This is a genomic window from Flagellimonas aurea, from assembly GCF_017313785.1.
Lineage (GTDB): Bacteria > Bacteroidota > Bacteroidia > Flavobacteriales > Flavobacteriaceae > Flagellimonas > Flagellimonas aurea.
Window position 1 is genome coordinate 1 of record NZ_JAFLNL010000001.1, and the last position, 57,671, is coordinate 57,671.

40 protein-coding genes and 1 pseudogene (1 of these 41 running past the window's edge) are annotated in these 57,671 nt (G+C 42.0%); 23 read left to right on the forward strand and 18 right to left on the reverse strand.

Annotated features, from left to right (window positions below):
- From J0656_RS20030 to J0656_RS00015, 4 genes and pseudogenes are all read left to right on the forward strand, one after another.
- Positions 1 to 117 (forward strand): annotated as a pseudogene (locus J0656_RS20030) (IS5 family transposase); the annotation flags it as partial.
- Between the two features lie 271 nt (positions 118 to 388).
- Positions 389 to 2,578, forward strand: coding sequence for a DUF5916 domain-containing protein (locus J0656_RS00005; protein ID WP_207030610.1), 2,190 nt, complete (start codon positions 389 to 391; stop codon positions 2,576 to 2,578).
- Positions 2,579 to 2,678: 100 nt separating this feature from the next.
- Positions 2,679 to 4,034 (forward strand): hypothetical protein, encoded by a 1,356-nt coding sequence (locus J0656_RS00010; protein WP_207030611.1) that lies wholly within the window; start codon positions 2,679 to 2,681, stop codon positions 4,032 to 4,034.
- 155 nt (positions 4,035 to 4,189) lie between these two features.
- Positions 4,190 to 4,624, forward strand: coding sequence for a hypothetical protein (locus J0656_RS00015; protein ID WP_207030612.1), 435 nt, complete (start codon positions 4,190 to 4,192; stop codon positions 4,622 to 4,624).
- Between the two features lie 14 nt (positions 4,625 to 4,638).
- On the opposite strand, the gene J0656_RS00020 is transcribed toward J0656_RS00015, so the two are convergent.
- On the reverse strand, positions 4,639 to 6,495 hold the full coding sequence (locus J0656_RS00020; RefSeq protein WP_207030613.1) for a hypothetical protein: 1,857 nt from the start codon (positions 6,493 to 6,495) through the stop codon (positions 4,639 to 4,641).
- A 204-nt stretch (positions 6,496 to 6,699) separates the two neighbouring features.
- Between J0656_RS00020 and J0656_RS00025 the strand changes: the two genes are divergently transcribed.
- Positions 6,700 to 8,337, forward strand: coding sequence for a glycoside hydrolase family 43 protein (locus J0656_RS00025; protein ID WP_237688805.1), 1,638 nt, complete (start codon positions 6,700 to 6,702; stop codon positions 8,335 to 8,337).
- A 218-nt stretch (positions 8,338 to 8,555) separates the two neighbouring features.
- Positions 8,556 to 9,314: a class I SAM-dependent methyltransferase gene (locus J0656_RS00030; RefSeq protein WP_207030614.1), complete on the forward strand. Its 759-nt coding sequence runs from the start codon at positions 8,556 to 8,558 to the stop codon at positions 9,312 to 9,314.
- A 72-nt stretch (positions 9,315 to 9,386) separates the two neighbouring features.
- Here the strand turns inward: J0656_RS00030 and J0656_RS00035 are convergent, their stop codons facing one another.
- The 4 genes from J0656_RS00035 to mvaD form a co-directional block, all read right to left on the reverse strand.
- Positions 9,387 to 10,229, reverse strand: coding sequence for a pseudouridine synthase (locus J0656_RS00035; protein ID WP_207030615.1), 843 nt, complete (start codon positions 10,227 to 10,229; stop codon positions 9,387 to 9,389).
- A gap of 60 nt (positions 10,230 to 10,289) precedes the next feature.
- Positions 10,290 to 11,195: a geranylgeranylglycerol-phosphate geranylgeranyltransferase gene (locus tag J0656_RS00040; RefSeq protein WP_207030616.1), complete on the reverse strand. Its 906-nt coding sequence runs from the start codon at positions 11,193 to 11,195 to the stop codon at positions 10,290 to 10,292.
- Between the two features lie 10 nt (positions 11,196 to 11,205).
- On the reverse strand, positions 11,206 to 12,144 hold the full coding sequence (locus tag J0656_RS00045; protein WP_207030617.1) for a mevalonate kinase family protein: 939 nt from the start codon (positions 12,142 to 12,144) through the stop codon (positions 11,206 to 11,208).
- Between the two features lie 141 nt (positions 12,145 to 12,285).
- Positions 12,286 to 13,371, reverse strand: a complete 1,086-nt coding sequence (gene mvaD / locus J0656_RS00050) for a diphosphomevalonate decarboxylase (RefSeq protein ID WP_207030618.1) — start codon at positions 13,369 to 13,371, stop codon at positions 12,286 to 12,288.
- A gap of 93 nt (positions 13,372 to 13,464) precedes the next feature.
- On the opposite strand from mvaD, the gene J0656_RS00055 reads away from it, so the two are divergent.
- Complete coding sequence (locus J0656_RS00055) at positions 13,465 to 13,941, forward strand: TspO/MBR family protein (protein ID WP_207030619.1); 477 nt, start codon at positions 13,465 to 13,467, stop codon at positions 13,939 to 13,941.
- Here J0656_RS00055 and J0656_RS00060 read toward each other — a convergent pair.
- Entirely contained in the window at positions 13,938 to 14,492 is a 555-nt protein-coding gene (locus tag J0656_RS00060; protein WP_207030620.1) for a DUF1697 domain-containing protein, read from the reverse strand. The two genes, J0656_RS00055 and J0656_RS00060, sit on opposite strands and share 4 nt — an antisense overlap.
- A 45-nt stretch (positions 14,493 to 14,537) precedes the next feature.
- On the opposite strand from J0656_RS00060, the gene glpK reads away from it, so the two are divergent.
- On the forward strand, positions 14,538 to 16,034 hold the full coding sequence (glpK, locus tag J0656_RS00065; protein ID WP_207030621.1) for a glycerol kinase GlpK: 1,497 nt from the start codon (positions 14,538 to 14,540) through the stop codon (positions 16,032 to 16,034).
- A gap of 36 nt (positions 16,035 to 16,070) precedes the next feature.
- Entirely contained in the window at positions 16,071 to 16,799 is a 729-nt protein-coding gene (locus J0656_RS00070) for an MIP/aquaporin family protein (RefSeq protein WP_207030622.1), read from the forward strand.
- Between the two features lie 2 nt (positions 16,800 to 16,801).
- Here the strand turns inward: J0656_RS00070 and J0656_RS00075 are convergent, their stop codons facing one another.
- From J0656_RS00075 to J0656_RS00090, 4 genes are all read right to left on the reverse strand, one after another.
- Positions 16,802 to 18,067 (reverse strand): BaiN/RdsA family NAD(P)/FAD-dependent oxidoreductase, encoded by a 1,266-nt coding sequence (locus J0656_RS00075; RefSeq protein WP_207030623.1) that lies wholly within the window; start codon positions 18,065 to 18,067, stop codon positions 16,802 to 16,804.
- On the reverse strand, positions 18,067 to 18,762 hold the full coding sequence (locus J0656_RS00080) for a glycerophosphodiester phosphodiesterase (RefSeq protein ID WP_207030624.1): 696 nt from the start codon (positions 18,760 to 18,762) through the stop codon (positions 18,067 to 18,069). The genes J0656_RS00075 and J0656_RS00080 overlap by 1 nt, the downstream gene beginning before the upstream one ends.
- A 110-nt stretch (positions 18,763 to 18,872) precedes the next feature.
- Positions 18,873 to 20,687, reverse strand: a complete 1,815-nt coding sequence (locus J0656_RS00085; protein WP_225605456.1) for an alpha-amylase family protein — start codon at positions 20,685 to 20,687, stop codon at positions 18,873 to 18,875.
- An 86-nt stretch (positions 20,688 to 20,773) separates the two neighbouring features.
- Positions 20,774 to 21,793: a LacI family DNA-binding transcriptional regulator gene (locus J0656_RS00090; protein ID WP_207030626.1), complete on the reverse strand. Its 1,020-nt coding sequence runs from the start codon at positions 21,791 to 21,793 to the stop codon at positions 20,774 to 20,776.
- A 371-nt stretch (positions 21,794 to 22,164) separates the two neighbouring features.
- Between J0656_RS00090 and J0656_RS00095 the strand changes: the two genes are divergently transcribed.
- The 7 genes from J0656_RS00095 to J0656_RS00125 all read left to right on the forward strand — a co-directional run bounded on the left by J0656_RS00095 (position 22,165) and on the right by J0656_RS00125 (position 36,906).
- The gene (locus tag J0656_RS00095) at positions 22,165 to 25,287 is read left to right on the forward strand and encodes a SusC/RagA family TonB-linked outer membrane protein (RefSeq protein WP_207030627.1); all 3,123 of its coding nucleotides are present in this window, start codon (positions 22,165 to 22,167) and stop codon (positions 25,285 to 25,287) included.
- Positions 25,288 to 25,298: 11 nt separating this feature from the next.
- Entirely contained in the window at positions 25,299 to 26,876 is a 1,578-nt protein-coding gene (locus J0656_RS00100; protein ID WP_207030628.1) for a RagB/SusD family nutrient uptake outer membrane protein, read from the forward strand.
- 334 nt (positions 26,877 to 27,210) lie between these two features.
- Complete coding sequence (locus J0656_RS00105; protein ID WP_207030629.1) at positions 27,211 to 30,558, forward strand: VCBS repeat-containing protein; 3,348 nt, start codon at positions 27,211 to 27,213, stop codon at positions 30,556 to 30,558.
- Positions 30,551 to 33,790, forward strand: coding sequence for a VCBS repeat-containing protein (locus tag J0656_RS00110; protein WP_207030630.1), 3,240 nt, complete (start codon positions 30,551 to 30,553; stop codon positions 33,788 to 33,790). Before J0656_RS00105 ends, J0656_RS00110 begins: the two co-directional genes overlap by 8 nt.
- A 12-nt stretch (positions 33,791 to 33,802) precedes the next feature.
- Complete coding sequence (locus J0656_RS00115; protein WP_207030631.1) at positions 33,803 to 35,134, forward strand: vanadium-dependent haloperoxidase; 1,332 nt, start codon at positions 33,803 to 33,805, stop codon at positions 35,132 to 35,134.
- Positions 35,135 to 35,156: 22 nt separating this feature from the next.
- On the forward strand, positions 35,157 to 36,056 hold the full coding sequence (locus J0656_RS00120; protein WP_207030632.1) for a GyrI-like domain-containing protein: 900 nt from the start codon (positions 35,157 to 35,159) through the stop codon (positions 36,054 to 36,056).
- Positions 36,049 to 36,906 (forward strand): YjiK family protein, encoded by an 858-nt coding sequence (locus J0656_RS00125; protein ID WP_207030633.1) that lies wholly within the window; start codon positions 36,049 to 36,051, stop codon positions 36,904 to 36,906. Before J0656_RS00120 ends, J0656_RS00125 begins: the two co-directional genes overlap by 8 nt.
- Here J0656_RS00125 and J0656_RS00130 read toward each other — a convergent pair.
- Positions 36,903 to 40,616: a metallophosphoesterase gene (locus tag J0656_RS00130; protein WP_207030634.1), complete on the reverse strand. Its 3,714-nt coding sequence runs from the start codon at positions 40,614 to 40,616 to the stop codon at positions 36,903 to 36,905. The genes J0656_RS00125 and J0656_RS00130 overlap by 4 nt on opposite strands.
- Positions 40,617 to 40,669: 53 nt before the next feature.
- Here J0656_RS00130 and J0656_RS00135 point away from each other — a divergent pair, with 53 nt between their 5' ends.
- Positions 40,670 to 41,863, forward strand: coding sequence for a Pycsar system effector family protein (locus tag J0656_RS00135; RefSeq protein ID WP_207030635.1), 1,194 nt, complete (start codon positions 40,670 to 40,672; stop codon positions 41,861 to 41,863).
- Between the two features lies 1 nt (position 41,864).
- Here the strand turns inward: J0656_RS00135 and J0656_RS00140 are convergent, their stop codons facing one another.
- Positions 41,865 to 44,240, reverse strand: coding sequence for a GAF domain-containing protein (locus J0656_RS00140; protein ID WP_207030636.1), 2,376 nt, complete (start codon positions 44,238 to 44,240; stop codon positions 41,865 to 41,867).
- 117 nt (positions 44,241 to 44,357) lie between these two features.
- Between J0656_RS00140 and J0656_RS00145 the strand changes: the two genes are divergently transcribed.
- From J0656_RS00145 to J0656_RS00160, 4 genes are all read left to right on the forward strand, one after another.
- Entirely contained in the window at positions 44,358 to 45,254 is an 897-nt protein-coding gene (locus J0656_RS00145; RefSeq protein WP_207030637.1) for a metallophosphoesterase, read from the forward strand.
- A gap of 2 nt (positions 45,255 to 45,256) precedes the next feature.
- On the forward strand, positions 45,257 to 46,420 hold the full coding sequence (locus tag J0656_RS00150; RefSeq protein WP_207030638.1) for a helix-turn-helix domain-containing protein: 1,164 nt from the start codon (positions 45,257 to 45,259) through the stop codon (positions 46,418 to 46,420).
- Between the two features lie 91 nt (positions 46,421 to 46,511).
- The gene (locus J0656_RS00155) at positions 46,512 to 47,645 is read left to right on the forward strand and encodes an acyltransferase family protein (protein WP_207030639.1); all 1,134 of its coding nucleotides are present in this window, start codon (positions 46,512 to 46,514) and stop codon (positions 47,643 to 47,645) included.
- A gap of 81 nt (positions 47,646 to 47,726) precedes the next feature.
- Positions 47,727 to 48,389, forward strand: a complete 663-nt coding sequence (locus tag J0656_RS00160; protein ID WP_207030640.1) for a hypothetical protein — start codon at positions 47,727 to 47,729, stop codon at positions 48,387 to 48,389.
- Between the two features lie 9 nt (positions 48,390 to 48,398).
- Here the strand turns inward: J0656_RS00160 and J0656_RS00165 are convergent, their stop codons facing one another.
- Positions 48,399 to 50,573 (reverse strand): acylase, encoded by a 2,175-nt coding sequence (locus tag J0656_RS00165; protein ID WP_207030641.1) that lies wholly within the window; start codon positions 50,571 to 50,573, stop codon positions 48,399 to 48,401.
- 51 nt (positions 50,574 to 50,624) lie between these two features.
- The gene (locus J0656_RS00170) at positions 50,625 to 51,740 is read right to left on the reverse strand and encodes a TPM domain-containing protein (RefSeq protein WP_237688806.1); all 1,116 of its coding nucleotides are present in this window, start codon (positions 51,738 to 51,740) and stop codon (positions 50,625 to 50,627) included.
- A 44-nt stretch (positions 51,741 to 51,784) separates the two neighbouring features.
- Between J0656_RS00170 and J0656_RS00175 the strand changes: the two genes are divergently transcribed.
- A complete protein-coding gene (locus tag J0656_RS00175; RefSeq protein ID WP_207030642.1) occupies positions 51,785 to 53,521 on the forward strand; it encodes an ABC transporter ATP-binding protein in 1,737 nt (578 codons plus the stop codon).
- Here J0656_RS00175 and J0656_RS00180 read toward each other — a convergent pair.
- The 4 genes from J0656_RS00180 to J0656_RS00195 all read right to left on the reverse strand — a co-directional run bounded on the left by J0656_RS00180 (position 53,518) and on the right by J0656_RS00195 (position 56,415).
- Positions 53,518 to 53,850 (reverse strand): 2Fe-2S iron-sulfur cluster-binding family protein, encoded by a 333-nt coding sequence (locus J0656_RS00180; RefSeq protein ID WP_207030643.1) that lies wholly within the window; start codon positions 53,848 to 53,850, stop codon positions 53,518 to 53,520. The genes J0656_RS00175 and J0656_RS00180 overlap by 4 nt on opposite strands.
- Positions 53,851 to 53,905: 55 nt before the next feature.
- Positions 53,906 to 54,964, reverse strand: coding sequence for an NAD(P)/FAD-dependent oxidoreductase (locus J0656_RS00185; protein WP_207030644.1), 1,059 nt, complete (start codon positions 54,962 to 54,964; stop codon positions 53,906 to 53,908).
- A gap of 63 nt (positions 54,965 to 55,027) precedes the next feature.
- Positions 55,028 to 55,264, reverse strand: coding sequence for a NifU family protein (locus J0656_RS00190; protein WP_108246045.1), 237 nt, complete (start codon positions 55,262 to 55,264; stop codon positions 55,028 to 55,030).
- A gap of 11 nt (positions 55,265 to 55,275) precedes the next feature.
- Entirely contained in the window at positions 55,276 to 56,415 is a 1,140-nt protein-coding gene (locus J0656_RS00195) for an Mrp/NBP35 family ATP-binding protein (protein WP_207030645.1), read from the reverse strand.
- 223 nt (positions 56,416 to 56,638) lie between these two features.
- Between J0656_RS00195 and J0656_RS00200 the strand changes: the two genes are divergently transcribed.
- A protein-coding gene (locus J0656_RS00200; RefSeq protein ID WP_207030646.1) for an amidase crosses the window boundary here: on the forward strand, positions 56,639 to 57,671 show its 5' portion. Its footprint extends 629 nt past the window's final position; the window shows 1,033 of its 1,662 coding nt (coding positions 1–1,033); the start codon lies at positions 56,639 to 56,641; the stop codon falls past the right edge of the window.

A 57,671-nucleotide genomic window follows, 5' to 3' on the forward strand; every position in this document is an offset into this window, starting at 1 on the left:
AGTTTCAGGTCACTGCTCAACAGGTTCGATACGACCATTGAGAGCTGGAAAGGCTTCAACTATCTATCGTTCATGGTAATGGCCTTGAAAAAATTCAAACCAAAAAAGTTTAAATGAGTTCATCAATAAGAAAGTACGGGAAAGAAATTTTGATACAGATTTTGCGATAGTCAATGAAAACAAATCCAAGAAGGCACTTATAAAAGAAATCGGTGAACTTATTGAACAAACCATTGATAAATAAAACCGAACCTTAAACGACCATTAACTCGGCTAGGCAAAGTAAAGATTATTGCATAATCCTAATATTTGACATCCTAAGTGTCATAATTTTAATTCATTGTTAAAAAACAAAGTAAATTATTACATTTACTCTACTAAACAAACAATGATCAACCGAACCAACCTTACCCCCGTGTTCATGGCATTGGCCATCTTCTTTTGTGTGTTTATACATGCACAAAAGAAAAATGCAGATTTCAAGATTCATCTGTTTCATACTAGCGAAACCTTCACCATTGATGGTATTGGCAACGAGGAAACATGGCAAAAAGCCGAACCCGCCAAGGACTTTTTTATGGTATTGCCTATGGACGACCGCAAGGCCACTCAGCCATCCGAAGTAAAAATGGCATACGATGACAAACAACTCTATCTGCTGGCTACCTTTTTTAAGACTCCCGGCAATACCTATGTGGTAGAATCGCTCCGCAGAGACTTCTCCTTTGGGGGCAACGATAATTTTTTGTTGTTCATGGACCCATTCAACAACCAGACCACAGGATTTAGCTTTGGCGCAAATGCCTATGGCGCCCAATGGGATGGCACCATGTCCAACGGTGGCAGTATTGACCTTAACTGGGACAGCAAATGGGTTTCAGAAGTTCAAAATCATGAGGATAAGTGGGTGGTGGAAATGGCCATTCCCTTTAAATCCATCCGTTATGAAAAAGACGTGACCGAATGGGGCGTCAACTTTTCCAGACTGGATTTGAGCACCAACGAAAAATCGAGCTGGACACCCATTCCACGACAATTCCCTACAGCTTCTTTGGCCTATACGGGCACGATGGTCTGGGACAATCCGCCACCAAAGCAAGGGCTCAATTACTCCATAATCCCCTACGTACTGGGAACAGTAGGCAATTCTAGCATCGAGGATATTACGTACGATAATGAATTTAAGGTAGGTGGGGACGTAAAACTTGGACTCACTTCTTCACTTAATTTGGACCTGACCATAAATCCGGATTTTTCGCAGGTGGAAGCCGACCGTCAAGTGGCCAATTTGACCCGTTTTGAACTATTTTTTCCTGAAAGGCGCCAGTTTTTCCTTGAAAACGCTGACCTCTTTGCCAGTTTTGGGTATGACAACATCCGTCCATTCTTCTCGCGTAGAATAGGCTTGGGCGTGCCCATTATTGCAGGTGCCCGTGTGAGCGGAAACCTCAACCGCAACCTCCGTTTGGGCATGATGGACATGCAGACCAACAAGGTCGATGAAACGGGGTTGCCCGGTCAAAACTTTGCAGTACTCTCCCTGCAACAAAAGGTGTTCTCTCGCTCCAACATTGGTTTGATGTTCGTGAACAAGGAGTCTTTGGATTACAATTCCTTGACCGATAGTCTTCAAACACAATACACCAAATTCAATAGGAACCTTGGACTGGAATACAACTTGGCCTCTGCCGACAATCAATATAATGGTAAGGTATTTATGCTGAAATCGTTCGGTCCTGATTCTACCTATAACGGTTTTGCCCAAGGTGCCCATTTGGAATACAGTAGTCGTAAATGGAACTGGCGCGTGCAGCAGGAGTATATCTCCGAGGACTTCACTTCGGAAGTAGGTTTTGTTCCCCGGAACAATTACATTAAACTGGAAGGTTCCGTAGGGCATCTATTTTTGCCCAACAGCGAAAAGGTGGTGAGCCATGGTCCCCAGTACACGGGCTTCTATTATTTTGACCCAAGTATGAACTCCACTGACTACGTGTCCATTTTAGGGTATACGGTAAATTTTATGGACCGCAGCTCGTTGGGAGTGGATGTTTTTAACGAATATGTGCAGCTTTTGGCCCCGTTTGACCCCACTAACACAGGAAAAGAGGAATTGGCCGCAGGGACCCGCCACCATTGGAACGGGGTTTATCTTCAATACAGTTCACGTCCCAAAAGTTTGTTCACCTATAATCTGACGACCAGATTGGGCCGTTATTTTTCTGGGGGATACCGAACCAACCTGAATGCGGAACTCGGGTATCGTTTTCAGCCCTATGTGAGCTTGGGAGCTGTCCTCAGCTATAATAATCTTGATCTGCCCGAACCATGGTACACCACCGATTTTTGGCTTGTGGGCACTGAAGCGGATATAACTTTTACCAATAAATTGTTTTGGAACACCCTTTTCCAGTACAATGAACAGGTCAATAATTTTGGCATCAATTCCAGACTCCAATGGCGCTACGCTCCCGCTTCAGATTTATTTTTGGTCTTCAACAACAACGAACAATTATCACCACTGGAAGGTAATTTATGGTCGCTGACGCTCAAGTTTACGTATTGGTTTAATCGATAAGGAAGAAGAATTCTTCTTGACGGACAAAGCTTACGTTTTAACTAAGTCTTTTCCTTTATATTGTAGTTAATTGATATTTTAAATTCTCATAAAAACTAACATGAAAAAGCTATTCTTTTTTTACTTTACGATTTTATTCATTCTTTTTTCATGCTCCAAAGGTTCGACTGAGAACCCGGAACCAAATTCTGAAAACCCAAATCAAGAAGAACCAAAAGAAGAGATACCTGAAGAAGAGGAAGTTGTTTATTTTACAATCAAAGTCGACGACGATTACTTTAGTTCTGGAAATGAAGGCTGGGTAGTAAGCCACGATGTAAACAATGGAAACATCTTAGATTATGGCCAGTTGGAAAATGGAAAAACAACCAGCTTTACTAAACAAGCTTCCTCAACACTATTGGAACACAATCTAAGCTTAGTCAATGTTTCCAATTATAATGGGAATATCTATTATCGAATCACTAGCTATGCTTTTGTAAAATCAGATGAAGTTTGGCAACTTGATAATCAATATAATAACTATGTTGACTCAAGAGGGGACTCCATAGGAGAAATATCGATTAATGCCAACGATTTGGTTCTACCCGGCTCCTGGATGATCTCCAATAAACATGGATCCGCACTTTCTGGTGGTTCAAGTACAACCTCGAACAACAATTTGACCAGTATTTTCTTTGAAAACATTCCTCTATTCGAGGAAAATAGGTACTTATTTTCTGTTTATGACATCTACGGTGAGGTCAATTATCTATTTATGAATAACTTAAACAATGGAGATAATATAACATTTGATGGAACTCAGCTGCAATCTTTTGATAATACAGTGTTGGCCTCAGTACCTGAAGGAGGAGAATTCTTTGTATCTGTATATGGATTTGAGGAAGATCAAGATTTTGATGAGGGCGGTGGATATATTTTAGGCATGTTACTTCCGTTCGAAAATGATAAAATAACTACTGAACACATAAAACTTGGATATCTGAATACTTTCAACAAATACATTACCTCATTTACATATTCAAAGGATAGATTCAACTTTAACTTTAAAAAGTATGGTGAAGCTCCGTTAGGTATACCAATGAGCGGTAAGGAAAACTGGAATGTTGAAGTTATTGATAATTCCGTTGATAGTTTTACTTACAATGGGGTTTCTCATCATCAGTTCTCAAGACAAATTCACTCTTGGAGGGTAAGTTCCGGTGAACGTAATGTTGATTACATAGAAACAAGTTGGTCTATAAATCAAGGTAAATTTTACTACACTTTTGAATTTAAATTACCAGACGAAATTTTAACAACTTACCCAAAAATGGATATAGAAGGATTGAATTATGAAAGTAGCTTTTTTCACCTGAATGAATATGACTACAATGGGTTTTTGAATGCTACTTTTGTAAATCCAAATCCTGAATTGTTACGTGACCAACACTTTTATCGCATAGATTCGGAATAATCATAGAACCTTATATCCAACACGTTTGTTTGAATAACTTTCTTATTACAAATGTTCTAAATCCATCAACCCAAAAGGGACATTCATCAATTTTAGGTAAGTGGTATTCTAAAAATTGTAGAACTTCGGTTGAACTATCTATAAAATTCGAAGTAATGCTTGACGAAAACACCGGAACCTTAGTTATTGGCAAAGGCATAGCATTTGGCACCCATATCAGTTTTGACATGGCAAAAAGATGGACAATTGGCAAAGAAAGTCCTGAATTCGTTGGAACGGAAGGTGCTCAAGAACAAAAAATAACTTTTCGGAATGTGGTGGTTGATGACGATTACTTTATTTTACGGTTACGCTTCAACAACGACAAATTGCTCATTATAGAGATTTTTATCAGCCCTGTCCCCTTCGAATTCAAAGAAAATTGGGCCGATTGGAGCTACGAAGAAGAAATAAAACATCTTGAACATTGCAAAGCTTGGCTTCAAAAAGAGGTTGGGGCTAAACGAAATTTTGACTGGGGAAGTATTTGGTGCGGATACGATAGCCTTGGTGGATTTAGCAGTATCAAAATCAATTATTCCCGACAATAATCAGAACCTCAAATTTAAAATGGAAATTCATTAGCTGGCAACCATTGTGGTCCCTGAGACTTAAACACACGCTCTTTAAAAGGTGATGCTATGTAAAAAGGAACGGACGGAACCAATACGTTTTGAATATATTCTTGATAGGAAGTAAAGGCCGAGTAGTTTTCTGCCGCCCCTTGTGTTATTTCGAAATATTTATTTGCAAACATCTCCGTTACTGCTTCTGGAAAGAGTCCTTCAGGTACTTCGGGTATCGTCGGATTCGTATTTTGGCCATCAAAAACAAATTCCATTCTAACTGATGGGTTTTCAGGTGTAAGCAATCCAGTACCAGAACTTGTACCCACTAACCGCAGACGACCAACTTCAAAATTAGGCAACCCGGTAAAGCTTAGTTGTTCATTGGAGAAGCTATAATCTACAGATGCAGTGGGTACGGTAATCGTGGACGGTATGGTTCCGGAGCCTTCGAAGGTATAGTTCAACAATTGACCCCAATAGGTAGTATACTCAAACATATTTGGATAAATATATTCGTTGGTAAATGAGCCACTTGGTCTGAGATAATCTGCGTATAGCAAATGGCCGCTTCTGGCTCGGTACATAGCTTCATTTTCGTATCCAGTAATTTTGATCAGCGTACTTTGATACGTTCGATTGAGATCAAAGCTATTTATTTCCACATCATCACTTGAAAAATCTTCCTCCAGCAAGGATGTTCTGTATTGTAAATCGCTGATAAAGGCCCATTGATAACTGTTTTCGATGTTTGAATTAAAGTAACTGATAAATGTTTTGTTTGTTGCCAAATCATTACTGAACTCTCTTGAGACATGACCCGAAAATTCATCGCCGGTATAGATAAGCGAATTCCATGGACCCGAAGCCCTCATTTGGTATCCTTCCTCAAAAAAGGGCACTTCGATATTCAGTATTGCTGGGGACAACCCCCCGGACTTTTGATTTAAGGTGATTTCTTCACCAACCATGTTCAATGTTAGATTATTGTATACGTAAAAGTTGAATATGGTATTATCAAAGTCCTCAATAAAGGAAATTGTAAACTCCGTAGCAGGATTCATTTCTTCCATGGAGCAGAATGACAATGTCTCGATTTCGCCAGACTCGTGTGTTTTACTGTCGATATAATTTCCGTCCTTATCTGAAATTAACACATGTACCTTCTCTATATTCTTCCTCATAAAATCATTAGGAAAGCTAATTCGAAAGAACTGGTCTGCAACATTGATTGCAACAGAATCTTTGGTAATATTACCTGAAGTGTCCTCCATTATAAATTTAAGGTTTCCTATACCTGTGGGAAGCTTTCTTGGGTTCAATAAAAAAGAAAAATCGGTTGTACTTTGCTTTTCCAACAATAGCAAATCATCGATATAGACCTGAAGTAGTTCAACATTTGAAGCCAGATCTGTTATACTTGGATGTAATTGCACTTCCTCACAAATAATCTCATTTTCGGAGATATCATCCAAAACAAAAATTGGACCTTCATTATCAATTTTGACCAACATTGTCTTGGTCCCTATTATTTTGCCTTCAGCATAGGCATCAACTTTTAAACTATGCTCCCCGTCCTCCAATGTCTCTGTCTCAATCTTTATGATAAAAGGTGGTGCATTAAACTTGTGAATCATCCCATTATCCAAAAAAACCTCTAAACTGGATATTGCCGCATCTCCAGTTATTGTGATGGTTATCTCGTCCGAAGTAATGATTTCGTCATTTTCAATATTCAATTCTATTAAGACATTTTCAACGATCTGCTCTTCTTCTTGTTCGCTAGAAGAGCCTTCATCTGAACATGCAATCAGTAAAAAAAGGAACGATACAAATAGGATATGTTTTCGAAACATGGTTTTTTAATTTTGACCTGAACCACATCATTAAATTCTTCAAGAACTTACAATGTAAGTTAAAAAAAGGACTTTAGTAAATTATAGCAATTTTCCAGAAATAGATTTCATAATAGCAGTACTGCATTTTTACAGCAACACAATACAAGTGTGTAAATTACATTTTTTTAATTAACTTCACTCTCTGTTCGAAAATAATACATTATGGCGATGAATATGGGTTGTGGATTCCTTTTATCTCTCTTTTTTTTAGGTATAATCAATACCTCTGGCCAAGTTGCAGAAAACCCCATTATTTGGGCCGATGTTCCAGATGTAAGCGTCATGCGAGTGAATAACACTTATTATATGAGCTCCACCACCATGCACATGAGCCCTGGATTGCCTATCATGAAATCAAAGGATTTGGTCAACTGGGAAATCGCTGGCTACGCCTACGACCGATTGGTGGAAAACGATAAAATGAATCTGGAAAATGGTAAAGAGGCCTACGGAAAAGGGTCTTGGGCCAGTAGCCTTCGCTATCACGATGGCCTATTTTATGCGTCAACTTTTTCCGCCACTTCTGGAAAAACACATGTTTACAAAACCAAAAACCCAGAAACCGGACCATGGGAATCCCATTCGTTTGAACCCGTTCTGCACGACAATTCACTATTCTTTGATGATGACGGACGTGTTTACATGATTTATGGCGGTGGTCAAATCAAACTGGTGGAATTACTACCCGATGCATCCGGAATAAAACCCAATGGACTTGAAAAAGTAATCATTGAGAATGTAAACCTTACGTTCGGTGAAGGTGAAGTAGGCGGATTGCCCGGAGAGGGCAGCCAGATTCATAAAATAAATGGCAAGTACTATCTGTTCAACATTGCATCTCCAAAAAGCAGATGGGAACGCTCGGTGATCATCCATAGGGCAGACAATATAGAAGGACCTTATGAAGGCCGGGGTGCTTTACAGCATGAAGGCATTGCACAAGGCGGATTGGTAAACACACCCGATGGCGATTGGTATGCCATGTTATTCGGAGATAGAGGAAGTGTAGGACGTATCCCCTACTTGGTTCCTGTGACTTTCGAAAATGGTTGGCCGGTACTTGGCGTTGATGGAAAAGTGCCGCAAAGCTTAAATTTACCCGATAACTCCAAAGGTATTTTTGGAATTGTAGCTTCCGATGAATTCGAACGCGATATAAGCGATCCAAAATTGCCGCTCGCATGGCAATGGAACCACAACCCTGATAACAACAACTGGGATATTTTGGAAAATCCTGGGCGATTGCGCATTACCACAGCACGCGTGGACAACAACGTTCTCCTTGCCAAAAACACGCTCACCCAGCGCACGTTTGGTCCAAAAAGCACCGCCAGTACTTTGATCGACATATCCCAAATGAAGAATGGCGATATAGCAGGCCTAATTGCTCTTCAAAACAAATACGGATACGTTGGTGTGAAAAAAGAAGATGGAAAAAACTCCATTGTTATGGTTGAGTCAAAATTGGATATAGAAGGGGAAGACGAGAAACAAGGTGTTCTTGCTTATAACGACTTAAGTACTACATTCAAAATTATTGAACAAGTCCCCATTGATCAAGAAAATGTCCATTTTAGAATCGATTGTGATTTTGATACCGACAAAGCCTATTTTTATTATAGTCTAAATGGAAAAGAATGGCAGCATATCGGTAAACCGTTACAGATGATATATACCTTTACCAAGCATTTTATGGGCTATCGTTTTGGGCTTTTTAATTATGCCACACAGGAAGCTGGTGGATATGTTGATTTTGATTATTACCGAATTGATAAAGTTCCGATGCGCAAAAAGCCTTAAATCTATTCACAAAAACATAGCTCCTATAAGTTCCAAATTCCCATTTGGGACCACCTTTATTCCTCAAATTAATGGCCCAATTTTCGGTTCATTCCCATCATCGGTTAATAGCACAGTTACTTTTTTGCTCATCCGTCAACCCAAAAGGGGCATTCGTCAATTAGGAGTGATTGTTTTGGGCAGTTTTACCCATCTTTATTTTTCAAATCTGAAAAATAATGAGCAACCTACTTAATTTCTCCATTAAGCAAAAACATAGGGAATACCGTAAAAAGAGAAAGGAAAAAATATTTAAGGGAAATATTGTCCAATGTTCCATCTGTAACTCAGAATACCGGGAATTTGCTCCATTTGGCAATACAAAAAGAAAGAACTCTAAATGCCATAATTGTGGCTCACTGGAAAGGCATCGATTGATTTGGAAATATATACAGGACAAAAAATTGATAACCAAACCCATCCGGTTGCTCCATTTTGCACCTGAGAAAGTTTTTTATGACATTTTCTCGGAGTCGCACGATATCGCATACTTTCCATGTGATTTACATCCAAAAGTTTATGATTACAAAGGAAAAACCATAATCAATAAGGTCGATATTGCCCAAATCCCCTATGAGACCGACTCTTTTGATTTTATTTTATGTAACCATGTTCTGGAACACATTCCAAACGATGCGCTTGCCATGTCGGAACTGTATAGGGTGATGAAACCAAATGGGTTGGGGATATTTCAAGTTCCGATTGATTACAATCTTGAGAAAACCTATGAAGATTTCTCCATAACATCCCCAAAAGCGAGGTTAAAGGCTTTTGGAAGGCGTGACCATGTAAGGTGGTATGGCAAAGATTATAAATTGCGATTGGCAGATGCAGGTTTTGAAGTAATAGAGGATGATTATATTTCTTCCTTTACAAAAGAAGAGCAGTTTAAATATGGATTTGATTGCACAGAAAAAATCTACTTATGCCGTAAATAAGGAAAAAACCTATGGTTTGAAAAGAGACAAATCAACGAACGCTGTATCGATCGCTCCAAGAATACTATCAGTTTATTTAATATTCTTCAAATTGATTACCTCCTGCTCCGTTAAGTACCTCCAGTGTCCTCGTGGCAAATCTTTTTTGGTCAGGCCGGCGAAGACCACACGGTCCAATTTGGTCACATTATAGCCCAAATGCTCAAAAATACGGCGCACGATGCGGTTTCGTCCGCTGTGGATTTCCACGCCCACCTCTCGCTTTGGTGCCCCTTGGATGTAACTCACGCTATCCACGGATATGGGCCCATCTTCCAGTTCCAGGCCAGCCTCAATTTTATGGAGGTCGCCCAGACTAAGATTATTGTCCAAATGCACGTGGTAAATCTTGCGCACGTTATGCTTGGGATGCGTCAGTTTTTTGGTAAGGTCTCCATCGTTGGTGAAGAGCAACAGACCTGTGGTGTTCCTGTCCAAACGGCCTACGGGCAACAGTCGGTTGTTCGATGCGCTCGAAATTAGCTCCATTACCGTGCGGCGCCCTTTTTCATCACTTGTTGTGGTAATGAAGTTCTTGGGCTTGTTCAACAACACATACTCCTTTTTTTCCAAACTGAGTCGTTTCCCATCAAAACGGACATCGTCGGAACGTTTTACCTTGTAGCCCATCTCCGTTACCGCTTTCCCGTTTACGGTAACATTTCCGGCAGCAATATAAGTGTCCGCTTCCCTGCGGGAACAGATTCCCGCATTGGCAATGTAGCGGTTCAACCTAATCTCATCTGGATTGGATGTTTTGCGAGGTGTGTTCTGCTTGGGTCTTGATGAAAAATTTTTGTTGAACGGCTTTTTTCTTTCACCGCCCTTAAAGTTTTTGGAAGGTCTTTTACCCCTGTTGTTGTCTGATTTCGCCATCAGTCGAATTTTTTGCAAATGTAGTGTTTTTAAGTTCCAAAAAACCTAAAGAACAAATAATTACAAGATTCGGTTCAGCACCACATCCACATCAATTAAAAGGATGCTAAAGACCCCGGCCACAATTATAAATTTGATGATGTTGTGCAGCCATACATAGTGCTTTTTGCCGTTGGCCATCCATAGTAGCATCAAAAATAAAATCAGCAGGGCGATACATGCCATAAAATAGAGGTACATATACCCAACATCAAACGATTTGATGAGCAGAAGTGCAGGGACCAGAGTAAGCACTATCAAAAATGTAACGATAGACTTTGATACATTGGGGCCATAAAGAATTGGTATGGTTTTATAATTCTGTGCCATATCGCCCGCCATATTTTCCAAATCCTTGATCATTTCGCGGGCCAAAATCAACAGGAACAAGAAAAGTGCATGTACAAAAATCACGGTCTGGAAATTCTGATAGTAAACAAATACCACAAAAAATGGGGCAATGGCCAAAGTGGAGGATACCAAATTGCCGACTAAAGGTATACGCTTAAGCTTGTGCGAATAAATCCAGATACCAAAAATATAGGCCGAAAAGAACAATACCGCCCTAAATGAAATATAGCTCGCTGCAAAAACAGTCAAAAGGTTAAGGATAAAATAGGTGGTCAGTTTAAAACGCTGGCTCACCAAACGATCCAACATACTTTTGGTAGGCTTGTTGATCAAGTCCTTTTCCGCATCATAAAAATTATTGATAATATACCCGCTCGCGATCGTAAGGGCAGAGGCTGTAACGATAAGGAACAGGTTCACATCCAAAACCACTTTACGCAAAGGAATGTTGGGTGACAATATGTAGATAGAGGCCAAGTACTGTGCAAGGGTTATCACGAGGATATTGTAGCCCCGAACCACAGAAAACAGACTCAATAGCTTAAACAGCAAGAGTTTGTTTTTTCTACTAAGCATGTGTTTGCTTTTAGAAGTTGTACACTACTTCCAGATTATGGCCTTCAAGTGCTTTTTTGGCCCTTTCCAAATCTTGGGTAAAGCCCAAAATATATCCACCGCCACCAGAACCACAAAGTTTGAGGTAATAATCGTTGGTTTCGATGCCCTTTTGCCAAAGTTGGTGAAACTTAGCCGGAATCATTGGTTTAAAATTGTCAAAAACCACATGGGAAAGTTGCTTTAAGTTTCCGAATAAAGATTTCACATTACCGTTCAAAAAGTCCTCCACACACGCATCGGTATGTTTTATGAACTGGTTTTTGATCATATTGCGGAAACCTTCCTGCTTCATGTTCTCCATAAACAACTGCACCATGGGCGCTGTTTCGCCTGTCATTCCACTATCCAATAAGAAAACCGCTCCTTTTCCCTCCATGTTTTGAGATGGAATACTAGTGGACTCAATATTATCCTTGGAGTTGATGAGAATGGGCAAGCTCAAATAACTGTTCAACGGATCCAGTCCAGAAGACTTACCGTGGAAGAAGGATTCCATTTTCCCGAAAATCTTCTTCAATTGAAGCAATTTTTCACGGGTCAGGTTTTCCAAAACCGTGATTTTGTCCATAGCATAACGATCGTAAATAGCAGCGACCAGTGCACCACTACTTCCAATTCCATAGCCTTGGGGAATGGAACTGTCAAAATACATCCCATCGGCCACATCTTTTTCCAAAGCTGCTATATCAAAAGCAACCAAACCTTCTTCCTTCATCTCGAGCACTTTTAAATACTCGGCATAGGCTTTAAGACTTTTGTTCGATTTTTGCGCCATTTCGGAATTGTCGTTGTCCCATTTTAGCGCTCCTTTAAAAAAATTATAGGGTATGGATAGTCCTTTGGAGTCTTTGATGATACCGTACTCCCCGAACAATAAAATCTTGGAATAAAATAATGGACCTTTCATATAATACTACTAAGATACAAACAAATTTTGTTTAATGATGAACGAAATTCGATAAACAAATCGATTTTATCCATAAAAAACTTCTCCCGTCTGACTAAAATCTTGGCAAATAACGTAAAAAAACAGCTTAGCTGTTCATTTTTAAGTGTTTATTTTGATGGCGCCCTCGCCTACTTTGTCGTGGATGTACTGACCGTTTTCGCAGTGTTCGGCCAATGTATCTTTGATAAATTCCAGTACTTTTTCCTTAGCATCTTCCGGATATAGTAAATGCACGTTGGCGCCTGCATCCAATGTAAAACAAACTGGGGTTTTGGTCGCTTCGCGATATGCCCAAATTTTATTGATGATTTGCAAAGTATCCGGCTTCATCAACATAAAATAGGGCATGCTGGTCATCATCATGGCATGCAGGGTAAGTGCTTCGCTTTCCACTAGTTTGATGAACTCTTCCAAATCGCCACTTGCCAAAATAGGTTTTAGCTTATCCAGATTGTCAAATGCTTGTTGAAACCGGTTTTGAGCATACTGGTGACCGTGCATCAATTGATGCCCTACTGTGCTGCTTACTTGTTTTTGACCTTTGTGCACCAATAAAATGGTATCGCAATAGCTTTTAAAAACAGGGTTCACCCCAAAAGGATATTCCACACCGTACAAATCCGAACTGTCCGGTATGTTGGCGTGATTTCCCCACTGCACAAGACTCCCTTTGATACTGCGGCAGGCACTTCCGGAGCCCAATCGGGCCAAATAGGATGCTTTTGCATGAAAAACATTTTCTTCCATGGAAGGAAACAGTTGTTTTTCAATATCCATGAAGCATAGCGATAGTGCGGCCATGCCACTCGCGGAGGATGCAATTCCGCTGCTGTGCGGAAAGGAATTTGACGTTTGAATGATGAAATGGTACTCCTTCAAAAAAGGCAGGTACTTCTCAATCCGCTCTAGAAAGGTCTGAATCTTGGGTTTAAAATCGTCCTTGGACTTTCCTTCAAAAAATAGATCAAAAGAAAAATTATCCTTTTTCTCCTTTCTCTCAAAGGAAACGGAGGTGGTAGTAGCACAAGTATCCAAAGTGAAGCTAATGGAAGGATTGGCCGGAATCTGAACGGGCCTCTTTCCCCAATATTTTACCAAGGCGATATTGCTGGGTGCTTTCCAACTTACCTTGCCATTTTTGGGCAAATTTTGGTAGTCACCCGGCATAAAATCATTTTCCGTCATGGAGCATGGAAGTTTAAACAAATATAAGCAGCGACAAACTTACTGGAAATCGGATACAAATAAATTCTTATTTTAGTCGAAGTTGCGCCAACCATGAAAAAAAGAATCGTTTACATCACCATTAGCGTTTTGGTCTGCCTTGCCATTGGATTTTTATCCAGCATTGCGACCCAAAGTTCTGTGAATGATTGGTACGTTACCCTGAACAAGCCATCGTTTACGCCCCCGAACTATCTTTTTGCCCCTGTTTGGACCGCTCTGTATATTATGATGGGCGTTGCCGCGGGCATTGTTTGGTCCAAGGGTTATCATCATATTTGGGTTAAGACAGCGCTGTACCATTTTGTGTTCCAACTGTTATTGAATGCCCTCTGGAGCATTGTTTTTTTCGGGCTTAAAAATCCGTTGGGTGGAATGGTTGTTATCTTGGCATTGTTGACGATGATCATCCTTACCATAAAATGGTTCAGGGTCATCAGTAAACCTGCGGCACTGTTAATGGTTCCTTATGTACTTTGGGTGGCCTTTGCATCGGCACTGAACTATAAAATTTGGGAACTGAACGGTTAATTACTAGCCATTTCCAATAACTTCAGCATTGTTTTATGATTTCGGGTAGTAGCCTCTACTTGTAGTTTCTTTTCAATAAGATTGTTGTTCAGTTTTGCCTTGCCATAGCCGCTTTTACAGAAAAGATATACGCAGGTATCGGTGATTTTAAAACCTTCATGTTCAAATTGAAGCTGATTGAACTGCTCCACCAGCGCTTCTTTAGGGATACTTTTCAGCAAAACATAGTACAATTTGTTTTCTTCTGCCCCTTCTTGAAAAGGATTGGCTTTCAATATTTGCTCAATATCATCCTTCTGGACCACTAAGGTCGGTACATCAAATCCAAATTGTTGACGTATGATTATCGCTATTTTTTCCTGAAGTTTACGCCTATCTGTCTGTTCGTCATCAAAAATAATATTGCCACTTTGGATGTAGGTTTTGACGTTTTTCAGTCCGTTTTCCTGCAAAACTTGCCTTAAATCGGCCATTTTTATCTTTTTTTGACCACTTACATTGATTCCGCGCAACAAAGCTATATGTGTATTCCCCATATTGATGGATTCCAAACCCGAATTAATTTTAGTAAATTCAAACGCACTTAAATTAGCAAAATGAATCAATATATCCTTGCCTTGGACCAAGGTACCACAAGTTCCCGTGCCGTAGTCTTTGATCAAAAGGGAACCATTATCTCCGTTGCCCAAAAAGAATTCACACAAATATTTCCCAAACCGGGCTGGGTGGAACACGACCCCGATGAAATCTGGTCCACCCAAGCTGGTATGGCCGCAGAAGCTGTGAGCAAAAAAGGATTGAAGGCTTCGCAAATGGCCGCCATTGGCATAACCAATCAGCGGGAAACCGTTGTTGTGTGGGACAGGAATACCAGCGAGCCCATTTATAATGCCATTGTTTGGCAGGACAAACGTACAGCGGATTATTGCGATGAGCTGAAAAAAGAAGGCAAGTCCCAAATGATTAGAGAAAAAACGGGATTGGTCATCGATTCCTATTTTTCCGGAACCAAGGTAAAATGGATTTTGGATAATGTGGAAGGCGCAAGAGAAAAAGCCGAAGCTGGCGATTTGATCATGGGAACCATAGATTCGTGGTTGATATGGAAAATGACGGATGGGGGACTTCATATAACGGATGTCACCAATGCCTGCCGTTCCATGCTATTCAATATCAATAACATGGATTGGGATGATGAGCTTCTGGACTTGTTGACGATTCCTAAAAGCATGTTGCCCGAAGTGAAGCAATCCAGCGAAGTCTATGGGCATACCACTCCCAACTTATTTGCCACTCCAATTCCGATTGCAGGCATTGCGGGTGATCAACAAGCTGCCCTGTTCGGGCAAATGTGCACCAAAAAAGGAATGGTCAAGAACACCTACGGGACTGGTTGCTTTATGTTGATGAACATTGGGGAAAAACCGATTGTTTCCGACAACAACCTGCTGACCACGGTCGCTTGGAAAATTAATGGAAAAACACAATATGCCCTTGAGGGAAGCATCTTTATCGCAGGTGCCGTGGTACAATGGTTGCGAGATAGCCTAAACATTATAAAAACCTCTGCGGAAGTGGAAAAGCTTGCCAGTTCGGTAGACAGTACAGAAGGAGTGGTTTTTGTTCCTGCATTTGCAGGTTTGGGCGCGCCCCACTGGAACCAAAAGGCACAGGGAACTATTTTTGGCCTTACACGGGGTAGTACCGATGCCCATATTGCACGTGCCGCTTTGGAGTCCATTGCCTACCAGACCATGGATATCCTAAAAGCAATGGAAGCAGATTCCGGTATTTCCATAAAGGAGTTACGTGTTGATGGCGGTGCCACGGTAAACGATATGTTGATGCAATTTCAAGCCGATGTTTTGAACACTGTTACGGTACGACCAAAGATTGTGGAAACCACTGTAATGGGAGCTGCATATTTGGCAGGATTGGCCGTTGGCTATTGGGAAAGTCCTGAAGAAATACAGGATATTTGGCAAACCGACGTACATTTTAATCCAACTAAAGAGCGTGAAGCCATTGATGATGGTATCAAAGGTTGGTATAAAGCAATAAAAGCGTTGGAGTTCTGGACCGAGAACACTTAATTTGTCAAGTAACATAAACACTAACACTTTCTTTATATGACTCCTTTTATATCTGAAATTGTAGGTACTTTTTTGTTGATGGTACTCGGATGTGGCGTAAATGCCAACGTATCCCTACAAAAAACCTACGGGAACGGCTCCGGCTGGATTGTGATCACTACAGGCTGGGCTTTTGCCGTTTATACTGGTGTTGTCGTCGCTGGCCCATACAGCGGTGCGCATATAAATCCCGCAGTAAGTATTGGATTGGCCGTAGCGGGTGAATTTCCTTGGGCAGAGGTTCCTTCATATATATTGGCCCAATTTATCGGTGCAATGTTTGCCGCATTTTGCGTGTGGCTCGTAAACAAAGACCATTTTGATGCTACTGAGGATGGAGGCACCAAACGAGGAGTATTCTGCACTGGACCGGCCATTCCAAATACATTTACAAATCTATTCTCCGAGGTATTGGGAACATTTGTATTGGTCTTTTCCGTGCTCTATTTTACCGACGCAGTACTATCTACGGACGATGCGATTATAGGTTTGGGTTCTCTGGGCGCTTTACCTGTTGCTCTTATTGTTTGGGGCATCGGTCTGTCCTTGGGTGGAACCACAGGTTATGCCATAAATCCTGCACGGGATTTAGGTCCGCGCATTGTTCACGCACTTTTGCCTTTAAAAAACAAGGGGAGTAATGGTTGGGGCTATGCTTGGATACCTGTTGTTGGGCCTATTTTGGGAGCCTCGATAGCTGCATGGATTGCTTTGGCCCTACAATAATTTTAGGAGGCAATGGCCTGCGCAGCAATATAGGCCCCTGTCCATGCATTTTGAAAATTGAACCCACCTGTGATAGCATCCACATTGATTATTTCGCCTGCAAAATAGAGATTGGGATGCAATTTGCTTTCGAAGGTCTTAAAGTTGATTTCTTTTAAATCAACTCCACCGGCTGTAACAAACTCTTCTTTGAAAGTACTCTTACCCTCAACCTTAAAAGATGCAGCTGTCAATTGTTCTGCCAACGCCAGTAACTGCTCTTTATTAATATCGCCCCAACGTTCATCCGGCATTATATCGGCCGCTTCCACCAAGCGCTTCCATAAACGTTTGGGCAATTCTGTAACATTGGTACGCATAATGGTTTTTTTTGCCTCTACCTCTTTGAGCTCTTTAAGGTAAGCCTCCATGGATTCGGTACTGTATTCGGGCAACCAGTTCACTCTTATTCTGAAAGAATAATTATAATCGTGCAAAATATTCGCCCCCCATGCAGAAAGCTTCAGAATGGCTGGTCCGCTCAAACCCCAGTGTGTGATCAAAAGTGGCCCATCTGAATAAAGAACCGGTTCGTCTTTTACGTTACTCTTAAGGTTCAAGTTTTTTTTATTGGTATAAAAAGTCTTTTTGGGAAGCACCTCTACGGTGGCATATGCACTTATGCCTTGAATGCCCTGAATCCTCTTATCGTTTATATTGAATGTGAACAAAGAAGGTACGGGTGAAATTATTTGATGTCCCAATTTTTTTAGCTGTGCCCAAATTTTAGGGTTGCTCCCCGTAGTTAGCAATAGTTTTTTGGTCTGGTAATGCTTGTTCATGGTAGTTACCTGCCAACTATCATCCAATTTATCGATGGCCTTTACCGAACTGTTTTTCAAAACTTGCACACCTAAACGCTCTGCTTCAGTGAGCAAGCAATCTATTATGCTTTGGGATGAATCACTTTTAGGAAAAACCCGTCCGTCTTCCTCTATTTTGAGCGACACTCCCCTTTCCTCAAAAAACGACATCACATCCATTGGGGCATATTTGTGGAACGGCCCTAAAAGCTCCTTTTCTCCACGAGGATAGTTTGTGGCCAATTCTTTGGGAAGAAATTCGCCATGGGTCACATTGCAACGTCCCCCGCCCGAAACCTTTACTTTGGAAAGTACGGTTTTGCCCCTTTCAAAAATGGCTATGTTCAATTGTGGCGACAATTCCGCAATTTGAATTGCTGCATAAAAGCCTGCTGCTCCTCCCCCTGCTATAACAATATCGTACATTACTTAACACGTTCCGGATAATTGGTAATGATTCCATCTACCCCGAACTCGGTCATTTTTTGGATGTCCTCGGGTTCGTTAACCGTCCATGTGTATACTTTTAACCCTTCTTCGTGGATTTTTGCTGTATTCTCTTTCGTAAGTGTTTCAAAATGGGGGTTGATGGCAACGGCCTTCAGCTCTTTGGCCACATCAATTGCTTTGATCGGGTCTTCAGAGGTTAAAACGGCAATTTTTATATCTGCATTACGGGACCTCATATCTCGCAGTTCATCCCAATTAAAACTCGAAATCACAAAATTCTCCGGACTCCATCCTTTGGATTTGATGTAGTAATCTACAATGAAATTCACCCTATCCGCAGTTTCAGGACCTTTGAGCTCTATGTTCAAAACAACTTTGTTGTCTATCTGTTTTAAAACATCTTGAAGCATTGGGATTTTATGCCCGCCATCCAAAATAAGTTGCCGAAGTTGAACAATATTATATTCTTCAATATTGCCGCCACCATTTGTAAGCCTATCCACTTTTTCATCGTGAAAAACGACAATTTCACCACTTTGGATTTTAAACACATCTATTTCTATCATATCCACACCTAGATCAAGTGCTTTTTGAACGGATGCCAAGGTATTCTCGGTTTCGTGCCCCATAGCTCCTCTATGGCCAATTACCAATGGTTTCGATGTTTTCATTTCACAACTGGTTAAAAATAGAACAGCTCCGAGAGCTACTAGCAAGGTCTTATTCATTTCGGTTTGGTTTTAGAAACTAAAAATACAATTTGCAAATGAAAAAAACTGAATCATTCATCAACCTTAAAAATATAAGATTGAAGCGGTGCCAGATCCAATAGGATTTTGCCTTGCCCATTATTCACGACCATATTTGCATTGATTTCATGGTAAAGCTGCTCTGTGAGTGAATATGTACCGCTTTTTAATTGCCATTTGGCAATTATATCTTCGGGTATTTTGAGTTCGAAGGAGTAACTCTTGTATTCATCAAAATTGGTAAGTACAATGATTTTCTCGTTGTTGGACCATCTCACATAAGATAAAACCCTATGATCGTATCCCTCCGTATTGTCTTTATTATAAAAATGGATTTCTTGGTATTGGCCCATCAACGCTTCACTATTGATAGTGAAGTTTAGGAGGCGTTTATAAAAATCCCTTAATTTTTTCTCTTCTTCCGATAATTGGCCACCATCATATTTTTTGTTGTTGAGCCACCTTTGATGGTGCGGCACCCCGATATAATCAAAAATTGAGGTTCGTGTAGGTTTGCCAAACCCGGCATCTTCCGCACCTGGTTCACCAACTTCCTGACCAAAGTATATCATCGTCGGTGACGTGCTGATGGTGGCGGAAACCACCATTGCAGGTTTTCCCAATTGGGCGTTACCCACAAAATCGGGACTGGCAATACGCTGTTCGTCGTGGTTTTCCAGAAAGTGGAGCATATGGTGCTCTATGTCGGCCATCCCTCTTTGCACTACGGGTATATGGTCGGTCCAACCGTACCCCTTCATAATATGTTTTATGCTATCATAGAGTTCTACCTTATCATATAGGTAATCCATTTTCCCCTTCTGAATGTAATCGCGGTACAATCCCGGATTATATACCTCGGCCAACAGGAATGCATCTGGATTTGTCATTTTGATGTTGGAGTTAAGATAGCTCCAAAACTCTACGGGCACCATTTCGGCCATATCAAAACGGAAGCCGTCCACACCAAAACTTAACCAATATTGGGTAATATCCTTGAATTTGTGCCAAGAATCGGGCAATTCTTTATCCTTCCAAAATTTGTAGTGCTCCCTATAATCCTTTTGACGATATTGTTCGGGTAATTCTTCAAAATCCTTTGTCCCATCCGGTCGAACTCCATAATTGATCTTTACGGTTTCGTACCAATCATTAAAATGAGGCTGTGCCAAACGGGAGCCGTTCCCTGTCCATTTTGCCGGGTTTTCCTCAAACTTGGAATCTGCCAACGTATTCTTGTTACCTCCCAATGGCAAATATCCATCTTGCCACTCGGGCACTTTAAAGGCTTCGCCAGGGATATAGTAAAAATTGTTGTGGATGTCGTATTCCTTTGAAGTATCGTCTGCGGCCCCAAAATCTTCTATGCCCTCTGGATTTGTACGCCCCTCATAACCTCGGGCTACGTGGTTGGGAACAATATCGATTATGACTTTTAAACCTGCCCGGTGGGTTCTTTCTATCAACTCTTTGAACTCTTCCAAACGTCTGGCGGGATCAAGGGCCAAATCGGGGTTGACATTGTAGTAATCTTTTACGGCGTAGGGAGACCCTGCCCTTCCTTTTACCACATCGGGATCGTCGTTTGAGATTCCATAATCCGAATAGTCTTGGATAACGGCATGATGAGGCACCCCTGTGTACCAAATGTGGGTCACCCCTAGCTCCTTGATCTCTGACAGGGCTTTTGGGGCAAAGTCGGCAAACTTGCCTACTCCATTTTTTTCGATAGTGCCCCATGGCTTGTTGGTCGTATTGGTATTTCCAAAAAGTCGGGTAAATACCTGATAGACTACTGCTTTCTTTTTCATGGGCAAAGGGGCGGTCTTTTGTTCTGGTTTATCCATGCACGAAGATAACGTCAGAAATGCTAGTAATAAAATATGGACGAATATGGTTCTCATGCTTAAGACATTTGACCATTCGATTGAAGTTAGTGGGCGATGGAATCCCTTATTACCAAAGTAGGCTCTAGAATTTTGGTTTGATAGGTCTCCTCTTCCGCCTCGCTCTCAACCTTATCTATCAACATCCTTGCCGACTCCTCGCCCATTTTTTCCCCATGTTGTGCTACAACGGTAAGACTTGGATTGGCATATTTGGACAAAACTCCATCAGTAAATCCGATAAATGCAATATCCTCGGGTATTCTTAGGCCTTTTTCCTGAACCAAACGCATACTGTATACCGCAAATATCTCGTTCACGCACAGAACGGCATCCGGTTCCTTGGCATTTAGAAAATCTTTGATGGCTGCCTCGTCCATTTCCATAGAGGGCATTTTTAAGATCATGGATTCATCGGCCCCCATTTCACTTTCCTGCAATGCTTTCCAATATCCCTTGGTCCGGGCCTTGCTGACACTTAGGTAGTCGTCCGTAGTAATCAGTGCTATTTTCTTTTTTCCTTGATCAATAAACTTCTTGGTTGCTTGGTAAGCACCAAGCTCATCGTCTATAATCACTTTATCACAATCGATCTCATGGGTAATTCTATCAAAAAGCACCACAGGAATACCTTGATCGGTCACTTCCTTTAAATGGTTGTAATCCCCTTTTTCCTGTGTTTGGGAAGCGAGGGACATAATAAAACCGTCGATACTACCATTGGCCAACATTTCCATATTGATGACCTCCTTGTCAAAAGACTCTTCAGAAAGACAAACGATTACATTATAACCTCGGGCATTTGCATATTTTTCGATACCACGGATAACGGTGGTAAAAAAATGATGGACAATGTCCGGAATCACGACTCCGATATTCTTGGTTCTCTTGTTTTTTAAACTGATCGCTATGTTATTGGGCTTGTAATTATATAGCTTAGCAAAGGCCTGGACCTTCTCTTTGGTATCCCTGCTGATTTCCTCGCTGTTCTTTAGTGCTTTGGAGACGGTAGAAATGGACACCTCAAGTTCTCTTGCTATATCCTTTAATGTAATCTTGGCTTTCAATTATATTTATTTTGTGGTAGTCTAATTCGATCTTGAAAATTACTCAATAATCAAAACAATGCAATCTACGTGTTTTACTTTTTTAACAAAACATGAACATCCATTGTCTGGAGATGTCTTCAATAAAAATATTGTTCAAAAAATAAAATTGCTATATTAGAGGGATTATTGCTGATTTCGTAATTCCCGCATACTTAATTGGGAATTAAACAAACTTGCAGATTTAAAATTGTGAAATCTACACCCTATAAAGTTGTCAACACGAAAACGGTTTCGTTGAATATTGCAATATACTTAAATTTTGATTAACCTTTTTTTTATATATGTTTAACACTTGAATTAAAATTAACTAAACTTAAAATTAATTATTTATGAAGATTACGCTACTAAGGAGCTTTTTAATGCTCGGAGCATTCCTGTGCTTTGGGTTGGTAAAAGCCCAAACAGTATCAGGTACCGTTTCGGATGCGAACGGACCTTTGCCAGGGGCAAGCGTATTGGTAAAAGGCACTACCAACGGTACGCAGACCGATTTTGACGGTAATTATACCCTTAACAATGTAGATGATGCCGCAACCTTGGTTTTTAGCTACATTGGTTACAAAACTCAAGAAATTGCGGTCAATGGGCAATCTACCATTGATGTTACCTTGGCGGAAGATGCTCAAGCATTGGACGAAGTTGTTATTATTGGTTACGGTCAAACAACCGTAAAGGATGCAACAGGTGCCGTTTCGGCAGTTACTTCGGAAGATTTCAACAAAGGTGTTATTTCTTCCCCAGAACAATTAATCCAAGGTAAAACAGCTGGTGTGCAGATTGCACAAGGTAGTGGTGAACCTGGTTCTGGTGTTGCTATTAGAATTAGGGGTACTTCTTCTGTAAGATCCAACAACAATCCTTTATTTGTAGTTGATGGAGTTCCGTTGCCTTCTGGAGACACTTCATCCGAAGGAACAAACATTGGAGTTGGTTCAAGTTCGGCAAGAAACCCACTTAGCTTCCTTAACCCAAATGATATTGAAAGCATGAGTATCCTTAAGGATGCTTCTGCAACAGCCATTTACGGCTCTAGAGGTGCAAATGGAGTAGTAATAATTACGACTAAAAGTGGAAAAACAGGCGCCAGAGGAGGTACTTGGGAGTATTCTTCTGATTTGAGCTACTCTACGCCAGCAGAAAGTTACGATCTTCTTAACGCTTCCGAATTCCTTGATGCCGTTGACACCTTTGGAGGTTCAGCAATCAATGCCGGTGCAGATACAGATTGGCAGGATTTGGTAACAAGGTCTACCGCTTCAACAAATAACAACTTGGCTTATTCACGTAACTACGGTTCTGGGAATGTTAGGGCCACTTTCAATTACGGAAAACAATTTGGTGTCATTGAGAAATCATCCCAAGAAAGAATCACTGGAAGGTTGAACGCTTCCCAAAGATTTTTGGATGACAAGTTACGCATCAATTTACAGGGTACACTTTCAAGGGTAAACGACGAGGCCCCACCATTGAGTGGTAGTGCCGGTTCTACCGGTGACTTGTTGGGTGCCGCCTATGCAGCAAACCCAACTTGGCCCGCCAATCCAGAATTCAACCCTGGGGATAGGATCAACCCATTGAACCTATTGAACAACTGGCAGAGTATGACATATACTGACCGTGTATTGGTAAACCTTTCTGCTGAATATGACATAACCGATGAATTGACAGGAAAGGTTACTGTAGGTTACGATAAATCAGATTCAAAAAGAGAAGCTTCATTAACATCGGAATCTTTCAACGTTGCGCGTGGTGCCGGCAATAACGGTAGAGGTGCTTTGAACGACTTGATCAATGAAAACCGATTATTGGAAGCCACATTGAACTACACCAAGGAATTTGACAATTCAAACCTGGACGCTTTGGTCGGTTTCTCTTATCAAGATTTTAATAGAAGAGGAAGAAATATAGAAGGGTGGGGATACAGCACTCCTGACCTTAATCAAATGCCAAGAGACCTTTCCAGTTCTGCTTCTACACTTGAATCAATGATTTCAGGAAACTATCAGCAATATGGTTACTCTTTCGATGTACCCAACAATCCCAATGGTCTTTTTGTCAACCGTTTGTTTCCCAATCCAGAAACAGAGTTTTTAGGAGAAACCAGCGGTGTGGCAGTTAGAGCACTGTTTGCTGACACATTCGACAATACGGACGAACTTCAATCTTTCTTCGGAAGGGTAAACTACACCTTGGCCAACAAATATTTGTTCACGGCCACTGTGAGAGCTGATGGTTCTTCCCGTTTTGGTGAAAACAATAAATACGGTATTTTTCCATCTGCAGCCTTTGCTTGGAAAATCAATGAAGAAGATTTCATAGGAGATGCAGTATCTACCCTTAAATTAAGATTGAGCTATGGTATCACAGGTAACCAAGATGGTATCGGATACGGTAGATTCGTAAGAAGAGAAAGATATTCAGGAGGAAGTGTAGGTGACGGTGGCGCTGTAAACGTACCTGGCACCAGTACCGTGGATTTTGCCAATCCCGACCTTAAGTGGGAGGAAACAACTCAATACGGTGTCGGTATTGACTTTGGTTTCGGCAATGACCGCTTAAACGGTAGCGTGGATGTGTATCGTAAAGAAACTAGGGATTTATTGCTTAGCGTTGAAGCTGCACAACCATCCCCTCAACCCTTCTTTTTCCAGAACTTGGACGCAATGGTCTTGAACCAGGGTATAGAATTCTCCCTTAACTATGATATCTTACAAGGTGAGGACTTCTTCTGGACAGCTGGTTTCAATATGGCTTACAACAAAAACGAAATTCAAGATTTTGAAGGAGCCATTCCAGCGGGAACAATTAGAGGTGCCGGTCTTACCAATGCTTTCGCACAACGTTTACAATCTGGACAGCCACTTTACTCGTTCTATTTGAGAGAGTTTACTGGATTTGATGAGAACGGAAACCCTGTTCACGAAGGCGGTACGGATAACCAAAAATTTGTTGGTAAAAGTGCGCTACCCGATTTCACAGGAGGTTTCTCAACTTCAGCAAACTATAAAAACTGGGATGCTTCCCTATATTTCACTGGACAATTTGGGAATTACATTTATAACAACACAGCTAACGCCTTCTTCACAGCAGGTGCCATTGGAAGTGGTAACAACGTTATAAAAGATGTAGTGGCCCTGGCAGGAGAGGAGAGCCGTTTTGCAGAAGCATCCGTATCAACTAGATTCTTGGAGAAGGGTGACTTTGTTAGATTGCAAACAGCTTCCATAGGATACAACGTTCCTCTTTCAGGTGATGGACTATTCAAAACAATGAGGTTGAGCATCACAGGCCAGAACCTATTTGTAATCACCGATTACAGTGGTTTGGACCCTGAAGTAAGTGTTACCCCAGCGTCCGGAGACCTTTTGAACGGACTTCCGATTGCCGGTATCGATTACTCATCATTCCCAAGGCCAAGAACATACACCTTTGGCTTTAGTGTAACTTTTTAAAAAAAATAAGCATGAAACTAGAAACATATAAAAAATTTGTTTTTGCTTCACTCTTAATACTAGGTCTTACCTACTCTTGTACCGATTTGGAAATAGAGGAAACAGACTCGTTGATAAGTGAAGGAACAGGCGACACTGGGTTTGCAGGGGTAACCAACCCTTCCAGTGCGTTAAATGATCTGTACAACAAGGTTGGTGGCGATTTTGCTACTCAAGAGAACATGTACTCGTTGTCTGAAGTAACCTCTGATGAGCTGTTGGTTCCAACAAGAGGAACAGACTGGGGAGATAATGGTGTTTGGAGGCAGTTGCACACCCATACCTGGACTCCTGACCATGCCTTTGTTAAAGGAGCATGGAACAACCTGAACCAGAATATCTTTAGAGCTTCTGAAATCATCGAGACAACAAGTGCTGAAACCAGTACTGTGGCCCAAGCAAAGTTCTTAAGAGCATTCAACATGTTCTTTGTAATGGATCTTTTCGGATCTGTTCCTTTCAGAGGAGTAGATGAAGGTCCAGAAATAAACCCTACGGTACTAACTAGACCTGAGGCCTATAGCTTTATCGAAACAGATTTGACCGAGGCTATAGCTGCTTTGCCATCTGTTGGTCCAGGAGTAGCCAACGTTGGAACAGCCTCTCAAGAAGCGGCTAAGTTCCTATTGGCTAAACTCTACTTGAATGGGCATGTTTACAAAGGAACAGGAACACCAGACAATGCCGATATGCAAAACGTAATTGACTTAGTTGACGAGATCAATGCTAGCGGCTTCGATATTCAGGAAGGTTATTTCCAGATTTTTGAGCCGACCGACGATACTGAAACTATCCTATTTTTGAGAAGTGACCTTGGTGCCAGAATTTGGAACAGTCTGCACTATAATCAAAACTCACCGGACAATACTGGTGGAGGTTGGAACGGTTTCTCAACTTTAGCCGAATTCTACGACTTGTTCGAGGGTGATCCAAACACCAACTACGTGGGCGATGGCCAAGAAGAAAGAAGAGGATTTGTTCCAGATGCCGCTACAGCAAATGACACCAACCTAGGAATAGGGTATGGATTCCTAATCGGACTGCAATATAATGAGGATGGAACGCCACTTACCAACAGACAGGACCAACCTTTGGTTTTCCAAAAAGAATTCCCTTCCCTAGTTGGTAATGGTGAAGCAGAAGGAGTTCGTGTTATCAAGTATCACCCTTACGACCCAACCGATGAAGAAGACGGAGTAAACTCATACAGACAGCACCAAATCATATTCAGATATGCGGACGCACATTTGATGAAAGCAGAAGCTATGATGCGTATGGGTGGAAATCCAACCGTAATGGTAAATGAGCTTAGAAGTTTAAGGGAAGATACACCTGATTTAGCTAGTGTCGATGAACAAACCCTTCTTGACGAAAGAGCTCGTGAATTGTTCATTGAATTCTGGAGAAGAAATGACTTGGTAAGATTTGGTCAGTTTTCTGCACCATGGGGTCTTAAGGAGGTTAGTGGGGATGATAATGTAAATCTATTCCCAATACCGGCAACGGCACTCTTATCCAACCCTAATCTAGTTCAGAATCCAGGTTACTAACATAAAGTTTAAGCTGTTTAATATAAATGCCGTCCTTATCTCAAAGGGCGGCATTGCTTTTTGATTCAAACAGTAAATAATAACAAATAAAAGATTAATGAAGTATTAATGGCCGTCAATAATTTTGAGATAAACACCCAACTTGGTAGATTGGTTGCTTCGCACAGATTATTCAGCACAGATTGTTGACCATGAAGAAACAAGCTGATATCAAAAACGGAAAAAATCTGTGTGGTCGCCAGAAAAATTGAAAAGTAAACATCAAAGGGGAAGAAGAACTTGTAAGGTTATGAATGGTGATATCCCCCATTTTTTGGTTAAAAAAGAACAATAAATGAAACTGAGATATAGCACAGTCAGCCTTCTAATATTAGGCCTTATTATTTCCTGCAACAATACAGAAACACCCAATTCTGAAGAGGAAAAAAAAGAAACCCTGTTCACACTGTTGAAACCAGAGGAAACAGGTGTCGACTTTATCAACAAGGTAGAAAACCAGAAGAATTTCAACATCTTTAAGTACCGTAATTTCTACAATGGCGGAGGTGTTGCCATTGGAGACATCAACAATGATGGACTACAGGACATCTACCTAACTGGCAATATGGAGCCCAATAAGCTTTACCTAAATAAAGGGAACATGAAATTCGAGGATATTTCCGAAAGCGCGGGTGTTCTGGGCAACAAACCTTGGTCTACTGGGGTTGTAATGGTGGACATTAACAACGATGGTCTTTTGGATATTTATGTATGCAACGCAGGAAACATGGAAGGCAATAATCATGACAATGACCTGTACATCAACAATGGTGACCTAACATTTACCGAAAAAGCCGAGGAGTACAATCTTGCCAAAACAGGATTTACCACCCATGCCTCTTTCTTCGATTATGATAAGGATGGAGATTTGGACGCCTACATTCTTAACAACAGCAATATCCCTGTAAGTAGCCTCGGGTATGCAGAACAGCGTGAAGTTCGTGCGCAAGACTGGGAAGGCGTTCCCGACATTTTTAAAGGGGTTGGAGATATGCTATTAAGGAATGATGATGGCAAGTTTGTGGATGTAAGCGAAGAAGCTGGAATTTATGGGAGTTTAATAGGGTTTGGCTTAGGGGTTTTGGTCACTGATTTCAATGGGGACCTGTACCCAGACATCTACGTGTCCAACGATTTTTATGAACGAGATTACCTGTACATCAATCAAAAGGACGGCACTTTTAAAGAAGAAATCAAGGAATGGACATCGCACATGAGCCTTTCCGCGATGGGAATCGATATTGCCGACATCAATAACGATGGTCACAACGATATTTTCATAACGGACATGCTTCCAGAAGAAGAATCCCGGGTCAAGTCCGTAATGGAATTTGAAGGCTACAACGTTTTTAACCTAAAACAGAGCAAAGACTTTAGCCAGCAATATATTCAAAACACTTTGCAGCTCAATAATGGAAATGGCACCTTTTCCGAAGTGGCCTATTATAGTGGCATTGATGCCACGGACTGGAGCTGGGCAGGACTTATGTTCGACATGGACAACGATGGCCTAAAGGACATATTCATAACAAACGGCATCAACCATGATTTGACGGATTTAGATTTTGTGGACTTCTTTGCCAACGAGATCGTACAAAAAATGGCCTTAACAGGGAAAAAGGAGTCAATAGACTCCATTATCAGCAAAATGCCCATCAAACCCCAGCCCAACTACGCTTACAAAAATAATGGCGACATCTCCTTCAAAAATGCCAACAAGGAATGGGGCTTCGAATTGCCATCTCGCTCCAATGGTGCCGCCTATGCAGATTTGGATAATGACGGGGACCTTGACTTGGTCATCAACAATGTGAACACCCCTGCCTTTATATATAGAAACAATACCGAATCGATGTTGGACAACAACTACATCCAACTCAAGTTCAAAGGTCCAAAAAACAACCCTTTTGCTGTAGGAGCACTTGCTAAACTATATTTTGATGGAAACATCGTGAACCAAGAGTTGATCCCTTCAAGGGGCTTTCAATCTTCAATGCAATACGAAATGACGATTGGTTTGGGGAAAACTACACAATTGGACTCTATTAGAATCGTTTGGCCTGATATGCTCACTCAAAAATTGGAAAAAGTAAAAGCCAACCAAATGTTGGCCTTAGACTATGCCAATGCAATCGAAACCTATAAATTACCGAAGAAACAGACCAAAAAATCCCTTTTAACAGAGTTGGATAATAGTTCGACCGGAACCCACAAAGAAGACAATTATAACGATTTTGACTACGAAGGTCTTATCTCCCATAAACTTTCGCAAGAAGGACCATCTTTAGCCGTGGCAGATGTTAACGGTGACGGCAATGAAGATTTCTACCTTGGCGGTGCGAAAGGTCAATCAGGATCCATCTATATACATCAAGGAAACGGAAAAGTTGCTCTCAAAAAAAGTATGATTTTTGAAGAGGACAAAGAATATGAAGACGTCGCTGCAGCCTTTTTTGATGCTGATGGGGATGGCGACATGGATTTGGTAGTGGGCTCTGGCGGAAATGACGTCGCCATGCAGCGAAACTATCGGGCCAGATTATATTTGAACGATGGCAAAGGAAACTTCTCCAAATCAGAAAATGAACTTCCATCAACATTTAAAAATATTTCCACCATTTCGGCTTTTGATTTTGATGAGGATGGAGATGTTGACCTCTTTATAGGCTCTCGAAGTGTGGTAGGCGTTTACGGAGTATCTCCTGACCACCTCCTTTTGGAAAACAATGGAGATGGCACCTTCAACAATGTCACCGAGCGATTGGGCTACGATTTAAAAGACGCAGGAATGGTTACCGACTCCAAATGGGTAGATATTGATGGGGATGGCAAAAAAGACCTTGTAGTAACCGCAGACTGGGATACCCCTAAAGTTTATAAGAATACAGGAAGAAGACTGACCAAAATGACAAGTTCACTAGACAGTCTTTATGGTTGGTGGAACACGGTGGAAACAGCTGATCTGGACGGAGATGGCGACCAAGACCTTATTTTGGGCAACCAAGGTCTCAACCTGCATTACAAACCCACCGAATATGCCCCAATGCGGATGTACATCAACGATTATGACAACAACGGGACCATTGAGCAGATTGTAACCGTGCAAGAAAATGGGGGCGACTACCCAATCCATCAAAAAAGAGAACTTACCGAGCAACTTCCTTTGCTCAAAAAACAGAACCTAAAAGCATCGGACTATGCGCACCGCACTATACATCAACTTTTTCCCAAGGAAGTTATGGACAAATCCATTGTGAAGAAAGCGGAAACCTCAGCATCCGTGATTGCCATAAACGAAGGAAACGGGAAATTCTCTATCAAAAATTTGCCGCCGCGCGTCCAACTGTCATGCGTTTGTGATATTACTTGTACCGATGTTAACCAAGATGGAAATCTGGATTTGATCATGGCGGGGAACAATTACGAGTTTAAACCACAGTTTTCCCGATTGGATGCAAGCCAAGGAAACCTATTGCTAGGAGACGGAAAAATGGGATTCACTTGGCAAGATTACGAAACCAGCGGATTTAAAATCAGGGACGAAGTAAAATATTTGAAACAGTTCAAGGATAAAAACGGTAAAATTTACGTCATTGCTGCCGTAAACAACAACAAACCAAAGATTTTTGCCCTAAATGAATAGGTACCCCATCATATGGTTCATGGCGATGCTGGCCATTTCCTGCAATAAAGGAGGTAGCCTGTTTGAAAATCCCGACCCAAAAGAAACCGGTCTAGATTTCACCAATACCCTTACGTCCACCAAAGACCTGAGTATTTTGGACTACCTGTATTTTTACAACGGCGGTGGTGTATCCATTGGTGATATCAACAACGATGGGCTGCCCGATATTTTCTTTACCGGCAACCAAGTAAAAAACAAGTTGTACCTCAATAAAGGAAACCTGGATTTTGAAGACATCTCAAATACGGCAGGAATCGAGGGAAATAGCGATTGGAACACCGGTGTTACCATGGCCGATGTAAACGGGGACGGATTGCTGGACATCTATGTTTGTGCCGTAGTGGGCATCAATGGCTTTAATGGACACAACGAACTGTACATCAACAATGGCGACAACACTTTTACGGAAAGTGCAGCCAAGTACGGACTCGATTTTGATTCATACAGTTCCAATGCAGCATTTTTTGACTACGATTTGGACGGTGACCTTGATATGTACCTCCTCAACCATGCCGTACACACACAAAATTCCTTCGGGCGTTTTGATCTTCGGTACGACAGACTATATGAAACCGGTGACAAATTGCTCCGAAACGATAATGGAAAATTTACCGACGTAAGCGAAGAGGCCGGTATTTACGGAGGTGTGAACGGTTATGGATTAGGTCTGGCTATCTCGGATTTTAATCAAGATGGATACCCGGATATTTATGTGGGCAACGATTTTCATGAAGATGATTATTACTACCTCAATAATGGGGATGGCACTTTTACCGAAAGTCTGAAAAAATATTTTGGACACACTTCCCGCTTTTCCATGGGTAACGATGTTGCTGATATCAACAATGATGGCAGACCCGATTTACTTTCGTTGGATATGCTACCGGAAGACGAAGTGGCCCTAAAATCTTCGGAAGGCGATGACAATATCCAGACCCAAAAGATGCGGATAGACCGTTTTGGGTACCATTATCAGTTTACACGTAACATGCTTTTTGTAAACCAGCCCGATGGCAACTTTATGGAAACCGCATTGATGAGCGGTATTGCTGCAACCGATTGGAGCTGGAGTGCCCTTTTTGGCGACCTTGATCTAGACGGTCACCAGGACGTGTTTATTTCCAACGGAATACCCAAAAGACCCAACGACCTTGATTTTATCAAATTCGTCTCCAACGACCAGATCAAGAGCAAAATAGACAACACCAAACTTGTAGACCAACAAGCTTTGAATCTAATGCCATCGGGAAGTGTGCACAATTATGTCTTTAAAGGTGGTGAAGACCTTCATTTTCAGGACATGTCCGATGAATGGATTACAAAAGACACCTTGGTTTCCGGAGCAACCGCCATGGGCGACCTCGATGGCGATGGGGACTTGGATTTGGTTACGAACAACATTGACCAGCCCGTGACTTTGTACGTCAATAAAACAAACGAGAAAGGAAAGTATCTCAAGATTAGGTTCAACTATTCCCAAAACAATAAGTTCGGAATTGGAACCAAAGTATATTCCTATGCCAATGGAGGGCTTCAATTCAAGGAATTATTTACTACAAGAGGATTCCAAGCATCCTCGGAACCCATGGTCCACTTTGGATATAAAAATGTCGAAAAGGTAGATTCCATCAAGATAATTTGGCCGGACAAGACCTATCAGGTTTTACAAAATATACCAGTAAATCAAACACTGACCGTAGCGCCTAAAAACACAAGGCCTTTTGACTACAATTCGCTCCGCGAAAGCAAAAAATCCCTGTTCAGTCCAGTAGATAAGAATCTAGGTTTGGATTTTACACATGTTGAGGATAACTATACGGACTTTAATCGTGAAAAATTGATTCCGTATCAAATCTCGGACAGAGGGCCTGCATTCGCTATGGGGGACTTAAATAATGATGGCAAGCAGGATATTTTCATCGGAGGTTCGAAATATGTTTCATCCAAAATTTTTGTACAACAGGATTCCATTTTTGTAAACCAAAACATTGAAAGCCTTCAAAAAGATTCCATCCGAGAAAATATCTCGGCAAGCATAGCTGACTTTAACAATGACGGAAAAAATGACCTCATACTAAGCTCTGGTGGTGGTGACTTTTTTGGAAAGGCTGAACCCTTACTGGACGCCTATTACGTTCAAAAAGACTCGGTTTTCCAAAGCGTTGGATTGCCGGACTCTTATCAAAATTCGTCCGTTGTGGCTCCTTTTGATTTTGATGGTGATGGCGACATGGACGTTTTTATCGGCGGACATACCATTACAGCCAAGTTTGGAGCTCTCGCCAATTCCCGCCTATTGGAAAATGAAAATGGCATTTTTATAATAAATAAAGATTTTGAAAAATTTTCCGAGGGCATGGTAACCGACGCCATTTGGAGCGATTTTGATGGCGATGGCATCACCGACCTAATTTTGGTCGGGGAATGGATGTCGCCCAGGTTCATAAAATATGAAAATGGCAATTTTACCGAAGTTGAGCTTGTAACCATTCCCGGACTCTGGCAGGCCATTGAGGCTTTTGATATTGATGGTGATGGAGATATGGACTATCTACTAGGAAACTGGGGGACCAATTCAAGGTTCAAAGCTTCTGAAGGGCATCCCATGAAGCTATACTTTAACGATTTTGATGATAATGGTCAAACGGAAACGGTAACGGCCATGGAAAAAAACGGAAAATACTATCCCTTGGAAACTCTGGACGGTTTGGCATCACAGTTGGTGTACCTAAAAAAGAAATATACCACCTACAAATCCTTTGCTGGCGACACGATGGAAGAAATTTTTGGGGAAGATGTCCTGAAATCGTCTACCCAACTACAAGTAAACACATTAAAATCCGGTTATTTACGGAATGACGGTGGTAGCTTTGTTTTTGTTCCATTTAAAAATGAGCTTCAGGTGTCCCCTATCCTTTCATTTGCTGTAGCTGATTTTACCGGCGATGGAAATACCGAAGTGCTGCTAGCAGGTAATTATTTTGGCATGAAACCTTATCATGGCAGACTGGATTCATTTCCGGGAGCCCTCATCAAAAGCGACGGCAGCATTATATTGGGCAACCAATTGGGATTGGATTTCACCAAAAAATCAATCAGGCACTTAAAAACAATTACAATCGACCATAAAAAATATTTGTTAGCTATATTCAATAACGATAAAGCACAAGTTTATAAAATCAATGATTAATCTCTCAAGGCCATGAAGAAAAGAATAAGTTTGATCGTAGCAGTAGTATTGGTTTTGGCATCATGCCAAAAAAAAGAGGAACCTGTTGAAGTTTCTCCTGAGGAGTTCCATGCGTCTGTGGACAAGGTAATCGAAATAATGATCCACGATATATTCTCGCCCCCTGTTGCCAGTAGAATATTTGCCTACTCCAACATTGCAGCATATGAAATTATAGCCAAGAAAGACGATAATTATAAATCCTTGGCGGGGCAGGTAACGGATTTGGAAAATATTCCAGACCCCACCAATAGTGAGAACATCAATTACGAGATGGCCGCCCTTATTGCCCATATGGATATTAGCAAGAGGCTTATCTTTTCCGAAGAAAGAATGGAAAGCTTTAGGGACAGCCTATATACCACATGGAAGGAAAAGAACGAGACCGTTTTTAATGCCAGTAAGGAATACGGACTCGAAGTAGCCAATTTTGTGGGAGACTGGATGAACAAGGACAATTATAAGGAAACGCGCACCATGCCCAAGTTCTCCGTAGATTCGAACGACCCTTCTCGCTGGCAGCCCACCCCCCCGGCCTATATGAACGGGATTGAACCACATTGGATGAAAATACGCCCCTTCGCTATTGATTCCGCCCAGCAGTTCAAGCCTGTTCCTCCACCGGAATTTTCTATGGAAAAAGACTCCAAGTTTTACCAAGAGGTCATGGAAGTATACGAGGTTAGAAAAAGTATGGTGGGCAAAGGTGATAAATCCGACGAGATTGCAATTGCACAGTTTTGGGATTGTAATCCTTATGTCTCCGTGACCAGAGGACACTTAATGTTCGCCACCAAGAAGATTACCCCAGGGGCGCATTGGATCGGCATCACTAAAATTGCTGCAAGAAAAACTAATGCCGATTTTGCAAAAACAGTATACGCTTACACCAAGACCTCCATTGCCATAGCAGACGGATTCATTAGCTGTTGGGACGAAAAGTACAGAAGCAACCTTATACGTCCGGAAACCGTAATCAACGAATACATTGATGACAGCTGGGAACCTGTATTGCAAACACCTCCGTTCCCTGAGTATACCAGCGGACATAGTGTGGTATCAGGGGCAGCAGCCATAGCATTGACCGATATATTTGGTGATGACTTTGCCTTTGATGATGACACTGAAGTGGCATACGGCCTACCTGTACGTTCCTTTACGTCCTTTAACCAAGCTTCGGATGAGGCTGCACTGAGCCGCATGTATGGCGGAATCCATTATCGTGCTGCCATTGAGGTCGGAATTAAACAAGGGCGGGACCTGGGAAAATTTATCGTGGACAAATTGGATATGACAAAAGGCTAATCCGTATTTTTGCTCCTTAGTTATGAGGAAGATTATTTCTATAATCCTTGCCCTAGTGGTAGGAGTAATTTTGTGGTACCTGTTCTTAAAACCTCAAGATTATCAGGTCAATTTTAAGGCCAAGGCAATTCCTGGGACCATATACGAAACCGTAAAAGCATGGAACAAGGGCTTTGATTCCATAATCCCTCTGGATTACAATAGTCCAAGTCATTTTAAGCAGACCATTTTTGTTAATGACTCGGTACACGTATACAATTGGGAAATAACCCGGGTGCACGATTCCCTAAGTGAAGTTCAGGTGAACATCAAAGATTTATCCCATTCCCTTGGCAATCGTTTATCAATCCCCTTTTCGGATACAGATTTTGAAAAAGGCTCCAGAAAGCTATTGTTGGATTTCAACACTTTATTGAATGAGCATATAAAGGGTTTTAAAGTGTCCATTGAAAAGGAAGAAGAAACGTTTTCATCATTTTGTGCCTGTGTCAAACTACATACTTCTCCTGAAGACAAAGCAAAAGGCATGATGGCGAACTATAACTTTTTGGACGGTATTCTTGCAGATAACGAAGTACAGCTGAACGGTCCTCCATTTGTGGAGGTTTTGGATTGGGACTTAGAAAACAACCTACTTACATATAACTTTTGCAATCCCATTGTAAGGTCGGAAAAACTTCCGGACCACCCAGATATCGAGTATAAGCGAATGTTCAGCAAAAATGCCCTTAAGGCGGTTTACCATGGTAACTATATCACCTCGGACCGTGCTTGGTATGCTTTGCTTGATTATGCCAAAGAGAACAACATTTCCATAGAGGAAAAACCGATTGAAGTTTTTCATAACAATCCCCACATTGGCGGTAATGAGCTTGAATGGACAACCGAGGTGTTTATGCCCATAAAGGAATCCAATGAATAAACTTGTCCTTATTTTTTTAGTAATGGCAGTAAGTGCCTGTGCTCAACAAACCTATTTAGGTGAATTGGACAAACTTGGAAAATTCCCTTCCAAGCTCAAAGAAGTTTCTGGTTTGGAGGTGACCGAAGATGGCAAGATATGGGTTATTGAGGATAGTGGAAACAAGGATAAAATTTATAGGGTCGATGCAGAGGGTGATATTAAGGAATCACTGAAAATTGATCACGCTAAGAACATAGATTGGGAAGATTTGACCATGGATACCGAAGGTAACCTCTATATTGGAGATTTTGGGAACAATAGGAATGCTCGGGAAGATTTGGTCATTTATAAGGTTACCAAAGATGAAATGGGGAGAAAAGAGCCCAATGCGGATAAGATTGAGTTCTCCTATCCTCAGCAAACCAATTTCCCACCAGAGAAGGACAGCCTTTATTTTGATACAGAAGGCTTTTTCCACCTAAACGATTACCTCTACATTTTTACCAAAAACCGTACGCGACCATATACGGGCAAAACCCTGATCTATCGTGTACCGGACAGGGAAGGACAATACGAAGCTGAATTCTTGGGTTCCCTGTTCCTATGTAACGACCAGGATCATTGTTCGGTGACCAGTGCCGATATTTCTCCCGATGAAAAAACCATTGCGCTGTTGAGCTATGGATATATTTTTCTACTGACGGATTTCACCGCTCCTGATTTCACAAAATCATCCATTAAGATAATTGACCTACAAACCGACACCCAGATTGAATCAGTGTGCTTTTATGATGATAAAACCCTCTTGGTCGCCGATGAGGAAAACAAACACGGGGGTAGAAAGCTTTATGAGTTGAAATTGGATTAAAACCCAAATCCGATCCCAAAAGCAAAACGTAGCCCATCCACACTGTTGAAAAGCCCAAAGTTGGCCGTAAGCACATCCACTCCATTTAAGAAGAATCCGCCTCCGTACGAATTGTGCCATTTGTCCGATTCTTCACCGGGATACCAAACGCGGCCATAGTCAAATCCTCCATAAATTCCTGGTGTTATTGGCATCAGGCCGGTCTTCATACTCCTAAAGCTATACCTAAGGTCGGTATTTTGAAAATAGGCTGTTTTGCCGGAAAATCTTTGGAAACGGAATCCTCGCAACCCATTGTTTCCACCAATACTGGCAGCTTGGTAAAATTCGTAGCCATCCCCGATGATAAAATGTCCCTTGAACTTGGTAGCGAGCACTAACATGCCATCTGCGGTAAGCTTGTGATCTAAGGAAAATGATGGAACCACATATCCGAACGACCTTGAGGAATCATCCAAATTGGTCTTGAAACCACCTTCGAGGGCAAATGCCATTCCCAAAGTTGGAAAGGCCTCGTTATCGGTATTGGAATAACTGTATTCCCCATCGACCCCAAAAAAGCTCAAATGGTTTTCCTCTCCATTTTCCAAATAAAACTCATTAATGAACCTATCCTCGGTTTCCTCAATTTCAATATTCTCATAGGCCACACCCAAACGCGCCTTGGAACCAAAGAAACCACGCCACACCAATGACGGGGCAAATCTCAAGGTTCGGATACGGACCCGGTTATAATCCAACTCCAAGGGTTCTTCATCATCATTATTGACCGTCTCGTTGCCAAAACCAAAAAAGTTTTGGGTAAAATTAGGACTGGTGAACCTCGCATGCAGCTCCAAATTCACCTTGTTGAAAATATGTGCAAATTCTCCGCGATAGCCCAAATCAAAACCATCCGTGGCAAAATAATAGGCAGCACTTACCGTGTGTTGCTGTGTAAATGGATTTTTTCTGAAACCGTTAAAAGTATAAGTGTTGGCCAAACCTATCCTGACACCATCATCTGGATTGAATCCTACAGTGGGCAACGTTTGATTGTTACTGCCCTTTATGTTCAGAAAGTCATACGTATTGGTATCATAATCATTAACCAATTTTACTTTACCGCCGTAGGCTTCTTCCAAAGTGTTTTTCTTTGATTTAAAATCATAGATCAGAAGCTTTCTGGAATCTTCCGAGACTTTATAAACGTCATTGTTTTGACCTCCAGCGATACGCACTTTTATTTTTGATGTTCCCGTGTTGGCCTCAAAGACATCTCCATCATCAAGTCCATAAATCCATATTTCTTTGGTAAAATCGGGACTATACACCTTATTGAAGAACAGATCCGTATACTCCCCTTCTTTGATTCGGTACGCCCTCACCTCAACATCACCATTGGGAAGGGAAGTAATATTGAAATAATCATCTTTATCCGTGCCCGTAATTACACTATATTTGTTCAAAACGGCATAGTACTCACGTGCCGTTTCCACCAAGTTTTCTTTTCGGGCCAAAAGTATGTTTTTGATTTCGGTCAAGGTTTCGTCCCTTACCTCTTCGGGAAAAGCCAAAAAAGCCTCGTCGATTATTTCACCTGTCAGGTTTTGTTGAATAAACTTGGCCTGCTCTACCCACATTTTCATATCGGTTTCTGTAAGCAAGGCCATATCCAAGGCAAAGGTTCGGGGTGAAGATGTCAACCCTTTCACGCTTCTAACCTCTTCATGGAATCCTTCAAAAATACGGAGCGCCGGAACTGCCCTGGATCCAAAGTTCATAATAATACCATCTCCCCAGCGGGAAAACACCTGATCCCTATCCCGGGCAATAGGTTTGTATACCTTGTTTCCGTCTTCGGTTTTAAATTCTGCCCAACGCCATTGGTCCACATGCCTGTCCCAATCCCCGATCAAAATATCGAACAATCTGGCCTTTACATACTCCTTTTGATCAATACTGTACTCCTCATCTTCCCGGAGCTTGTCCATAAGATCGTAGGTACTTTCTATTTTCTTGGTGTATCCGAAGCTTTCCAGATTATCGTGGTCATCGGAAACATGTTCCTCGATCATGTACAGGCCATCACCGAACTCCTTGTTGTAATCGCCCAAAACAGATTGCTTTGGCACATAGTACAGTTTAGGGTTCGTATGGTACATTCCAAGCGCGTCCGATAGTCTATCAATGGTAAATGGCGCATATGGATGCGCACCTGTATATAGATCCAACAACAATTTTTCGGGGTATGTGTCTTCGAACTTTCCAATGACGTATTGATCTTGAAAAGCTATGGCCTGGAGGTATCGCTCAGCACTTTTTCGCAAGCCCCTCATTACATACTCCCTACCATCTTTATCGGCCAATCGCAATGAGTTGGATTGATTCCCGCCTCCTTTTCGAACAACGGTCAACCCTCCAAAGAGGGTATCCAACCGAACGGTGGGTGCCTTTACTTTGGTCCCATAGTACTTCCTATACCTTTCGCCCCATAGCAATTTGTGAAACCCACTCTTCTCGATCTCTTCAGGTTCGTATACGGACGCCATTTTATACGGAGGAAAATCCTCGGCCAGCCCTAGCTTTTCAGTGGATCTATCGGGAGGTAGCACTTCAGTTTGATATAGCAGTACAGTTGCATTGGCATCGGCACTATAAAACTCGACTTGAGACGAGCCATCCGTATACACCCTTAAAATTGCATAGCCAGTTTTACCTGTTGAAAATTTACTGCCGTTCAGCAGTCGGGTGGTGCCTGTTTTGGCTCCAGCACCACTTACAATCTGAGGTTTCCCATACTCCTCGATATACTGAAGCGTATGCTCGTGACCGGACGCAAATATGATCTTATCGGAATATTGGGAAAGGGTCACAACTCTTTGCTTAAGCTCGTTATACTTTCTGTTGGATATATCTTCCGAAGTGGCTCCTGAAGTTTTTCGAAGCAGATTAATGGCAGACCCCAAAATAGGCAATGGCACTTTTCCTCCGCTGGGATATATTCCTTGCCTAAATGAAAATTGACCGCCGTGCGAACCGTAGGTAAACATAGGATGGTGCATGGCCAAAATGATGGTCTTATCCCTGTTTTTTTTGATTATACTCTCCAGTTCCTCAAAAAAACGGTTTCTGCTCTTTATTTCGCAATCATCATTTATAGTTGGGTGCTTGTCCCAATTTACAATGTACCACTCTGTATCAATGGCGACGAGCAGGACCTTGTCATTGATCTCTATCTCCTCGATGGGGCATCCGTTCTCTGGCTGAAAAGCATCATTATCATCCAGTGCATCCTCCACATATTCTTCTTCACGTTTTAGGCCTTTGAGCCCCTCGGTATACCAATCATGGTTTCCGGGGATAAAGAGCTTTTTGCCCTTGTAGTTGTCCAAAGTGCTCAATTGGGCATCCAAATGGTTCTTGGCTTCCAAATAGGCAATGGTGGAATCCTTTTTATCGGGCAGGCCAGCAGGATAAATATTATCTCCCAAAAAGATTGCGGTACTATTGGCATCGGCCTGATCTAAAACTTTTTTAAACGCTTTTAGAGTAGGATTCACATCGCCCAATGGAGATTTCCCGGCATCGCCGATCAGATAAAATGTGTGTTCTACCTCTTTTTCGATGCGAACATTGTATGCGGAAAAAGGCTCCGCATATTTGGTCTCATAGGTAGCGCAACCCATTGCCAAGACCCACAAGAAGAGAATAAAGTAATGTTTCTTCATATACACGAGGTTGATTCCAAAATTTTGTAATTTGGATGCTCTAATCTGGAACTATGTCGGAAATCGTTGAAAAAACTGAACACTTTGTTTCTGAACTACTAACAAAAGAACTAGATGCAAGGTTCTTGTACCACAACTTGCGACATACCCAAAGAGTAGTCAAAAGTACTAAAGAATTGCTCAACTATTATAACCTGAGCGAAGTTGACAACGAAAGGTTAATGCTAGCTGCATGGCTTCACGATACGGGGCACACCAAAGGTTGGGAAAACCATGAGGAAAACAGTTGTGAGATTGCCAGGGATTTTCTCCAAAAGAATGACTATGACCCGGAAGGAATCGAACAGGTTTGTTCCTTGATCATGGTCACCAAAATGTGCAACGAGCCCTCCAATTTGATGGAAGGAATCATCAGGGATGCCGACATATCCCATTTTGCCAAAAAAAGCTATTGGGAGACTACGGATTTCTTAAAGGAAGAACTTAAGGCATTGGGAGTCGCCGATTATTCGAACAAGGAATGGCGGGACAAAAACATTAAAATGTTCCGCACCAAACATAATTTCTTCACTGACTATGCCAAGGAAAATTGGGAAGAAGGTAAACAACAGAACCTAAAAAAATTGTTGAAAGAAAAGAAAGAAGAAAAAAAGATTGCCAAAAAAGAGGCACTAAAGGCCAAGTACAAGAATGAGAGTCCCGATAGAAGCGTTCAAACCCTCTACCGGGTCACGCTAAAAAATCACTTGAAGTTGAGCGATATTGCCGATACCAAAGCAAACATATTACTGTCGGTCAACGCTATAATAATTTCGTTGGTGCTCGCCAATTTATTGACCAAGTTGGACAATCCATCCAACACCTATATGATCTATCCTACCTTGATTTTGATCATGTTCAGTATTGTTTCCATGGTGCTTTCCGTATTGGCCACCAGACCCAATGTTACGAGCGGCAAATTCACCAAGGAAGATGTGGAAGAAAGAAAGGTCAATCTTTTGTTTTTTGGAAACTTTCATAAAATGGAGCTTTCTGAATACGAATGGGCCTTAAAAGAGTTGGTAAAGGATAAGGATTATGTATACTCTTCCTTGACCAAAGACCTGTATTACTTGGGCATTGTCCTTAACAAAAAGTATAAAATACTGCGGATTACCTATAACATTTTTATGTTGGGCATGATTCTTTCGGTAATCTCTTTTATAATTGCCTTTAGGTATTTTGGCCCGGAAAGGTTGATTTTCTAACCTAAGCGTTCAGTTCTTCCATTAAATCATCGTAAGTATAGGTGCGCTCCGATTTTTTGTCCTTTTGATAAAGAATCTCTGCCCGTATTGCCTTTAATCCAGATACACCTTGGACACCTTCGAGCTCCACGATTTCAATATTGTTGGTAAAATAACCTTTCGCCTTCAGAAAGCTGATATATCGCAAATATTCCCTTTCATCTTTACGCTGGGAATACACAATGGCCAATTTGCCCTTTTGTGTCAAACGCTCATTGGTTCCCTTAATGAACGATTTATCGATACGTTTTTTTATGACTTCGTACCTGGCATTGTAGGTGCCGTCCACATCAAACCGTTTTTCGTCCATCCTAAAACGAATGGCCAAGGAGGTGCTGTAGACCAATACCAATGAGGCCACATCCAGTTTTACCGGCAAATGTGGTTTTAGACTATAGTACTTGTTTTCCATTTCGCACATTACCTGTAACTGCCACAACCTAAGATTGCTCAGGAAAAGTTCGTTGAACTCCCTATCCTTGGCAATGGAGCTGCCTATGTAGATATTATGCTCAACACCATCGGTCTTGTAGCGTTCAAAATAATGTGGGAACATGGCCTGGGCCTCCTCCTGTCTCTTGTCCAAAAGAGCGGCCAGTTTCATATTGGCCTCCATTACACTGTTATCGTAATTTCTACGATGGTCGTAATAGCTTTCGGTGGATTTGTCTATCTTCTCATTATATTTTTCGAGCAAGGCTGCAATTTCTTTGTCCTCCTTTTGAAGATGATCAAAAACAGGGTCTACTTCCTCCTGTACAAAATCAAAAACAGCTTGTTCCGTATGGGTAAACAAGGCCTCCTTCACTTCGTTGAGATAGTTGTTCACCCTGAACATCAATTCCTCATAAATGGGAAGCTTATATTTTTTGAAGGCCACTTCCAAAATATCGTTGATTTCGGAAAGTTGTATCATCAAATCCCTTTGAATGGCCAGATTTCGTTGCTGTGAAGAGTCTTTGATGTCTATTTGCCCGTACAATGGATATACGTCCTTGAAAACAACTTCTTTGAACACGGCTTCGTTCCCTGAAAGTTCGTCTGCCATAAAACGCTTGGCCTCTTCCTGGAACTTCCAATAAACGGATGGGTGTACAGAGGTACATTCGTGTTGGATCACGGCATCGATCAGGTTTTCTTCCTCCTCGATAGTTCGCATAACCGCTGCAACAATGTATGGCATTACATCGTTCAGCTTGTTTGCGTTCACACTGTTCAGCTCGTTCACCTTGCCAGAGACAAGCTCCAACACCCCCAATAAGTTCCCGTTCACGGCAATCGGCGCCAAAATGGCACTCTTTATACCCTGTTCCATCAAACTTTTATAGGGCTCCACATCTCTATCAGATCCTTCAAAGTATTTTTCGACATTGGATATGGCAAAGTACTTGTTCTCCTTGAACAACTTTCCATGGGTATAGTCACAGAATGTGGAGTCGCATTCCTCCATATCCTTGCCATTTAGGATATAGCTCTCCATCCCCTTGCCATAAATCTTAAAGAAACGATTGGCCCCGGCATCATACCCGGAAAATCCGACCTTAATATCCTTTAGGTTAAAGAATGACCTGAAGGTTTCCTCAAAACTTTCCATAAAGGTCTCGTTGCCCCGTTGCGCACGTCCAATCAATGTTGATTTGATCTCCGAAACGGAATGTTCCGTAGTTACATCGAACATATTGGCAATAACAAAGCCTTTGGCTATAAAACTGTTTGGCGGAATTTTATCCTTCCAGATGTCGAGGTTATAGAAGTTATCCAACAACTCGTCCACATCATCCTGCGTAAGCTCCTTTGCTTTTTCTGTTGGAATGATTTCCATAAAATCCGCATTGTACAAGATTCTATACCTGCGCATTACCCCATTGAGGTCTGGAATGTCGTAAAAAAACGGCCGTTTAATATCCAGATTATACCCGTAATAAAATTTTAGAATCACCGTACACCGCATGATGTACCCAAATTCCATGGGTATGTTCATAATCTCCAAATCAAAATCCTCTCCTGCATCTTTTAGAATCTGACGAAAGCGTTCCGAGGAATTGAACACCAAATTTTCAAAAGGTGTAGATGCCGTTTTGATCTCGTTCTTCGTCAAAATGGGGGAAAAGGAATCTTCCAAAATCACTCGAATCACATCCTTGTGTTTTTCCAACAAGGACAAATCGGTGAAGCCTTCCCTCAACACTGGGTAGGGTGCCTGTGTATCCAGTACATATTTTGCCCGGTCCACTTCATGAGCGTTTTCGCTGTTCAGCAATTCGTCGTAATGCTCCAATAACTTATTGAAGCTTACCAACTGAACCAGTGGGCTTTCTGAATTGAGGTCTTGATTCATACCAGCGTTAGTCGAGGTTTAGTCCACAAAGTTACAAAAAGTAAAAATGCGACTCCATTATTGGATATCTTTATGGACAAATCGTCAATTTTAAGGATATTTAGCAAAAACTTTTTCATGTCCTCCTCAACCCGTTTAGACAGAGCATATCGGAACGCCATCACGATTCCGTTCAACGAGGATTCAAAATTCATCTTCTTTAGTGATTGCCATCGTGGAGACAACAGTTTTGCCGACGATTTTGCGAACAACCGTAATATTTATTTTCATGCCCTCAACCATTATTATAGGGAAGGTTTCCACTATATAGAACTTGGTGATGGCGATGAGCTATGGGAGAACATTAGTTTTGATGCTATTTTTGAGGCGCATAAAAACGTATATCAACTTTTGCGAAGGTTTCATTTGGAAAAGCGGCTCCATATGCTCTGGGGCAACCACGACATGGTATACCGAGACCCGGATTACGTCAACAAACATCTTTCGCATTATTTTGAACCCATCGATGGGTCCGATAAAGAACTTTTTGAAGGAATCACCTATCATGAAGCACTTATTTTAAAACATACCAAAACGGGTCAGGAACTTTTTTGTGTTCACGGCCATCAGGCCGATTGGTGGAATTATGTGTGCTGGCGAATTGGTAGGTTCTTAGTGCGTATCTTATGGAAACCCCTACAGGTAGTGGGCATAGCGGACCCCACCAGTCCGGCCAAAAACTATAAGGAACTTATCCGTATCGAAAAGCGGATCAAACGTTGGATACTCAAAAAAGACTTGCTGGTCACTTTAGCAGGACATACGCATAGACCCCGATTTCCAGAGCCGGGTCAAATTCCCTTTTTTAACGATGGTAGCTGTGTTCACCCAAGAAGTATTACGGGCATCGAAATCGTGGACGGCAAAATATCCCTGATCAAATGGTACATTGACACCAAACCCGATGGAACGCTGCAAATTGTAAGGGTCCTTTTGGAAGGCCCACAAAAATTAACAGATTACCAGAAGGCGTAAAAATGGATAAGGTACAATACATTCTGGACCAAATCCCTATTCGGCACGACCTCTCGTCCCATATTATGCTATTGGGCATCGTCCAAGGTTTTTTTCTGGCATTTGTCATTTTTTTGAGGGGCAAGCGAAAATCTGCCATCAATCTCCTCGGATGGTCACTTTTAATACAGTGTTTGGTCTTTTTGGATGTTTATCTATGCTATACCGGGCTCATCAAATACGTTATCCATTTTAACGATTCCACTGAGTTTCTGGTGCTGCTGATCATGCCCACGATGTACTTTTTTTTGTACACCTTATTGGAACGGGAACACTTTACTTTTAAAAAACACTGGCCCCATTTTGTGCTTCCAGTGCTATACGCCATTTCCCAGTTCAATTATTATACAAGTCCTATTGAGGTAAAAATCAATGCGTATCTAGGGGCATATTACCGGAATATGGAATTTTTGGATGTACCACAGACCATGGACTACTCTTATCATTTAATAAAAGACAAGTTTAGATGGTTGGTGCTGTTCAATTTTGCACTTTACTTTTTCCTATCACTAAAATTGGTGCTCAAAAACCGAAAAAAAGGTTGGAAAGCTCCCAAGAATGTAAAAGTGGACAAATACATCTTTTCAAGGAACACTGTGGTCATATTTCTATTGCTCATGATCACCCTTCTTTTAATTTATCTCAACTATGATGATGATGGTGGAGATCATATCATTGGCATGGTACAGACCATCACCATATTCATCACCTCATTTTTTGTCCTTTCCGAATCACGCTTTTTCGAAAATTCATGGATTGCGGACAAATATGAAACCCTCTCGGCAAATTCCATTGATTTTAAAACGCTGGACGAATCCGTATCAGGTTCCAACGAATTCATCAAGCCGGACATCAACCTAAAAAAAGTGGCCGAACAATTGGGTACCAATAGCAATACCGTTTCCAAGCTCATAAATTCTGAAACCGGCACCAATTTCAACGACTACATCAACCAAAAAAGAATTGTGTTGGCGCAAAAAAGGTTGCTGGATGATGAGTTCAAACAACTCACTGTTGAAGCCATTGGCGAATCGGTCGGGTTTAGGTCCAAATCGGCATTTTACAATGCCTTTAAAAAACATACCGGTCAGTCTCCATCTTCATTTATGAAGCAAAACAAGGAGTAATTTCTCCACAATTGCAATTCAGGACGTTTCCCCAACCAAAAAACATAAGCTGATCCCCCTTCTTTTTCACCTTTGGGAAAAATTTTAAAAAATGAATGATACCATTAGGCGTTACGATTTGGATTGGCTACGTGTAATTGTGTTTACATTGCTCATATTTTACCACGTAGGAATGTTTTTTGTTCCTTGGGGATGGCATGTAAAAAACAACGAAATATACGACTGGCTCCGTTGGCCCATGATGTTCCTCAACCAATGGCGACTGCCTATACTTTTTGTGATATCTGGAATGGGGACCTACTACGCCCTGGGCAAAAGAAGTATGGGAAAATTCATGTGGGAACGTTTCCTTCGTTTGGGAATTCCATTGATTGTCGGGATGATTCTCATTGTTCCGCCACAGGTATATTTTGAGCGTTTGGCAGAAGGAACCTTCTCGGGCTCGTACTGGGAATATTTTACCACCATAGCTTTTGATGGCGTCTACCCGGAAGGCAATCTTAGCTGGCACCACCTGTGGTTTTTACCCTACCTCTTGGTCTTTTCTTGGATCTTGGCCCCGTTGTTCGTCTATTTGAGAAGGCGCCAAACCCTTTTTATTGGATGGGTCAAACGATTGATTCAAAAAACCTGGGGAATCTATGCCTTTGTGATGCCGCTCTACTTTGTAGAATCACTGGTGGAACCCTTTTTCCCGGTCACTCATGCCTTGGTCGATGATTGGTTCAATTTTATATTCAGCATCATCCTGTTCTTTTATGGCTTCATTTTGATAGCAACAGGAGATGTTTTTTGGCAAGCACTGACAAAAGTAAAATCCAAGGCTATAATTCTGGGGATAATAGGATTTGCTTCCCAAGCTTTTATATGGCTGTTTTTGGAAGATGGCTACGTTGTCCATTTTACCGAAGCATTTTTAAAAGTAGTGAATATCTGGTCATGGATATTGGTATTGTTTGCCTACGCCTCAGAATACCTCAACAAGCCAAGCAAGGGATTGGCCTACTCCAATAGAGCAGTTTACCCATTTTATATTTTGCACCAGACCGTCACCGTTGCCATCGCCTATTATTTGATGGATTTGAGTTGGGGCCTTTTCCCAAAAGCACTCGTTCTGGTCGTGGGCACATTTGGAATCAGTTGGTTGATCTATGATTTGATTATTTTACGGATTCCGATACTGCATCCGCTCTTTGGACTTAAAGCAAAAAAGAAAAATATGTAGGTTAACGATTTAACGTCAATTTATAATGTTGATGGCAAGGTATTTGCTAACTTTATTATTTGGATAATTACCCATCTAGCCATGAAAAAGAAGATTTATATCGTTTTGGGAGCAATTCTTTTTGCACTGCCCATGTTCGGGCAGGGCGACTTGCCCACTACGCGACCTTTAAAGATTGGCGAGAAAAATAATCTTGATATAAAAGCAAGCAATCAGGGTACTTTGCTTCGAATGCCTTCGGTACTCGATGAAAGCCTTTCCTCCAAAAACGAAAAGCCCGGTGTTAAAATGTTGCCCGACAGAGAACTTCTTCAAGCAGGTCACGATATGGTCATAGACCCCAAGGTTGTCGAAAAACGTGAAAAAGGTGCGAATGAGCATTTTGGCGACCAATATCTGGGTGATTTCAAAACCACGGCAAAATTTGTCGGTATCGTTGCTAGGGATCACGAGTATGTGGATGGGGACCGTATCAAAATATACGTAAATGGTGAAGTAGTAGAATACAATTTACTGCTTTCAGGTTCTTATAGAGGAATCAACCTAGACCTCGTGGAAGGTTTCAATCGAATTGAATTTGAAGCCCTCAACCAAGGTTCTTCCGGGCCAAATACCGCTCAAGTAGTAGTAACGGACGATAAAGGTATTGTTATCCACAACAACCGCTGGAACCTATCCACAGGTTCCAAAGCCAGCCTCATTATTGTTAAGGAAGAGGACAGCGGAATTATAAAGAACAACTAAATTTTTCCTTTAATATTTCTCTCCTGGCGAGTAGGTTGCTTCCGCACGTTTTAGCACATCTTCCTTATAGTAGGCAGCATCTTTAAAATCCTTGTCGGCGTAGCGTTGGGCCTGATCATCAAAATGAGGTGAATCTGGGTCTCCACTCTGACCTCCTGCCAATATGGTTTTCGCTTTTACCTTATCTCCAAACTCTACGACCGCAACAAAACTGTTCCCTCTTGTACCGTAGATTTTTTTGGTATTGTTGTCGTAACGGGCGCCATATGCTGCCAAGGCTCCCCATGTACCACTGGCAAAACCAATGGGAATACTGGGTTTGTCGTCATCAAAAGGTTGACGGATGTCTCCATTCAAACGCTGATAACGGTTAACCTCTCCCCAAGGCTTTTTCCAAGTTCCGAAATCATTTTGAAGTTTGGTCAACGTTTCCTGAAACATATCCAATTTTTGAGCATCGGGCCAATCACCGCCCCAATATTCTACCCATTGCATGGAATACATGCCTTCGGGCCTTTCTGCCTTAGAATAACAAAGTGTACCGTAGTAATGCGCCAAAGTCATGGCAATGGATTCTTTTGATGTGGTAAAATCCCATTCCCTGAGTACTTCAATCGGTTCTTGCAGTTCCGGGTATGCTTTTGCATTCTCATTGTAGGCTTTTACCAACCCAGGAATCAACGCCTCAAAAGCGGGCAAATAAGGGTCATGGGCCAGTTCGATAAGTCCATCCAAGGTATATCCGCTACGGCCGGTCAAAAGTTTTATGGCATGAATGCCCCTAAAGTTTTCTTGGTCCCTGGACATATAATTGGGGTAATCCTCACGTTTTGGGCTGAACTCCAGTGCAGAAGTGTAGGGAGTGGAGTTACAGTTTTGAATCCAACCGTTTTCTGGATTTAATACCAAAATATTTTCATCCACAGTATGCAATCCTTGCCAATCCGTTTGGGGATTGCTACCATCCATAGGTTGGGCATAATCAAAAATGGTATCGCGTTTTGGCACAAAATTGCCGTGGAAATACGCAATGTTCCCTTCGGCATCAGCATAAACGGTATTATTGGACGAATTTGTCCGGATATCCATCATTTTTCGAAAACCATCATAACCATCTTGCTTGGTGCGGATATAGGATTGTTCCAAGGCCTTCACCGGTTCCCACATCATGGCAGAAGCCGTCCATTGGTCATCCACTTGATGGGTAATCGGTCCGTGATGGGTGCGGTACATTGGGAATGTTTTCTCCTTCATACTTTCCCCATCCTTATATTTTAAGGTAACCGAACTGGAATCCACTGGTCGTAGTTCCTCACCATATTGATAAAATAGTTTCCCATCATTTTTTATGATGGTTTCCTTGAACTCATCCATCACATCGGTATAAGTGGATGTATGCATCCACCCCGTTTTCTCATTGAATCCTTGGTACACAAAAAACTGCCCCCAGGTAACAGCGCCGTATGCATTCAACCCTTCCTCGCTTACGACGTGCACTTCGCCCCTAAAGTAAAATGACGTATGTGGATTGATCAAAAGCATCGCATTGCCAGATTCTGTCAAGTCTCCAGAAATGGCAATTCCATTGGAACCTTGTGGCTCTGCCATTTCCTCCTCTTTTTTGAGTTGAAGCGCTTCCATTTCGGGCAATTCCATTCCACTTTCGTAAAAACTTTTGATTTTTCTAGTAGATATGCGCTCAATATCGCCGCCGATGGAACCCTCACTAAAATACATGGGCATCCAAGGTTCAAAACGGGCCAATAATTTGGGTTCTACTTCGGGATGGGTATGCAAGTAATAATTGATTCCATCCGCAAAGGCATCACAAAGTTCCTTTAACCACTCAGGGCTATTCTCGTAGTTGGCCTTGGCCTCCTCTTCCGTCATAAAAAGCTTTGCACGAAGATCGCTGTACAAGGCATTCTCGCCTTCCACTTCGGCCAAACGTCCCGTGGCCCAGATGTAGTTTTGTTCCACACGGTTAAAATCATCCTCACATTGGGCGTAGAGCAACCCAAAAACAGCATCGGCATCCGTTTTTCCATAAATATGGGGCACCCCAAAATCGTCTCGGATTATGGTAATGTTTTCAGCTTGTGCTTCCCATTGTTCCACCTCCGTTTTGGGCTTTTCAGAACAGGAAACAACTAAAAAAAGTGCTGCAAGGACAATAATTCTCATCTCGGGATTGGTTTAGTTAGTTTGTGTGAAAATACGGGAAATCGGCAACAATTACCAACTTCCACTTGCTCCTCCACCTCCAGAACTTCCGCCGCCACCGGAAAAACTACTGGAGCTACTACCAGAACTTGAGCTTGAACCAAAAGAGTGGGTGCCCGAAGAGGAGAAAGTTTTTTTCATGTAAGCCTTATCGGATTTAAAAAGCGACAGTTTAAAATCCTTATCTCCTTTCTTCCTGATTCTTAGGATAGCCAAGAGTATGGTGACTCCTATAAATGCGGCAATGACCAATAATACCCAAGTAAAATCTTTAGCAAGTGCATTCAATACATCATCAAAACCGAACAACATGGCCATAAAAAACAACGGCATACCTATAAAAACCAATCCAAAAATTAAGGGAAACATCATAAAAACTCCCATAAACACCCCTCGTACCACAGCTAATTTTCCAATGAAAATGCCTCGTATTATTTCAATAAGTGTGGAATAGCCCTTATAAAAAACGAATCCTCCAGCTGCAACGAACATCATCAAAAACAAGCCTATAATTATATATAACCACCAAGGCATATCGGCTTCAGCATCTATATCTGCTTTGAACTCTTCCAAAGCTTCAGGGTCGTTCAAAAATTCAATGATCTGGTCTGTAGCAAGATCTATCCCTTCAAAGTAATCTTCATCCTTGAACCTTGGAATCATGGTATTTCGAATGATTCTAGAAGCAACAGCATCGGTTATATAGGATTCCAATCCATAGCCCACCTCAATTCGTACCTCTCTATCGAGTTTGGAAAACAAAATCAAAATGCCATTGTCCTTACCCTCTTGGCCCAGTCTGTTTTCATTGAATACTTCCAAGGCATATTGCTCAATGGTCTCGCCCCTCAGCTTATCAATGGTCAAAACCACCAGTTGATTGCTGGTCTCCGATTCAAATCGGTACAGTTTGTCCCGAAGCCCATCGAGCTGTGCTTGGGTAAAAATTTGGGCATCGTCCACAACAATTTCAGATAACCTAGCATACTCCTCTTGTGCAGCACACAACGAGAACATCAAGAACAAAAAACCGAACCAGTTCGCCTTTAACATGTCTATTTTAGTATTGTAGCTCTTAAATATAGTGTTTGTAATCTTTTCATGAACAAAAGCTAATCTGTTCGGCATCCTTTTAATTTGCCGTAACTTGCGGTCTCTTTCTATATTTTGATATGCCCGATAAAAAAGTAAGCATCCTTACCGCGTTCAAGACCATAATTTGGCCGAAGCGCAAACTCGTTTTTCTTGGTCTACTTTTGATTGCCATCAGCAAAGCGGCAAGTTTTGTGGCGCCGATAGCATCCAAATATCTAATCGATGATGTAATCGTAAAAAAAGACGTGACCATGCTCAAGTATCTGGTCGCAGGGGTTATGTTGGCCATACTGGTGCAAGCCGTAACTTCTTTTCTGCTGACCAAAATTCTGAGCGTACAGGCGCAATATCTCATTTCGGAACTAAGGGCACAGGTTCAAAAAAAAGTACTGGCTTTGCCCGTCCGTTTTTTCGACAATGCCAAATCGGGAGCCTTGGTATCCCGAATCATGTCGGATGTTGAGGGGGTCCGAAACCTCATCGGAACGGGTCTGGTGCAATTGGTGGGCGGTATCATAACGGCTGTTGTTTCTTTGATTCTTCTCATGGAAATCAGCGTTTTTATGACGCTTTTTACTTTCATTCCGCTGACCATTTTTGCCATTATCGCGCTAAAGGCCTTTAAGATCATCCGACCTATTTTTAGGAATCGGGGCAAGATAAACGCCGAGGTAAAAGGACGGTTAACGGAAACCTTGGGCGGCATACGTGTGATCAAAGGTTTCAATGCAGAAAAACAAGAGGAGGAAGTTTTTGAAGTCGGTGTGGAACGTCTCTATCAAAATGTAAGAAAGAGTTTGACGACCACCGCTTTTATGACGAGCTCCTCCACCTTTTTGCTGGGCGTGGCAACCACCAGCGTTATGGGTTTTGGTGGTTATAAGATAATTAATGACACCCTTACTTTAGGTGAATTTGTTCAGTTTACGGTGCTATTGGGACTTATGATCGCGCCCATTGTGCAAATGAGCAGCGTGGGAAGTCAATTGACCGAAGCTTTGGCAGGTCTGGACCGCACCGAAGAATTGATGAACCTTGAAGAGGAATCCGATGAGGAAAACCGTACGATTGAATTGGATGGAATTGTGGGGCGGATGTCATTTTCGGATGTTAGTTTCTCCTATGAAGAAGACAAGGAAGTGTTGCACCAAATCAGTTTTAATGTGGCCCCGGGGCAAGTTGTGGCCCTAGTGGGCAGTTCCGGTTCTGGAAAATCCACCATTGCAGGCTTGGCGGCCAGTTTTCTAAATCCTGATTCGGGAACCATCACGATAGATGGCCAGGATCTGTCCAAGGTGAATCTAAAAAGCTTCCGAAGGCATCTTGGGGTTGTGCTTCAAGATGACTTTTTGTTTGAGGGCACTATCAGGGAAAATATTCTGTTCCCAAGACCCAATGCCAGCGAAGAAAAGTTATTGGAAGCGGTAAAGGCGGCTTATGTGGATGAGTTCACGGACCGTTTTGATAAAGGCTTGGACACCTTGATCGGGGAACGAGGTGTTAAGCTCTCTGGAGGTCAGCGTCAACGGATTGCCATTGCACGAGCCATTTTAGCTGACCCAAAAATCTTGATCTTGGACGAGGCCACCTCCAGTTTGGACACTGAATCCGAAGCACTTATCCAAAAAAGTTTGGGAGAGCTCACCAAAGGCAGGACCACTTTTGTAATTGCGCACCGATTGAGCACCATCCGCAAAGCGGACCAGATTCTAGTCATTGAAAACGGCCACATTTTGGAACAGGGTACTCACGAACAACTGATTGCTTCCGAAGGAAGATATTTTAACCTGTTTACCTACCAGGCCAGGATTTAAGCTTCTTCCGGAGCCAATTCCACTTCCAAACCATCCAAATCTTCGGTAATATGGATTTGGCAGCCCAAACGGCTATTGTCCTTCACATTAAACGCCTCGGACAGCATAGCTTCCTCATCATCCGACTTTTCAGGAAGCTGATGGTCTGATTGCACATAGCACTGGCAAGAGGCGCACATCGCCATTCCACCACAAATTCCAATGGTTCCTTCTGGAGCAAGTTCGTAGGAACGTACCACTTCCATCAAGTTCATGTTCATATCTGTTGGTGCATCCACTTCGTGCGAAACACCTTCGCGGTCGGTTATTTTTATTTTAATGTCACTCATAATCAGTCTAGGGACTCCCCTAAAGTCCCCTCAAGGGAACATTTTTACTTAAAAATTAATCGATTGCCTTAACAACGGCTTTCGGTGCTTCTTTTTTACTTCCGTCAAATCCTGTAACGCCGCCTACGGTCGTATATTTCATTACGTATTTTTTATCGGGATGTATCTTTTGATAGGCACTTTGACACATCAGCGTGGCTTCATGGAACCCGCAAAGAATCAATTTTAGCTTGCCTGGGTAGGTGTTCACATCGCCTATGGCGTAAATTCCTGGAATATTGGTCTGGTAATCGTAGGTATTGTCCACCTTGATGGCATTTTTCTCTATTTCGAGTCCCCAATTCGAAATCGGGCCCAGTTTAGGCGACAATCCGAACAATGGAATAAAGTCATCAACCTCCACATCGGTTTCTTCGGAAGTAGAAGTATCCTTAACAGTCACTTTCTCCAACCGATTTTCACCTTTTAGCGCAACCACCTCTGCGGGTGTGATCAAATTGATTTTTCCCTCATTTTTGAGTTGTTGCACCTTCTCAACGGAATCCAAAGCACCCCTAAATTCGTTCCTACGGTGTACCAAGGTCACTTCCTTGGCAACATCGGCCAAAAAGATGGACCAGTCCAAAGCGGAATCGCCACCACCTGCAATCAACACTTTTTTATCTCGGTAGACTTCAGGTTCCTTGATTATGTACGCCACACCGTTGTCCTCGTACTTTTCCAGATTTTCCAACAAAGGCTTCCTAGGCTCAAAACTTCCCAAACCACCTGCAATGGCAACTACGGGAGCATGATGTTTGGTTCCTTTGTTCGTGGTAACGATAAACGACCCATCGTCCAACTTTTCAATGGTCTCGGCACGTTCGCCCAACGTAAAACCGGGCTGGAACGGTTTGATCTGTTCCATAAGGTTATCCACCAGGTCTCCGGCCAACACCTCTGGGAACCCAGGAATATCGTAAATGGGTTTCTTTGGATATATTTCAGAACATTGACCACCTGCCTGTGGCAATGCATCGATTAAATGACATTTGAGTTGCAACAGGCCTGCTTCAAAAACAGCAAAGAGACCCGTAGGTCCCGCTCCTATTATCAGAATATCTGTTTTGATCATATACTAGAGGTTTTGGCCTGCAACTTACTGCATGCACAAAAAAAGATTCATGATTTTTATCAATTAGGAGATATTGATGACCTCTTCGATTTGAGGTGCATATTTTTTAATGGTCATTTCCACACCGCTTTTCAATGTCATTTGGTTTACACTGCAACCGATACAGTTACCTTCCAAACGCACCTTTACGGTATTGTCCTCGATGGAAATCAACGTAATGTCGCCTCCATCACTTTGCAAAAATGGACGTATTTCTTCCAACGCCTTTTCCACATTGCTCCTTGTCTCTTCTGATGTCATTGTTGTCATGCTCATTTCTTTTTAACAGCGGAACAACCTGCCATGGTTGTTATTTTTATTGCCTCGGTCGGTGGAAGGTCTGTGTTCCTCCTCACCAATTCCTGGACTACATTTTTGGTAAGCTCTTCAAAGGCCTCTTCGGTAGGGGTAGCCGTTTGCAAAGCAGCTGGTCTTCCTATATCGCCCGCCTCCCTGATGCTCTGTACCAAAGGAATCTCTCCCAAAAATGGGACTCCCAAATCCTCGGACAGATTTTTTGCTCCGTTCTCACCAAAAATATGGTATTTGTGATCGGGCAGTTCCGCAGGTGTAAAATACGCCATATTCTCCACGATTCCCAATACGGGCACACTAATAGCTTCTTGCTGGAACATGGCCACTCCCTTTCTGGCATCGGCCAGTGCAATTTCCTGTGGGGTGCTCACCACTACGGCACCGGTTACGGGCAGGGATTGCATGATGCTCAGGTGGATATCCCCTGTTCCCGGTGGCAAATCCAACAACAAAAAGTCCAATTCTCCCCAATGCGCATCAAAGATCATTTGGTTCAATGCCTTTGCCGCCATAGGTCCTCTCCAAATTACGGCCTGATTGGGCTGGGTAAAGAATCCTATGGAAAGTAGTTTTACACCATAATTTTCGATGGGCTTCATCTTGGCCTTGCCATCTACGTTGATGGACAAAGGTTTTTCCGTGGCCACATCGAACATGATGGGCATGGAGGGCCCGTAGATATCGGTATCCAACAATCCCACTTTAAAGCCCATTTTGGCCAAGGTGACGGCGATATTGGCGGTTACCGTGGATTTTCCCACACCTCCTTTACCGGAAGCGACTGCAATGATATTTTGAATTCCGGGAATTGGATTTCCCTTGATTTGATTGACCTTGGGCTGTGCCGGAGCATCAACCTTAAGATTGACCTTTATTTTTGCTTTCTCGTATACCTCTCTGTGGATGCATTTCAAAATTTCCACTTCGGTCTTCTTCTTTGCCTGAAGACTTGGATTTTTGATGGTCACATCCACTTCAACCTCATCACCGAAAACCTGAACATTGGTCACTGCACCGCTCTCGACCAAGTTTTGGCCTTCACCGGGTGCGGAGATTTTTTCCAGTGCCTTAAGAATATCTGTTTTTTTCAACTTCATGGATCAATTTTTTAAACCAACTGTTTGAACTGGTTCTAAACTACAAAGATACGGTGTTGACGTTAGATTAAGAAGTTGTGCTGTAGAATTTCAAAAAAATCAGAACTTGAATTATGAGGAATCGAATAAAGCATGTCCGATAGGCACAAAAGAGCTGGATTATTGTGTTCGTTTTTTTGAAAAAATGTAGCTTAGAAGCTGCTATTTGAAATAACCGACCAACATGCTACCAAAAACCAGAATCCCCCAATTTTTTCTATTGCTTATTTCGTTGATGTGGCTCTCATGTTCCACCAACAAAAATTCTTTCACAAAAAGAGATGTAAAAAAGTCGGAAAAATTGATTGGCCTTCATTTTGCCAACAAAGATATTGATACGCTCTATCCCTATTTAAAGCGAAACCGTAGTGGTTTTGATTCCCTGCGCAAATACCCAATAGGGAATGATGTTTTCCCCGCTATCCGTTTTGACCCTACCCCATTCGGGTTTACAATCCCTGAGCAACAAAATGGAACCGAGTGGAAGATTCCGGACAATGTTGAAGTACCCAAACCTTATGATTTATTGGCTTTTTATACGATTCCTCAATTGGCATCACTTATAAAAAACCAGAAAATTACGTCCACGGAACTCACGAAATTTTTCTTGGCACGACTCAAAAAATATCAGCCTACGTTGCAATGCAGCATCTCCATCACTGATAGCTTGGCATTGGAGCAGGCCAAGCGAGCCGACGAAGAAATCAAAAATGGGAAATACCGGGGAATCCTGCACGGTATACCCTATGGCACCAAAGATTTGATGGCGGTTCCAGGTTATCCCACCACTTGGGGAGCTGCTCCCTACAAGGACCAAATCATCAACGAAACGGCGACCGTTGTTAAAAAACTGGAGGATGCGGGTGCGATTTTAGTGGCCAAATTGGTGTCCGGAGCATTGGCCCGAGGTGATGTATGGTTCGATGGAAAGACCAAAAACCCATGGGATACTACCCAAGGCGCCAGTGGTTCATCTGCGGGATCAGGTTCGGCAACGTCGGCAGGACTTGTGCCTTTTGCTCTGGGAACGGAAACATTGGGTTCGATTACTTCTCCCAGTACGCGAAATGGCGTAACCGGCCTTAGGCCCACTTACGGAAGAGTAAGCAGACATGGAGTGATGAGCTTGAGCTGGTCCATGGACAAAGTCGGCCCATTGGGACGAAACGCGGAGGACTGTGCCATTGTTTTTGAAGCCATTCAGGGAAAGGATGAAA

What these genes read in the sequence shown, in the direction of transcription:
- J0656_RS00005 (WP_207030610.1), top strand. Translation starts at nt 389, where the DNA reads ATGATCAACCGAACCAACCTTACCCCCGTGTTCATGGCATTGGCCATC.
- J0656_RS00010 (WP_207030611.1), top strand. Translation starts at nt 2,679, where the DNA reads ATGAAAAAGCTATTCTTTTTTTACTTTACGATTTTATTCATTCTTTTT.
- J0656_RS00015 (WP_207030612.1), top strand. Translation starts at nt 4,190, where the DNA reads ATGCTTGACGAAAACACCGGAACCTTAGTTATTGGCAAAGGCATAGCA.
- J0656_RS00020 (WP_207030613.1), bottom strand. Translation starts at nt 6,495, where the DNA reads ATGTTTCGAAAACATATCCTATTTGTATCGTTCCTTTTTTTACTGATT.
- J0656_RS00025 (WP_237688805.1), top strand. Translation starts at nt 6,700, where the DNA reads ATGGCGATGAATATGGGTTGTGGATTCCTTTTATCTCTCTTTTTTTTA.
- J0656_RS00030 (WP_207030614.1), top strand. Translation starts at nt 8,556, where the DNA reads ATGAGCAACCTACTTAATTTCTCCATTAAGCAAAAACATAGGGAATAC.
- J0656_RS00035 (WP_207030615.1), bottom strand. Translation starts at nt 10,229, where the DNA reads ATGGCGAAATCAGACAACAACAGGGGTAAAAGACCTTCCAAAAACTTT.
- J0656_RS00040 (WP_207030616.1), bottom strand. Translation starts at nt 11,195, where the DNA reads ATGCTTAGTAGAAAAAACAAACTCTTGCTGTTTAAGCTATTGAGTCTG.
- J0656_RS00045 (WP_207030617.1), bottom strand. Translation starts at nt 12,144, where the DNA reads ATGAAAGGTCCATTATTTTATTCCAAGATTTTATTGTTCGGGGAGTAC.
- mvaD (WP_207030618.1), bottom strand. Translation starts at nt 13,371, where the DNA reads ATGACGGAAAATGATTTTATGCCGGGTGACTACCAAAATTTGCCCAAA.
- J0656_RS00055 (WP_207030619.1), top strand. Translation starts at nt 13,465, where the DNA reads ATGAAAAAAAGAATCGTTTACATCACCATTAGCGTTTTGGTCTGCCTT.
- glpK (WP_207030621.1), top strand. Translation starts at nt 14,538, where the DNA reads ATGAATCAATATATCCTTGCCTTGGACCAAGGTACCACAAGTTCCCGT.
- J0656_RS00070 (WP_207030622.1), top strand. Translation starts at nt 16,071, where the DNA reads ATGACTCCTTTTATATCTGAAATTGTAGGTACTTTTTTGTTGATGGTA.
- J0656_RS00075 (WP_207030623.1), bottom strand. Translation starts at nt 18,067, where the DNA reads ATGTACGATATTGTTATAGCAGGGGGAGGAGCAGCAGGCTTTTATGCA.
- J0656_RS00080 (WP_207030624.1), bottom strand. Translation starts at nt 18,762, where the DNA reads ATGAAAACATCGAAACCATTGGTAATTGGCCATAGAGGAGCTATGGGG.
- J0656_RS00085 (WP_225605456.1), bottom strand. Translation starts at nt 20,687, where the DNA reads ATGGATAAACCAGAACAAAAGACCGCCCCTTTGCCCATGAAAAAGAAA.
- J0656_RS00095 (WP_207030627.1), top strand. Translation starts at nt 22,165, where the DNA reads ATGAAGATTACGCTACTAAGGAGCTTTTTAATGCTCGGAGCATTCCTG.
- J0656_RS00100 (WP_207030628.1), top strand. Translation starts at nt 25,299, where the DNA reads ATGAAACTAGAAACATATAAAAAATTTGTTTTTGCTTCACTCTTAATA.
- J0656_RS00105 (WP_207030629.1), top strand. Translation starts at nt 27,211, where the DNA reads ATGAAACTGAGATATAGCACAGTCAGCCTTCTAATATTAGGCCTTATT.
- J0656_RS00110 (WP_207030630.1), top strand. Translation starts at nt 30,551, where the DNA reads ATGAATAGGTACCCCATCATATGGTTCATGGCGATGCTGGCCATTTCC.
- J0656_RS00115 (WP_207030631.1), top strand. Translation starts at nt 33,803, where the DNA reads ATGAAGAAAAGAATAAGTTTGATCGTAGCAGTAGTATTGGTTTTGGCA.
- J0656_RS00120 (WP_207030632.1), top strand. Translation starts at nt 35,157, where the DNA reads ATGAGGAAGATTATTTCTATAATCCTTGCCCTAGTGGTAGGAGTAATT.
- J0656_RS00125 (WP_207030633.1), top strand. Translation starts at nt 36,049, where the DNA reads ATGAATAAACTTGTCCTTATTTTTTTAGTAATGGCAGTAAGTGCCTGT.
- J0656_RS00130 (WP_207030634.1), bottom strand. Translation starts at nt 40,616, where the DNA reads ATGAAGAAACATTACTTTATTCTCTTCTTGTGGGTCTTGGCAATGGGT.
- J0656_RS00135 (WP_207030635.1), top strand. Translation starts at nt 40,670, where the DNA reads ATGTCGGAAATCGTTGAAAAAACTGAACACTTTGTTTCTGAACTACTA.
- J0656_RS00140 (WP_207030636.1), bottom strand. Translation starts at nt 44,240, where the DNA reads ATGAATCAAGACCTCAATTCAGAAAGCCCACTGGTTCAGTTGGTAAGC.
- J0656_RS00145 (WP_207030637.1), top strand. Translation starts at nt 44,358, where the DNA reads ATGTCCTCCTCAACCCGTTTAGACAGAGCATATCGGAACGCCATCACG.
- J0656_RS00150 (WP_207030638.1), top strand. Translation starts at nt 45,257, where the DNA reads ATGGATAAGGTACAATACATTCTGGACCAAATCCCTATTCGGCACGAC.
- J0656_RS00155 (WP_207030639.1), top strand. Translation starts at nt 46,512, where the DNA reads ATGAATGATACCATTAGGCGTTACGATTTGGATTGGCTACGTGTAATT.
- J0656_RS00160 (WP_207030640.1), top strand. Translation starts at nt 47,727, where the DNA reads ATGAAAAAGAAGATTTATATCGTTTTGGGAGCAATTCTTTTTGCACTG.
- J0656_RS00165 (WP_207030641.1), bottom strand. Translation starts at nt 50,573, where the DNA reads ATGAGAATTATTGTCCTTGCAGCACTTTTTTTAGTTGTTTCCTGTTCT.
- J0656_RS00170 (WP_237688806.1), bottom strand. Translation starts at nt 51,740, where the DNA reads ATGCCGAACAGATTAGCTTTTGTTCATGAAAAGATTACAAACACTATA.
- J0656_RS00175 (WP_207030642.1), top strand. Translation starts at nt 51,785, where the DNA reads ATGCCCGATAAAAAAGTAAGCATCCTTACCGCGTTCAAGACCATAATT.
- J0656_RS00180 (WP_207030643.1), bottom strand. Translation starts at nt 53,850, where the DNA reads ATGAGTGACATTAAAATAAAAATAACCGACCGCGAAGGTGTTTCGCAC.
- J0656_RS00185 (WP_207030644.1), bottom strand. Translation starts at nt 54,964, where the DNA reads ATGATCAAAACAGATATTCTGATAATAGGAGCGGGACCTACGGGTCTC.
- J0656_RS00190 (WP_108246045.1), bottom strand. Translation starts at nt 55,264, where the DNA reads ATGACATCAGAAGAGACAAGGAGCAATGTGGAAAAGGCGTTGGAAGAA.
- J0656_RS00195 (WP_207030645.1), bottom strand. Translation starts at nt 56,415, where the DNA reads ATGAAGTTGAAAAAAACAGATATTCTTAAGGCACTGGAAAAAATCTCC.